A 43,554-nucleotide genomic window follows, 5' to 3' on the forward strand; every position below is an offset into this window, starting at 1 on the left:
CGTGCGCGGGATGGTCGCGCTCGGCGCCGTGCTGCTCATCGCCTTCGCCGCCAACATGCTCCTGATCAGCCACCTGCACCACCTGATCGGCCAGCAGATCGCCGGCGACACCTTCCGCGAGCAGCTCGCCGCGGCGACCGCGCCGGTCAGCGAGGGCACGACCGACGACGTGCTCGTCGCCGACGGCGCCCCCGTCGCGAAGGTCTCCATCCCCTCCATCGGAGTGTCGGAGTACGTGCTCGAGGGCTCGTCGTCCGGCGTGACCGCGGACGGCCCGGGCCACCGGCGCGATACCGTGCTACCCGGTCAGCCGGGCACGAGCGTGATCCTCGGCCGGGCCGCGGCCTACGGCGGCCCGTTCTCGCGCATCCAGGAGCTCGCCCCCGGCGCGACGATCAACGTCGTCACCGGTCAGGGCAAGAGCGTCTACCGGGTGATCGGCGTCCGCTACGCCGGCGACCCCGACCTGCCGGCGCTGCGCGGCACCCAGGGCCGGATGACCCTGGAGACGGCCCGCGGCCTCCCGTACGTGCCGGCCGGTGTCGTGCGCGTGGATGCGGAGCTCGTCACCCCGGTCAAGGACCGCGGTCTGCGCCAGACCACCGCCAACACCCTCCCGCTCGCCGACCGCGAGCTCGCCAGCGACCCGAGCACGGCGTGGCTGCTCGTGTTCGCGCTGCAGGCGCTCGTCGCCGCGCTGCTCATCGGCACGCGCGCCCTCGACCGGTTCGGCGCCCAGCGCACCTGGATCGTCTTCGCCCCCATCCTGGTCGCGGCGGGCGTCATCGCCGCCGATCAGGTCTCCCGTCTCCTGCCCAACCTGCTCTGAGAGAGAACCCATGTCCGAGCTCTTCGCCCCCCTCGACCGCACGGCCGTCCTCCCCGCGCCCGGCGGCTTCCCGGACCAGACCAGCCCGCTGCCGCTGCTCGCGCCGCTCCCCGGCGAGCTCGCCGCCCTCGAAGCGCGCGGCATCACCGCCTGGTTCGGCGACCACCAGGTGCTCGACCGCGTCTCCCTGACGATGGAGGCCGGCGAGATCACGGCGCTCATCGGGCCGTCCGGCTGCGGCAAGTCCACCTTCCTGCGCATCCTGAACCGCATGCACGAGCTCATCCCGAGCGCCTCGCTGGCGGGGGAGGTGCTGCTCGACGGCGACGACATCTACGACCCGCGCAAGCGCCTCGTCGACGCCCGCAAGTCGATCGGGATGGTGTTCCAGAAGCCCAACCCCTTCCCCGCCATGTCGATCTACGACAACGTCGTCGCCGGGCTCAAGCTGACCGGCACCCGCGCGAGCCGCGACGAGAAGGACGAGCTGGTCGAGTCCTGCCTCACGAAGGCGGGCCTCTGGAAGGAGGTCAAGGACCGGCTCCGCTCGCCCGGCGGCGGCCTCTCCGGCGGCCAGCAGCAGCGCCTGTGCATCGCGCGCTCGCTCGCGGTCAAGCCGCGCGTGCTGCTGATGGACGAGCCGTGCTCGGCGCTCGACCCGACCTCCACCCGCGTCATCGAGGAGACCATGCTGGAGCTCGTCTCCGAGGTCACCATCGTCATCGTCACGCACAACATGCAGCAGGCCCAGCGGGTCTCCAGCAGCTGCGCGTTCTTCCTCGCCGCGGGCGGCAAGCCCGGCGCGATCGTCGAGCACGGCGACACCGAGGCGATGTTCTCGAATCCGCTCGACCCCCGCACGTTCGACTACGTCAACGGCCGCTTCGGATGAGCGACCTCTCATCCCGCGGATACACTTCTGGATCGAAAACGGGTGCAAATCACGCGTTTCGTGCGATCCTGGGGATATGAAGGATTCTCAAGGTAGCGAGGCGGCCCAGCCGGCCTCCGCGCACGGCCCCGGTCGCGCGCCTGCAGGAATCCCGCTGACGTTCCGCCTCGGCGAGCGGGAGTACGCGGCTCTGGTTCGCATCGCTCGCCACCGGGACACGACGGCGGCCGGCCTCGTCGAGCAGCTGGTGCTGCACGCGCTCAGCAAGACCGACGTCCCGCCGCCCGCCGAGTCGCATCCCGCCCGCAAGCACACCACGTACGAGGAGGCGACGGCCGGCTTCCGCCAGGACGCCACCCTCCACGCCGCGCCCGAGCCCGAGCCTGAGCCGTCGGCCTGAGCCGTCGGCCTGAGCCGTCGGCTCGACCCGCGGCCGGAGCCCGTCCACGGCTCCGCCCTTGACCGGCGACCGCAACGCACCGATGCTCGTCTCATGGACGAACCCCGTGCGGCGGACGCCCCCGACGCGGATCCCGGCGACGGCCGGCCCGAGACCGCGAGCCAGCGCGCCGACCGCAACTGGAACGAGCTGCTGCAGGAGTTCCGCGTCTTCCAGACCGGCACGCAGATCGTCGCCGCCTTCCTGCTCACCCTGCCCTTCCAGCAGCGCTTCACGGAACTGCCGGCGTTCGACGTCGGCGTCTACCTCGTGCTCGTCCTGCTCGCTGTGGCCATCACGCTGCTGGCCCTCGCACCGGTCGCCCTGCACCGCCTCCTCTTCCACCACCGGCTGAAGGAGGAGCTCGTCGCCTACGGCAGCCGGCTGCTGATCGTCTGCCTCGCGGCGGCATCCCTGCTCTTCACCGGCATCGTGATGTTCATCGTCGACTTCCTCCTCACGCCCGGCGCCGGCCTCGTCGCCGCGGCGGCGGTGTTCCTGGTCGTCGTCGTGCTGTGGATCGTGGTGCCGCTCGTCATCCGTCGGCGCGCGCTCCATACGCTTCGCTCTGGCGCCGCATGATCTCGCGCATCGACGTGCCGCGCGGCACCCCGTACATCAGGCCAGGGAAGTCGAGGGTGCTCTGCACCTCCCACAGCTCGTCGTGGCGGTCGGGCGAGAAGAGCTGAGCCGGGCTCCCGGCGGCGATCCAGCCGATCGGGACGACCGAGTCCGGCGGCAGAGTGGATCCCGCGTGGAGCACCGCGTGGATGCGCAGCTCCGAGCGCGCCCCGACCACCGCGCCCGCGAAGACGCATGACCCCGTCGCGATGAAGACCTCCTCCTCGATGCGCGCACCCGTGATGTTGGTGTGCGGCCCGACCAGCACGGCGTCGCCGATGACGACCGGATGGCCCGCCCGCCCGCGCAGCACCGCGTGCTCCATCACGAGCGAGTCCTCGCCGATCGTGACGGGGCCGCGCGTCCCGTCGACGACCGCCCCCGCGAGCACGCGGGCGCCGGGACCGAGGGTGACGTCCCCGCTCAGCGTCGCGGACGCGGCGACCGAGGCGGACGGGTGGATGACCAGGCCGGATGACATGGGGTCAGTGTAGGGGCGCGCGACCCTCCGCCGCGGCTCCTTCGTGGTCGCCTCGGCCCGGGACCAGCTCGGCGATCAAGAGGTCGTCCGCCCCGTCCGTCCACCGCTCATGGCGCGCGACGCGCAGACCCACCCGCGCGAACGTCTCGTCCAGCGCCTCCGGACTGCGGAACGGCTCGTGGTGCAGCATCGCCGCCGGCGGCGCCGCCCGATGCCGGCTGGGATCGAACGCGACGAACGTCGCCGTCACCACCCGCCCTCCCGGCCGCAGCACGCGCGCCCACTCGCGGATCGCACCCGGCACGTCCGTGAACAGCTGCAGCCCCGTCACACACGTGACGAGGTCCACGCAATCGTCCGGCAGCGGGAGGGAGGCGGCATCCGCCTCGATCAACTCGGCCTCCGGCAGGTGGGTGCGCGCCACCTCCAACATCCGCGGCGCCAGGTCGACGCCGATCATGCGTCCGGTGGGGGTGTGGTTGCCGGGCCGGCGGGGGACGCTGCGCTGGTCGCGCTGGTCGCGCTGGTCGCGCTGGTCGCGCTGGTCGCGCTGGTCGCGCTGGCTGTGCTGGCCGGGCTGACTGTGCTGGCTGTGCTGGCCGGGCTGACTGTGCTGGCTCGGTTCGCTGCGGTGGCCTGGCCCGCCACCCTCGCTGGGCTCGACGCGCTCGCTGCGCTCGCGCAGGGCCCGCAGCACGAGCCCGGTGCCGGTGGCCACATCGAGCACGTCCCCGGGCGCACCCGCCTCCAGCACGAACCCGGCGACCGCATCCGCCAGTCCCCGATGCATCGCGCTCTCGTCATACGTCGGCGCCCGATCGTCGAACCGCCGCCGCACCTCGGCGCGCGCCTCCTCGGCGGTGGGGATCTGGTGGTCGTCGGTCGCGCTCACGCGCCCAGGCTACTCGCGCCGTCCCGGCCGGTCGCCCGTCCAGCCGGTCACCCGCCCGTCCAGCCGATCCCCCGCCCGCTCGCTCGCTCGCTGCCCGTCCGCCTTCACGCACTCGCCGCCTGTTCGCTGCCTGCTCGACCGCCGGCTGCCGGCACCGGCCACCTGCCCTGCCGCCCGCCAACCCGGCACCCGCCGTCTACCCGTCTCCATCGCCGACAACGGAGGATAACCACCCGCAAAGCGTCCCCGATCTCCTCCCTTCCCCGCACCCCACCGCCTCCCGCACCACGATCTCCTCCCCTCCCTACACCGCACCCACCCCCGCTCCCCGAATCCCCGGAACTCCGGTTCCCACCCCGCCACGCCGTCCGCCTCACCGTTCGAACGGCGGATCGCGCGGCGCGTCGCCCACGACTTCCGGAGTTACGCCGGTCCGGAAGCACCCCACTTGACCCGCCCCGCGCCGACGCCCACAACCGCGGTGAGCACGACCGCACTTCGCGTTTCGACCGGTGAACCTCGTAGCTAGACTGCGTCGTCTACGCAAAACGTGCCTTCCGCTCACGCAATTCGGCCCGATCCCGGTGTTCCGGTCGCGACGATGCGCTTTGCTTGTCAGCAATCCGGCGTGCGAACGTCCGGATTGAGGGGAACACGGGGGAGCCCTGTGGCATCGAAGTGCATTCGAAATGCGAGCGAGGGAGACCACCTGGGGCGGTGGCTCGGTCGCAGCCACAGGGCTCGTGCCCGTTTTCTCCGAGGGGGGCTCCTGCCCGAGAGCCGGCGCTCGTCGTCCCCTACCCCACCACCGGATCCCGCGGGTTCGCCCGCGCCACGATCAGCGGGTCGACCGGAGTGAACGGGAAGGCCGGCAGGTCCCGCTCGGGCACCTTGAAGGCCGCCGAGAGCACTTCGCGCGAGAAAGCGGAGGCTGTGGCGCGGTAGCCGACGTCGCCCGGGGTGGGCTGGTCGAAGAAGATGAGGAAGCGGATGCCCTCGTCGCCGAGCGCCTCGATGTGGTGGGGGTAGGCGCGGGGCACGAAGTACGCCTCGCCGGGGTGCAGCTCGTAGGTGTCGAGGGAGCCGTCGGGGTCGAGCACGGTCATGCGGGCGTGGCCGCTCTGCACGTAGCCGAGCTCGCCGGTGACGGGATGCCAGTGGGGCTCGCGCATCCCGTTGCCGCCGATCTCGAGCTCGTACATCGAGAGGTCGTCGAGCGCCGCCCAGAACTGTTTGCGGGCGAGACGCGCCTGGCCCCACTCGTAGGAGAGTGGCGCGTGCTGGCCCTCCATGTCGAACAGGCGGGCGTTGGGGAGGCCGGCGGTGTCGGGGATGCGCGCCGGGCCGTCGCGGTGGACGATCTGCGAGGAGTGCTGCCGGTCGAAGGCGGCGAATGCGGAGGAGGGGAGGTCGTAGGTGTTGCCGAGCACGGCGTCCGACATTGCGCTGACGCTGTCCTGCAGCGAGAAGTGCTGCGGGCGGTCGGAGCGGAGCGCGGCGATGATCTCCGCCTCCCCGTCCCCGACGTTCTCGATGTGATAGACCGCGCCGGACTCGACGTGGTACATCTGGCCGGTCCGCACGACGAAGGTGGAGAAGGAGTCTCCGTCGCCGAGGGTGGAGACGAGCACGGTGCCCTTCACCACGTAGGCGATCTGGTTGGCGTTGACGTTCCACTGCGGCTCCCGCAGCGCGCCGGGCGCCAGCGTGATCCGCTTGACCGAGAGTCCGGTCAGGATGGCAGCGAGCTCGACGTGACCTGCGTGATGCTGCCGAACTCGTTCTCGAAGACGCCCTCCCCGCCGATCAGCTGCGCGACGTGCCTGGACTCCGACATTGCGACCCTTTGTCTCCCGGGCGCCCCGGGTTTCCCGATGCGGTGCGTACGGTCAGGAGCGTAGGCCAGAGCGCGCACATTTGGACCGAATGTGGAGAAAGGCGGCGGCAAACTCCACATTTGGACCAAATGTGCGGCACGCCGACTCTGCCGCGGGCGGCGCGACGCGAGTAGCTTCGGCAGCGCAGGGCGCCTCGAAGCGCCGCCACCCGCTGGAGGAGGACCCCATGACCGACACCCACCGTGGCGGCATCGACCCCGCCGTGCCGCCCTCAGGCCCCGGATGCGCGGAGTGCACGCGCGACGGGTCGTGGTGGTTCCACCTCCGTCGTTGCGCGGAGTGCGGGCACATCGGCTGCTGCGACCAATCGCTCGGCAAGCACGCGACCGCGCACGCGGAGGAGTCGGGGCACCGCGTCATCCAGAGCTTCGAACCGGGCGAGGACTGGTTCTGGGATTACGACACGGAGCAGTTCACGGGAGGTCCCGAGCTCGCCGCGCCGCACAGCCACCCGCTCGACCAGCCGACTCCCGGCCCGGCCGACCGCGTCCCCGCCGACTGGCAGCGCCTGCTCGCCTGACCGGCTGAACGCCTGACCGGCGACTCGCCTGAGCGCCTGACCGGCGGCTCGCCTGAGCGCCTGACCGACGGCTCGCCTGAGCGCCTGACCGCCTGCTCGCCTGAGCGCCTGACCGTCGATTACGCACAACTTCCGCGTACTCGGCGCTCCCGGCCCCACTTTCCGCGCACTCGGGACTGGGTCAGCCGGGTCAGCTGGGCTTGGTGGCGACGCCGTCCAGCCACAGGGTCTCCGACTCGTCGGAGTGGGTGCCGTCGGTGCCGACGTGCTTCGAGCCGATCTGCGGTCCCTTGGTGATCACGTGGACCAGCGCCATCCCGTGACCGCGGCCGAGGTCGTAGTCGTCGTTGAGCCAGGTGAGGATGTCGCCCGCCTTGGTGCCCGGGGCGTCGAGCCCGCGCTCGTGCGCCAACTCGATGAATTGCCGCGGGGTGAGCCCCGTCTTCGCCTCGATGTTGTCGAGATACGCCTGGAACGACATCGTCATCCTCCCCCGTCGTGGTCGCGTGTCGAGCATGCCCGACACCGGCCGGTCGCGGCAACGAAAACGGAGAAAATCCCGATGGCGTCTTGCGCGAGGGGCTCCCGGGGGACGACAGTGGCACACATGCCTCCCGCACCGACATCCGACGGCATGCCCGCGAGCATGCCCCTCGTGGTGCCGTGCCCGCGCTGCGGCGGCCGCATCGTCGTGATCGGCCGCACCGTCGGCGGCACGCTCAAACTCACCGCGGGCGGCTCGTGCACGGAGTGCGGCGGCGCGGTCTACTCCGCACTCGACGTCGAGAACGCCCGCCGCTAGCCGCCCACGCCCGGCCACGATTTGTGCCAAATGTCGCGAATTGCGTGCGCTTTCCCGCGATTTGTGACAAATGTCGCGAGGAAGCGCGCGCTACCCCGATTCGCGATTTGTGCCAAATGTCGCGAATGGCGTGCGCTTTCCCGCGATTCGTGCCAAATGTCGGGAAAGTGGCGCGCTTTCCCGCGATTTGTGACGAATGTCGGGAAAGGGGCGCGAAGCGGCGCCGCGCCCTCAGGAGGCGGCTTCGGCCTCCGGCAGCGGCTCCTTGGGCAGCTTGCGCACCTTCGCGCGGCGCTTGCGGCGGTCGGGGATCATGGAGCGCATCTCCTCCAGCTTGCCGAAGCAGAGGAGGCGGTCGCCGGGTTCCAGCAGCACGCCGCTGCGCGGGTTCGGGATGACGGAGCTGCCGCGGTGCACGGTCAGCACCGTGATGTCGCGGTCCCACAGTCCGGACTCCTTGATCGTCTTCCCGACGAGGTCCGCGTTAGTGTGCACGAGCAGTTCGGCGACGCCGTAACCGGTCGAGACGGTGAGGCGCTGCCGCACGTCGATCTCGGGGAAGGCGACCTGGTTGTCGATGAAGTCGATGATCGCGCCGGCGACGTCGAGGCCGGTGGCGCGCTCGATGCCTTCGAGGCCGGGGGAGGAGTTGACCTCCATCACCAGGGGTCCGTCGTTGCCCTCGAGCATGTCGACTCCGGCGACGCGCAGCCCCATGATCTGCGCCGCCCGGACGGCCGCCTGCTCGTACTCGGGCGTCAGCTCCACCTTCTCCACGGTGCCGCCGCGGTGCACGTTGGAGCGGAACTCGTCCCCGTTCGCGACGCGCCGCATCGCCGCGACGACGCGGTCGCCGACCACGAGGGCGCGGATGTCGCGCCCGCGGCTCTCGCTGATGAAGCTCTGGATGAGCACGTTCTGCTTGGTGGAGTGCAGCGTCTCGATGATCGACTCGGCGATCTTCACCTCGGGCGCCAGGATCACGCCGATGCCCTGCGTGCCCTCGAGCAGCTTGATGACGACCGGTGCGCCGCCGACCTGCTCGATGGCGCGGCGCACGTCGTTGCGGTTGTTGACGAATGTCGTCGCCGGCATCGAGATGTTGTGCCGGGACAGGATCTGGCTGGCGCGCAGCTTGTCGCGGGAGTTGGTGATCCCGTTGGCGGTGTTCGGGGTGTAGACGTCCATCTGTTCGAACTGCCGCACCACGGCGGTGCCGAAGTAGGTGATCGAGTTGCCGATGCGGGGCAGGATGGCGTCGTAGTCCGACAGGAGCTTGCCGCGGTACTGCAGGTCGGGCTCGTCTCCCGACAGGTCGATCGCGAACCGCAGGGTGTTGAGCACCTTGACCCGGTGGCCGCGCTGCAGCGCCGCCGCGCGGAGCCGTTGCGTCGAGTAGGCGTGCGGGGCGCGCGAGAGGATGGCGAGTTTCACCGGTGCTCCTGCCAAGATGGGGGAATGGCTGACGACCTCCATTCAAACACCGTGGCGGTCGGCTGGCGCGAGTGGGTGGAGCTTCCGGGCATCGGCGTGCCGTGGATCAAGGTCAAGATCGACACGGGCGCCCGCAGCTCGGCCCTCCACACCTTCGACGTCGAGGAGCTCGACGGCAACCGGGTGCGCTTCACGGTGCACCCGTGGCAGGACTCCGACGCGGACGCCATCGAGGTCGAGTGCGACATCCACGACCGCCGCGTCGTGCGGAGCTCGTCGGGCCACACGGAGGAGCGCATCGTCGTCCTCCTCGAGCTCGCCCTCGCCGGGCGGACGGTCCAGGCCGAGACCACGCTGAGCAACCGCGACCAGATGGGTTTCCGGATGCTCGTGGGCCGGGAGGCGCTGCGCCAGGGCTTCCTCGTCGACCCGGGCAAGTCGTTCCTGGGCGGCCGCGCCCCGCGCGATGTGCGTCGCCGCAACCGCGGCCGCGTCTAGCGCACCGTCCGTCATAGGGTGGCGGGATGAGCGACGTGGATGTGCATGCGGCCGGACCGGACGAGTGGGCGGCCGTCGGCGGCCTGCGCTGGGACTCCCTCCTGGAGTTCGGCGGCGAGCCCGACGACGCCCGGGAGGTGTTCGCGGCGCGGTTCGCCGAGTGGGCTGACGCCAACCAGGGCTCGCACACCTGCTTCGTGGCGGTGTCCGATGGCGAGGTCGTCGGGATGACCTGGCTCGCCCGCACGCCGCGGGTGCCCAGCGCGCGGTCCTTCGACCGGGAGTCCGGCGACCTGCAGTGCGCGTACGTCGTGCCGGCGCTCCGCGGCGCAGGGATCGGGGGCCGGCTCATCGACGCGGTCCTGGGCCGTGCGGCGGAGCTCGGGGTCGAGCGCGTCACCGTGCACTCGAGCCCGCGCGCGGTGCCGGTCTACGAGCGTCACGGCTTCGCGTCCGACGCCCGCATGCTCCACACGCCCGTGTCGCATGAGGATCTGTTCACCCGGAACGAACGGTAGACCACCGTGTCCACCGTCAACTCCTGACGGTTTCTGTCCTCCACATTGAGGACACGGCATGCGGGGCAATAGCGTGGGGATCAGCCCGGGGATGCCGCCGCGATGTGGATTCGAAATCCGAACAGCGATGACGTCTCAACCCGACACGGAGCAGTCGGCATCCCCTGGGGGCTTCCTCCCGGTGGACGCGGCGCGCAGCGCCCCCACCCTCCCGGTCCCGCTCCGACAACCCGAATGCGGAGCGTCCGCCGTCGTCGACGGGCCGGCCCCGCGGTCCCTCCCGGAACCCGGCCCGTCGCGACTGCACCACGGTGCGCGGAGTCGATTCGCCCGGTTCGCGTCATAGATCGTGGCGACCGTCGTCTCACCTCGTGGAGGGGTGCATCCCTCCGCCGCAGAGAGGACCAGTCATGACGAAGACCGCGACGCCGGAGCCGATCGACACCGAGGAGCTGGGCAACCCGCTCGACTTCCACGCGGAGGTCTACGAGAGCACGCTCACGCACGAGGAGATCCTGGTCGGCTGCTGGTGCCCGATCGGCCGCACCCACACCTACGCCGAAGCGGTCGCCTGAGGCGCTCCCGCTAGACGGCGGGCGAGGCCGGGGTGGCGACCCCGCGGCCGAAGGTGATCGCCCGGATGATCTGGATGATCCCGAGCACGATCAGGCTGATGCCCGTGAGGATGAACAGCACCACGATCCCCCACAGCGGGGTGAAGAGCAGCACGATGCCGGCGATGATGCTCAGGATGCCGAAGAAGATCGCCCAGCCGCGCGACGGGGAGTCGCCGAGCTGAGCCAGGGTGACCGCGCCCTCCACGATCCACGCGATCCCGACGAGGATCCCGAGGAACACGGCCAGGAACGCGGTGGTGCCGCTGAGGTTGGCGAACGCGATGATCGCGCCGATCACGAGCAGCACGCCGAACACGATGTCGAGCGCCCGCGAGCCCCCGCTGAGGCCCTTGGCGAAGATCCCGATGCTCAGGTACGCCAGCCCGGAGACGAGCAGGGAGATGGCGAGCAGGACGGTCAGGCCGACCGCGGCGGTCTTCGGCCAGAACACGATGATGACGCCGATGACGAGCGCCACCGTGCCGCTGATCCCGAGCGCGACACGCACGCTGTTGATGACCGAATTGGTCATGTCCTTGCCGTTGAGCGAGAAGGCGGCGAACCCCGAAGGCTGTGAAGTCGACATCGTGAGCATCCTTTCCGTGGATGCTTCGGACGCTAGCGCTCAGCGCCCCCGCCTGTCTATGACCGTCGTCACGGACGGTCGAACGGCGGTCAGCGCAGTCGCTCCTCCTCCTCGCGCTCCAGGCGCTCCTTCTCGGCCACCTTGGCCTCTTCGGTCTTCTGGATCTCTTCTTCGCGCGGGGTCTTGTTCGTCATGCCCCGGAGCCTACTCCGGGGTGCCGCGCAGGAGCCCGCGGAGGTTCGTGATCGTGTCGGCCTCGGCGGCCGGCTTGTCGTCGCGGTAGCGCTTCACGCGCGCGAACCGCAGGGCGATGCCGCCCGGGTACCGGCTCGAGCGCTGCACGCCGTCGATCGCGATCTCGACGACGGTCGTGGGCGCGACCCACACCGTGCCGGGCGTGCGCCGCACCTCGATCTCCTGGAACAGCTCCGTCTGCATCCGCAGCATCTCGTCGGTCAGGCCTTTGAAGGTCTTGCCGACCATGACGAAGCCGCCCGGCTCGCCGTACTCGCCGTCGGGGTCACGGGCGCCAAGGTGGAGGTTGGAGAGCAGCCCCTGCCGGCGCCCCGACCCCCATTCGCAGGCGAGCACGACCAGGTCGTAGGTGTGCACCGGCTTGACCTTGATCCAGCTCGACCCGCGCCGCCCCGCCGCGTACGGCGAGCCGAGGGCCTTGACGACCACGCCCTCCTGCCCGGCCGCGAGGGCGTCGCGGGCGACCTGCTCGGCGACGTCGGGGTCGTCGGTGACGCGGCCCGGGATGCGGTGCTCGCCCGCCACCCGCTCCAGCTCCGCGCGGCGCACGGAGAGCGGCTCGTCGAGCAGGTCGCGGCCGTCGACGTGCAGGATGTCGAAGAACCAGGGGTGCAGCACGGTCTCGCCGACCGACTCCGACCCGAAGCGCGACATCGTCTCCTGGAACGGGCGCGGCCCGCCGTCCTCGTCGAGGGCGAGCGTCTCGCCGTCCAGGATGAGGTCGCGCGCGGGCATCGTGCGCACGACCTCCACGACCTCGGGCACGCGGTGCGTGATGTCGGCGAGGGTGCGGGTGAAGACGCGCACCTCGTCCCCGTTGCGGTGCACTTGGATGCGCGCCCCGTCCAGCTTGAACTCGACCGACGCCTCCCCGGTCGCCTCGAGTGCGGCGCTCGCGCTCGCCGCCGTCGCCGCCAGCATCGGCATGACCGGCCGGCCGACGACGAGTCCGACGGCGTCGAGCTCGTCCGCGGTGCCCGTCAGCGCCAGGACCGCGGTCTCGCCAAGATCGCCCGACAGCATCGCGGCCCGGCGCACGCTCGCGGCGGGACGGTCTGCGGCGCGGGCGACGGCGTCGAGGAGCACGCCCTCCAGCGCTCCCGTGCGCATCTCGCCGAGCAGCACCCGGCCGATGAAGTCCTGCTCGGCCGCCGTCGCCCGCGCCGTGAGCGCGCGCAACGCGGCGGTGCGCTCGGCGGCGGACCCGGTGCCCGAGAGGGTGAGCAGATGGTCGAGGAACGCGTCCAGGTCGCCGATGGTGAGTGTCGCCTCCGCCGCCGGCTCGCCCATCGCGGCACCGAGGCCGCGCCAGCCGACGCCGACGCGCCCCTGCCGCGGCCGGCCCACCAGCATCCCGACCGCCGGGGCGATCTCGTCCCGGGCCAGGCTGGTCAGCAGTCCGGCGAGGGCGTCGACCTTCGCCAGCCGCGACCGCGTGGCGGTGACAGCGTCTGAGGTGGTCACGAGCGCATCGAGGAGCACGCCGCCCAGTCTCCCACCGCCCCCCGACAGCGCCACCCCCGCGTCCCGCGCTGCCGAGGTTCACGTCGTGGCGCTCATTCCGCCCGTTTCAACCGCAACGACGTGAACGTCGGCGGCTGCGGACAGGAGCGGGCGCGGAGGTCAGAGGCGGTCGGCGTCCTCCAGCACGCGGTCGACCCACGGGAAGGGGTCGAGGGCGCGCACCTCCGCGCGGGTGAACCATCCCACCTCGGCGATCTCGTCCGGCTCGGCCGCGCGGGGTTCGCCCTGGAGGGTGCACAGGTAGGCGACGGTCACGTACGAGACCCGATCGCCGTTGCCGTAGACCACCTCGAGCGCGGGCCCGCCGTAGGCGTCCACCACCCGTCCCGCGACGGCCGCGACGCCGAGCTCCTCCCGGATCTCGCGTTCGAGCGCCGTGCGCGGCTCCTCGCCCGGCTCCACCCCGCCGCCGACCAGGCTCCAGCGCCCGCTCTGCGTGTGCCGCGCCAGCAGGTACCGGCCGCGCTCGTCGCGGACGACGGCGGTGACGCCGGGCAGGAGCAGCGTGCGGGTGCCGATGAGCGCCCGGATTTCTGCGATGTAGGGGGAGAGTGGCATCCAGCCACGCTACCCGTGGATAGGGTGAGCACCGGGGGTGGGGCATGAGGGGATGCCGGAGGATCGCGTTCGTGGCGACGGCGCTGGCCGTGGTGCTGGGTGCGTCGACGGGCTGCGTGTCGATGCCGTCGCCGTTCGACGGGGCGAGGTCGCGCACGGACGAGCTTCCGTCGATCGTGCCGGAGCTCGACGGTGTGCAGGCGTCGAGCTCGCGCTATCAGGGGCAGGCGGCGGGATACGACGTGTACCTGGTGAAGGGCGTTCCCCCGTACCGGATCTGCCTCGTCGTGACCGCCGGCACCGAGGACACGACGCTGGGCTCGTGCTCGGGCGGCTCCTCGTTGCAGACCCGGGTGGCCGACGGCACCACGTTCCGGGTGCAGCTGCAGGGCTTCGACGGCGATTCCGGGGCGAGCGGCGTCGAGATCTCGCCGTGGGTCCACGACGTGACGGGTGTCGACGGCCGCTGAGCTAAGCGTGTGCGCCTCAGCGGGTGCCCAGGATGCGCTCGATGCGCAGCCACGTGCGCCGATCCACGCGGTGGCGGTCGGCGTCCACCGCGGATCGCAGGGTGGTGTGCAGTGTGTCGCCCGCCACGTTCCGCGCCGTCTCGGTGACGCAGGTCACGAGGCCGTAGCCGGGCACGAGAAGGGTGCAGGTGACCGGCGATTCCGTGACCGATGACTGCGACATGGGCTGCTCCTCCGGGTGGGCGACGACCGTGAGGTCGAGTCTCGCCAGCACCCTGTCGCCCGAGAGGAACGCTGCGCGATCTGAGACAGGCGGTGCGCGTTCTGCTCCCCGGTGGTTCACTGGGACGAGGTTCGGGATCGGAGGAGATCGGTGACGTCGCGGCGATCGAAATGGGACGCCATGCCCCCGGTCCAGGGTCTGCGGCTCGCCGTCCGCGGCATCGCGGCGGTGGAGGCCAACCCGGCGCTCTCGGACTATCTGACCTCCGCCAATCTGAAGATCGTGCGGCTGGAGGAGTCGGACAGCCTGCGGATCAGGATGACGCGCTTCCCCGAGATCACCTTCGCGCACGCGAACCTGCCGCGCGCCGTCGTCGAGTGGCCGCGTGACGCGCTGTCGCTGACGCGGGCCGCCGTCATCGTGTGCGTGAGCGGGCGGATCGCGGTGACCTCCTCCTCGACGATCATCGAGCGGCGCCCCGGGCTGCACCTGATCCCGCCCGGCGACGCCCCGCTCACGTTCGAGACGCTGGACGGCCTCAACGAGATCCTCTACATCAGCGCCCCGGCGTCCCTGGTGAGCGAACTGGATGTGCGGCGGAGGAGCGGCTCGCCCCGGCCGGAGGTGCCGGCGAACGTGCTCGCACCGCTGCTCGCCTTCGCGACCTCCCTCAGCTCCGGCACGGTGGGCAACTCGCTGGTCATCGGCCCGCTGCGCGCGGTGGCGATGGAGGTCGGGCGCGCGCTCGCCCGGCTGATCGCCGAGGGCGACCCGAGCGAGCTCACCCTGTTCTCGCGGACGATGCGCCTCATCGTCGACAACCACGCCGATCCCCGGCTGAGCGTGCCGCGGCTGGCCGAACTGGCCGGGGTGTCGTCGCGGAGCCTCCAGGCGGCGTTCGCGGCGGAGGGCGCGACCGTGGCCGGCGAGCTGCGCGCGACCCGGGCGCGGGCGGCGAAGGAGCTGCGGGAGCGCCACCCGGGCATGCCCGCGGAGCAGCTCGCCCGGACGGCGGGGTTCGGCTCGGTCTCGTCGCTCTACCGGGCTCTGGAGCGCGACAGCGCCGCTGGGGACGCCCGACCGGACCCGTCCTGATGATTCCTTCGCACGGATCTTCTGAGAAGACGCGCAGGTTCGGAAGGACGAATCGCAGCGGTGGAGGCCGTGCATCCGCTTGAATGAGCACGGGATCCGGTGCGGATCCGAGTGGGAGGGCCGAGCGTTCGCGGGGCCGGTCTGACGGGGGTCGTCTCGTGTTCGATGGGGTGCTGTCGCTCGATGTGCTGAGCGGTCCGCTGCCGGTGGTGCTGTTCGCGGCCGCCGCGGGCATCCTGATCGCCCTGCTCGTGCGCCGCCCCTCGGCCCGCTGGCTGCTGCGGATCGCGCTCGCCGCTGTCGTCGGACTCGGCGCGGCCGTGGTCGTGTGGCTCGTCTGCATCCGCTGGCTCAACCTGTTCGGGGAGTCGCTCGGAGCCGGCAACTACGCCTGGCTCGCGGCGGCGTTCTGCGGCGTGGCGCTGTGCGCGGTGAGCATCGGCCGCCGTCCGCGCTGGCGGACGGTGGTCGCGATCGTGGGCATCCCCGTCTTCCTGGCCGCGGCGACGCTCGGGATCAACGCCAACTACGGCCTCAATCGCACCCTCGGCGGGCTGCTGGCCATCAGCGTCCCGAAGCCGGTGGCGCTCACCCCGCCGACAAGCGCCGACCTGGGCTACGACACGGAACTGTGGAAGCACTGGCGCGCGCCGAGCGACATGCCGGAGCACGGCGAGATCGGCACGGTGCGCATCCCGGCGACCGCGAGCGGGTTCCACGCGCGCGAGGCCGGGCTGTACCTGCCGCCCGCGGCGCGCGTCGCGCACCCGCCGGTGCTGCCGCTCCTCGTCATGATGATGGGGCAGCCGGGCAACCCCGACCCCGAGCCGATCGCCCAGGCGATGGACCGTTTCGCGGCGACCCACCACGGGCTGGCGCCGATCGTGGTCGTGCCCGACCAGCTCGGCGACCCGACCCACGACACTCTGTGCCGCGACACGAAGCGGTTCGGAGCGGTGGAGACGTACATCACCCAGGACGTTCCGGCGTGGGCCGAGAAGAACCTCGCCGTCACGCGCGACCACCGGTTCTGGACCGTCGCGGGTTACTCCAACGGCGGCCTCTGCGCGCTCTCCTTCGGCATCGGGCATCCCGACCTGTTCGCGAACATCCTGGACATCTCGGGCGAGGAGTTCCCCGGCGCCGAGCATCCCGATGCCACGCTGCACGACGAGTTCGGCGGGGACCGGGCCGCCTACGACCGCGCCAAGCCCTTCAACCGGCTCCGCGCTTCCTCGTTCCCCGGGACGACGGCGATCTTCACCGCGTGCGCCGACGACCCGGCGTACCACCACGTCGCCCTGCGCGGTTCGCAGCTGGCCAGGGCCGCCGGCATCAACAGCGCGTTCGTGGACATCCCGACGGGAGGGCACGGGATCGGCGCCCTCACCGGCGGACTGGACGGCGGCATCCCGTACCTCTACCCGTTGCTCGGGCTCGAGGCGCCCCGCTGAGTCAGCCCGCCGCCTTCTCGAGGTAGAGCAGGTACTCCACCGACCCGGTCTTCTCGACCGTCACGAACCCCAGGCTCGGCGCGGTCACGCCGTAGTCGGCGAAGGTGATCGGGATGCTGCCGCTCAGTTGCCCGCCGTCGCCGTTCAGCCCCACCTGCAGGTCGGCCGTCACCGTCTTCGAGACGCCGTGGAGGGTGAGTGTGCCCGTGGCCTTCACCGTCTGCGCGGCACCCGACTCGGGCGTGCCGACGGTGACCGGCTCGGTCAGCACGAACGTCGCCTCGGGGAACCGATCGGTCTGCAGGGCGGTCGACCGGAAGTAGTCGTCCCGGTTGGGCTCGTCGGTGGCGATCGTGGCGACCTTGACGGTGACGGTCGCCTTCGTGAGGGTCAGCTTGTCGACGGAGAACGACCCGGTGACGTCGGCCGTGCGCCCCGTGACCGTCACGTCCACCCCGTTGAGCACCTCCTTCACCCGGTAGCCCGCGAAGGACGACGCGCCCACCTGCCAGTCCCCGCTGAGGTCGGAGGTGTCGATGGTCGTCTTCGCCTCCGGGTCGGTGGTGAGGGCGACCGTCGGGACGGCCTCCGCCGGAGCCGCGATCAGGTCGCGGTAGACGTAGGGCGCGGCGATCGCGCCGGCCACGCCGAGCACGACCACGCCGGCGGCGACGGAGATCCAGACCTTCGAGGACTTCTTCATCGGGGACATGTCAACAAACCTACGGAGTGCCCGGGCCCGGATGGCTGGGAGTCGTCGATGATCCGCCTGGGAGAGCCCTGGCGCTGCCCTGGCCTACGGCGTCGGCATGCCCCCGTTGACCGAGAGCGTCTCGCCGATCACGTAGCTGGACTCGGGGGAGGCGAGGAACACGTATGCGGGGGCGAGCTCGGCGGGCTGACCGGCGCGGCCGATCGGCGTCTGGGCTCCGAAGTCCGGCAGCTTCTCCGGCGGCTGGCCTGCGCTCGGCTGCAGCGGCGTCCAGATCGGGCCCGGCGCGACCGCGTTCACGCGGATGCCCTTCGGCGCGAGCTGCTGGGCGAGCGCCTTGGTGAACGCGTTGATGGCGGCCTTCGTCGTCGCGTAGTCGACGAGCTGCTCGCCCGGCATGTACGCCTGCACCGACGTCGTGTTGATGATCGTCGCGCCCGGCTTCAGGTGCGGGAGGGCCTCCTTCGTGAGCCAGAACATCGCGTAGACGTTCGTCTTCATCGTGAGGTCGAACTGCTCGTCCGGCAGCTCGGCGAGGTCGGTGCAGAAGACCTGCTTGCCGGCGTTGTTCACCAGGATGTCGAGGCCGCCGAACGCGTCGACGACGCGGGAGACGACGTCGCCGCAGAAGGTGCGGTCGGCGAGGTCGCCCGGGATCAGCAGGGCCTCCCGGTCGGCCGCGCGGATCTGCTCGGCGATGGCCTGGGCGTCCACCTCCTCTTCGGGCAGGTAGACGATGGCGACGTCGGCGCCCTCGCGGGCGAACGCGATCGCCGCGGCGGCACCGATCCCGGAGTCGCCGCCGGTCACGAGCGCCTTGCGCCCGGTGAGCCGGCCGCTGCCGACGTAGCTGGTCTCGCCGTGGTCGGCGGGCGGGTCGAGCTCGCTGTCGCGCCCGGGCTCGGAGACCTGCTTCTCGGGCGGCTCGATGTGCGGGTAGCGGTCGACGGGGTTGTCGAAGGAGTACTGGTTCTGAGGCATGACCCCACCGAACCACCGTGCCCCGGCCCTCCCCAGGGGGTTTCCTCCCGCGACGAGAGGGGTACCTTGGCTCAGTCGCCGTCGAGCTCCTCCAGCAGCTTCTTCGCGGCGCGCGCGATCTCGTCGTGGTCGTTCTGGGCGGCCCGGCTCTCGAGGGAGATCACGGCGCAGCGGTGCAGGCGCGCGAAGTCGCCGTAGGGGAACGTGTAGCGCTGCTTCGTCTCCTCGGACGCGTCCGGGTCCTCGCCCAGATGCCAGAGTGCGAACTCCGCCCAGCCGTGCTTGTCGATGAACGCGTTCTCGTCGTTGGCGCTCGGCGCGTGCTCGCTCCAGTCGTCGCGCTCGTCGCGCACGATCCGGCTCTTCCCGATCAGCTCCTGCGCATGGTCCAGCGCGGCCCGGTTCAGTCTCGTCGTCATCGTCGTCCGTCCTCTCCTGCCGGTGGCGGGATCCCCTGGCCAGTCATTGATCCACGGATCCCGCCGATTGTGAACCCCTGTCGGAGACCGGTGCGACGGCGTACTTCTCATGACATGAGAGCACTCACCTGGCAGGGGAACAAGAAGCTCGCCGTGATCGACGCCCCCGACCCGCGCATCCAGGAGCCGACGGACGTGATCGTCCGCATCACGTCGTCGGCGATCTGCGGCTCCGACCTCCACCTGTACGACGTCCTCGGGCCGTTCCTGAGCGCCGGCGACATCCTCGGCCACGAGCCGATGGGGATCGTCGAGGAGGTCGGCGCGGACGTGCGCGAGCTCGCTGTGGGCGACCGGGTCGTGATCCCGTTCGTCATCGCCTGCGGGCACTGCCACATGTGCCGGCTGGGCCTCACCACCCAGTGCGAGACGACGCAGAACTACGACCAGGGCACCGGGGCGACGCTGTACGGGTACACCGAGCTCTACGGCTCCGTGCCCGGCGGTCAGGCGGAGCGGCTGCGCGTGCCGCTCGCGGACTTCAACGCGCTCAAGGTCGGCACGGAGCTGCCGGACGAGCGCTACCTCTTCCTCAGCGACATCCTGCCCACTGCCTGGCAGGGAGTGCAGTACGCGAACCTGCCGGAGCACGGCGTGCTCGGCGTCATCGGCCTCGGGCCGGTGGGGCAGTTCGTGAGCCGGATCGGCGTGCACCTCGGCCACCGGGTGGTCGCCGTCGATCCCGTCCCGGAGCGCCGCGCGATGGCGCAACGGCACGGCGTCGACACGTTCGACCTCTCCGACGACGCCGCCTCGTGGCTGCGCGAGGCCACCGACGGTCGCGGCCCGGACGCCGTCGTGGACGCCGTCGGCATGGAGGCCCACGGCAATCCCGCGACGGCTCTCACCCAGTCGGCGGTCGGCCTCCTGCCCGACCCGGTCGCCAAGAAGCTGATGACGACCGTCGGCGCCGACCGGCTCGCCGCGATGATGCTCGCGATCGACTCGGTGCGTCGCGGCGGCACGGTCTCGCTGAGCGGCGTCTACTCCGGCGTCGCCGACCCGATGCCGCTCATGAAGATGTTCGACAAGCAGCTCTCGCTGCGGATGGGGCAGTGCAACGTCCACTCCTGGCGCGACACGCTGCTGCCGCTCGTCGAGAACCCGTCGGATCCGCTCGGGACGGAGGACCTCGTCACCCATCACGCGTCGATCGACGAGGCGCCGGCGATGTACGACCTGTTCCGCGACAAGAAGGACGGCTGTGTCAAGGTCGTACTCCATCCCTGAGGCGACGGCGCAGCACGCGCCCACGAGCACGGCGGACGGCTCCTCGTTCGCGCGATTCCTGTCGGCGGCCTCGTCGTGGGGTGGCAGCGCGGCCCCGCTGCTCGCCGTGCTCCGTGCCGTCGAGCCGGGGTCGTTGCTCCCGCTGCCGGGCGCGGGTGAGACGGACGAGCGCCTCCGGCGGCTGGCCCGCGTCGGCGAGACCGACCTCACCGCCGCCCGGGTGCTCGAGCCGCACCTGGACGCGGTGGCCATCCTCGCCGAGGCCGGGGAGCCGCTGCCCGAGCGCGGGACCACCTGGGGCGTGTTCGCGGCCGAGGCTCCGGATGCGGTGCTGCAGGCGATCCCGTCGGGTGACGGCTGGCTGCTGCGCGGCCGCAAAGCGTGGTGCTCGCTGGCCGGTGAGCTGACCAGCGCGCTCGTCACCGCGACCACGCTCACCGGCGAACGGCGGATGTTCGCGGTCGACCTCACCGCGCACGAGGTGACGGCCGAGCACGCGCGCTGGGTCGCCCGCGGGCTGACCGAGGTCGTGAGCGGCCCCGTCCGGTTCGACGGGGTGGTCGCCACGCCCGTCGGCGGCGACGGGTGGTACCTGGACCGCCCCGGCTTCCGCTGGGGCGCGATCGGGGTGGCCGCGTGCTGGTGGGGCGGCTGCCTCCCGATCGCGGACGCCCTGGCGGCGCGGGTGCGCCGTCGTTCCGACGACGAGCTCGGTGCGGCTCGCGCCGGCGAGCTCCACCGCGCGCTCGACGCCGGCCGCCTCGCGCTCCACGACGCCGCCGCGCGCATCGACGGCGGAACGGTCGGCGACGCCGCCCTCCTCTCGCACAGCGTGCGCGGCACCGTGGCGGACGCCGTGGTGCTCGCCCTCGCCGCCGCCCGCGACGTGCTCGGACCGGCCGCGCTCGCCTTCGACGAGAGCCTCGCCCGGCGCTGCGCCGACCTCGAGCTCTACGTCGCCCAGTACCACCGGGGCCGGGATGACGCCTCGCTCGCCCGCCACCTGCCCGAGGGTGGACTCGCGTGGTGAGCTTCGATCCGCTGGTGGCGGTCACGTCCCCCGGCGCATGGGAGCAGGAGGGGCGCTGGCGGGAGGTGCCGCGCCTGGCCGCCGACTGGCTGCGCGGATTCGACGCGGTCACGGTTCTCGCCGCGCATCCCGACGACGAGACGCTGGGTGCAGGAGGGACGATCGCGTCCTGCGTGGCCGCCGGCGTCCCGGTCTCCGTCATCGTTGCGACCGTCGACGAACCGGAGCGGGCCGACGAGCTGGTCGCCGCGCTCTCCCGGCTCGGCGTCGCGGCCGAGCCGACGCTCCTCGGGCTGACCGACGGGCGGCTCAAGCACGAAGCCGACGCGCTCAGGGACGCCCTCCGCGCCGCCCTGCCGGACGACGGCACCCGCAGGCTCGTGCTCGCACCCTGGCCGGGCGACCGGCACGGCGACCACCGCACGCTCGGTCGTGAGGCGGCCGAGGTGTGCACGACGGCCGGGCACACCCTCCGCTACTACCCGATCTGGCTGTGGCAGTGGGGGACCCCGGACGACGTCCCCTGGTCGCGCGCGGCCGAGATGGAGCTGACGCCGGAGGCACGCGAGCGCAAGCGGTCGGCGCTCGCGTCGTTCCCGACGCAGCTGCACTCCGCCGCGAACCCGTCGGGCGTGCTGGCGGCCGGCTTCGTCGAGCGCGCGAGCGCCGGGCGTGAGGTGCTGATCGAACCGCAGGCGGACCCGCTCGCCGAGCACTTCGAGCGCCTGCACCGCGCGAGCGAGGACCCGTGGTCGGTGCGCACTCGCTGGTACGAGCGCCGCAAGCGCGCCCTCGCACTGGCCTCGCTCCCCGCGGAGCGGTACGGGCGCGCCCTCGAGCTCGGCTGCTCCAACGGCGAGCTCTCCGCCGGGCTCGCCGAGCGGTGCGACTCCGTGCTGGGGCTGGATGCGTCCGCCTCCGCCGTGGAGCTCGCCTCCCGTCGCACGTCCGACCTCCCGGCCGTGCGCATCGAGCGGATGCGCGTCCCGGGCGAGTGGCCCGGCGGCACGTTCGATCTCGTGGTCGTCTCCGAGCTGGCCTACTACCTCGCGGCAGACCAGTGGGCGGCGACCATCGAGCGGATCGGCGCCTCCCTCGCACCGGGTGGCGCCGTGCTGCTCTGCCACTGGTCGGGCAACGCCGACGACTTCGCGCAGACGGGCGCGGAGGCGCACGAGCTCTTCGCCGCCCGCTCCGGCCTCCGGCGGCTCGTCGCCCACGTCGAGGACGCGTTCCGGATGGAGGTCTACGGATGACCGTCGAGCACGTGATCGTCGCCGTCCCCGCGCGGGACGAGGAGGAGACCCTGGCGGACTGTCTCGCGTCCGTCCTCGCCGCCGCCACGCACGTGGACGTCCCCGTGACCGTGGTCGTCGTCCTCGACGGCTGTGTGGACGCGTCCGCCGAGATCGCCCGCGGTTTCGCGGGGGTCGTCGTCGTCGAGCGCGACCACGGCAACGTCGGCCGCGCGCGGCGGGACGCGGTGGAGGCCGGGCTCGCCCGCTCGGCGTGCGCGCCGGAGCGGACCTGGCTCGCCTTCACCGACGCCGACACCTTCGTCCCGCGGGAGTGGCTGCAGGGGCAGCTCGCGGCCGCCCGGACGGCGGACGTCTTCGTCGGCGCGGTGGTCCCGCGCCTGGACGACCTGGACACGGCCCGTCGGCACGCCTGGACGCGCAGCCACCCGCCCGGAGCGACCCTCGGCCACGTCCACGGCGCCAATCTCGGAGTGCGGGCGAGCGCCTATATCGGAGTCGGCGGTGTTCTGCCGCTCGTCGTCGGCGAGGACGTCGACCTCGTCGCGCGGCTGCGGGCGGAGGGCCGCCCCGTCGCCGAGAGCGAGCAGCATCCCGTCCTCACCTCCGCGCGCCTCGACGGCCGCGCGCCCGACGGGTACGCGGCCCACCTGCGCGCGCTCGTCTCGTGACGCCGGTCAGACGCATCGAGGTGCGGACGCCCGACCGCCAGGCCGCCCTCGACCTCCTGCGCGGCGTCTATCGCGGCAGCGATCTGGCGATGCCGGACGGCTCCTTCCCGGGAGAGCTGTCGGTCGTCGGCGACGAGCGCTTCTCCCTGGTGAGCCTGGACATCCGGGCGCCGGGCAGGGCCGCCATGGACGCGCAGACGGCCTTCGTCGTCGGCGAGGCCGCCCTCCCGGTGCGCGTGGCCTCGGGACGGCGCGAACTGGACACCGCCCAGCCGTACCTCCACCCGTTCGCTCCCGCCGAGGCATGGTGGGAGGAGCGCCTGCTCGTCACCGCGACCCAGCTCGAGGAGCGGCCCGTGCGCGAGCTGATCGAGCAGCACTACGGCCGCGGCGACCTCCCGGTGCGCTTCGAGGCCACCGCGCCTCGCTCGCCGGACCGGGCCCGCCTCTGGTCGGCCGCCGCGTCGCACGCCCGGGCCGTCGCGGCGGTCCATGAGGTCTTCGCGAACGAGCTGGTCAGGGACACCGTGTTCCGCAGCCTGACCGCGGCGCTGGTGTCCGCCTTCCCCAGCGACCTGCTCGGCCTGCCCGCCGCGCGCGACGGAGCGACGGCCACGCCCGCGGCCGTGCGGCGCGCCATCGCGTACATGGAGGAGAACGTCGCCGAACCGATCAGCGTCGCGGACATCGCCGCGGCGGCGCGCCTGTCGGCGCGGGGACTGCAGGAGGCGTTCCGCCGGGTGGTCGGCGACACCCCGACCCGCTATCTGCGCCGGATGCGGCTGGAGGCGGCACGCGCCGACCTCCAGCGCCGCGAGCGCACGGACGGCGCGACGGTGGCCCAGATCGCGCACCGCTGGGGCTTCACCCACGTCCCGCGGTTCGCGACCTACTATCGCGAGACCTTCGGGGAGAGCCCGCGGGACACCCTCGACACGTGATCGAGGCGCCCGCGGGCGACCGGCTCAGGCCTTCGCCGGGGTGCGGTTCTCCGCGCTGACCATCCACGCGAGCTGCTCGAGGCGCTCGATGATCGCGTGCAACTGGTCGGCCGAGGTCGGGTCGGCCTCGTCGACGTCGTCGTGCACCGAGCGCATCGTCCGCACGACGGCCTCCAGCCGGGCCGTGATGAGGTCGATGGCGACGCCCGTGTCGATCTCGCCGTTCGGGAAGTCGTCGAGCGTGGTGGACTCGGCGACCGTCCGTGAGCGTCCGTCCGGCGTCGCGTGCAGGGCGCGCATCCGCTCGGCGATGTCGTCGCTGAACTCGCGCGCGGCGTCGACGATCTCGTCGAGCTGCAGGTGCAGGTCGCGGAAGTTGTGCCCGACGATGTTCCAGTGCGCCTGCTTGCCCTGCAGGTGCAGCTCGATGAGGTCGACGAGCACGCGCTGCAGGTCGGCGGCCAGGGACGACGGGGCGACGAAGCCGTGCTCGGCGTTCTCGCGCCGGGTGGTGTGCTCGCCCGCCGATTCGCCGCGCGGGCGCGACGTGCGCGGCGCTGCGGCCGCGGTGGTCTTGGTGGTCTTCTTGGTCGTGGTGGCCATCGGTATCGCTCCCTTGGATTCGATTCGCTCCGGACGGTAGGCCGGTCGGGCCGTGTTGTGAACGGGGTTGACGGGTCGCATCGGCCGTCCCTCCCGTTCGATGAGTACATGTGTACGCTGACGGGATGGTGGACAGCTCTCCCGGGGAGGCGCGCAGACCGCGCCGCCACGACCCGGCCCGGCGCGACCGGATCATCGACGCCTGCCTCGACGTGATCGCCGACCGCGGGGTCGCCGGCACGACGCACCGCCGGGTGGCGGAGGCCGCCGACGTGTCCCTGGGCTCGATGACCTACCACTTCACCGGGATGGACGCCCTCCTCGCCGAGGCGTTCGACCGCTTCGCGCGCGCGTTCAGCACCGGGTTCGAGGCGAGCATGGCGGAGTGCGCCTCGGCCGCCGACGCCAGGGAGGCGCTCGCGCACCACATCCTGCACGAGGTCTTCGGCACTCCCCGCGAGCTCGTGCTGACGCAGGAGCTCTACACGCTGGCGGCCCGCGACCCCCGCTACCGGACCATCACGAACGGGTGGATGGGGCGCAGCCGTGCCGTGCTCGAGCGCTTCTTCGACCCCGTGACGGCGGGCATCCTGGACGCGCTCGTCGAGGGGATGACGCTGCACCGCGCTCTGGACGTGGACCCGTACGACGCCTCCGCGGTGCGGACCGCTATCGACCGGGTCGCGGGCGGAGCCTCCTGAGCGGTGCGTGGTGCACCCGCCTGGCGGGACCGATCATGCCGGTGTGAAAAGCACCCGCCACGCAATGTACGATCGTACACATGAGTCACGACTACTTCGCCGGCGACCCGCGCACCAACCGCGAGCGGATGCTCGCCGGTGACCTCTACATCTCCGACGACCCCGAGAGCGAGCGCCTCGCCCACCACGGCGCGCAGCTCGCCGACGCCTATCACCGCGCCTACATCGCCGGCGACGATGGCTACCGTGCGATCCTCGAGGACCTCCTCGGATCGCTGGGCGACGACGCGTTCGTCAAGCCGCCGCTGTTCGTCGACTACGGCGCGCACATCACGATCGGCGCCCGCACCTTCGTCAACTACAACCTCGTCGCGCTCGATGTCGCGAGCATCACCATCGGCGAGGACTGCCAGATCGGCCCCAACGTCCAGCTGCTGACCCCCACGCATCCCATCGACCCGCAGCCCCGCAAAGACAAGCTGGAGGCGGCGGAGCCGATCGTCATCGGCGACAACGTCTGGCTCGGCGGCGGCGCGATCGTCTGCCCGGGCGTCACGATCGGCGACAACAGCGTGATCGGCGCCGGCTCGGTGGTCACCCGTGACATCCCGGCGAACGTCGTCGCCGTCGGCAACCCCGCGAGAGTGCTCCGCGAGATCTGAGTCTCGCTCCCCGCTGTACTTAACTTGCGGCCGTTCCACGCAGGCGTGCGCATCGCCGTGCGAGCCTTGCGGCATGACTGCCGGTTCCGAATCCATCCCCGTCGGATCGCTCTGGGAGCGGACGACCGACCGGCGCTGTGTCGTCGTCACCGGCCGCGTCGACCTGGGCTACGGCATGTCGGACGTGTACTGGGCGGGCACGGGAGGCTACATCGGCACCGGCCGGTGCGGCTCGCACGTCTGGCTGTCCCGCTACCGTCCCGCCGAGGCGGAGGGCTCGAGCAGCTGAAGCGTGCGGATGTACCAGCCGGCCTGCGCCGGGCTCCACCAGGTGGTGATCGAACCGGTCTGCACGGTCGGGTAGTACCAGCCGGACGAGTACTGCGCCGCGATGTCGTCGAGCATCGCGCGCGCACCGGAGGTGTCGCCCATCAGGGCGGCGGCGTACGCCATCGGGGTGGCCGCCTCCGCCTGGCCGAGCTGGTTCGACCGCCAGCCCGGCCAGCGGGCGGTGATGGCGGCCCAGGAGTCCGCGGCTCTCGCGTCTCCGGCCGGCACCACTCCGAAGTCGACCGGGAAGTACTGGGCCATGCTCTGGGCGTAGAAGGCGCCCGAGAGGGTGGGGGTGACCGAATCGTGCCAGCTCCAGAGGCTCGTCTGCGCGTTCCACTGCTTGGCGATGATCGCGGCTCGGGTCGTCGCGGCCCATGATCCGTAGGTGGTGGCCTGCGCGGTGCGGCCGAGGGCGCTCTCCAGCGCTGCGAAGTCGCGCAGGCCGGCGTAGACCTCGGCGTTGTCCATGAGGTAGGCGACGTTGTAGGTGAAGGTCGCCTGGGTCAGTCCGGAGGCCTTCCGGATGCCGGCGGGGGAGGATCCCAGCAGGTTCGCGACGTGCTCGTACGCTCCGATGCGGGAGACGAGCGTGCTCTTCGCGGCTGCGTCGCCGTCCTTCCACAGCTGGGCGACGACCATGAGGGTGGTCGCCGCGTAGCTGTCGACCGAGTCGTACGAGCCGGTCGAGACCTCTGCGCCCTTCACGATGGCGTAGTCGTCGATCGTGTAGCGTCCGCCGTCCGCGGTCGGCGCCGTGTTGAGGTGCGCGTAGACCCAGTCGACCCACCGCTCGGCGGCGGTGACCGAGGCGGGCGATCCCTCGGCGAGCAGGCCGAGAGCCGCGTAGTTGCCGAAGTAGGGATTCACGCCGCCGCTGCCGTGCAGGATCGCACCGGTGGAGCGCTGCTGTCCGCGGATCATGGCGGCCTGCGTGGCCATCCGTGCCGCGATCGAACCCGCGTCCCAGCCGTCGGCCGTCGTGCCCGCTGCGCTCGCCGTCCCCGCTGCGCTCGCCGCTCCGGCCGTGACCGGACCGAGCACCAGCGCCAGCCCGACCGCCGCCGCCAGCACGGCCGTGGATCTCTTCGACATCATGTTCGCCTCCTCGGGACCCCGATTTATTGCTCAAACTACGGTGCGGAATCCGGGAGCCGAAGGGCGATTCCCGCCAGCGGTACTTAACTTTTGGGAGCGGCTACTTAACGCGCTCGACGGTCTGATTAGCGCGGCGCCTAGGCTGGAATAATGCCGCACCTCCGTATCGCCGACGTCGACGTCTACGAGGAGGTCGCCGGTGCCGGCGACCCCGTCCTCCTGCTGCACGGCGGGTTCTGCTCGCTGGAGTCGCTGCGGGCGCAGAGCGACGCGCTCGTCGCCGACCATCGCGTCTTCGCCTTCGAGCGGCCGGGCCACGGTCGCTCGGCGGACGTGGAGGGCGAGTACAGCTACGAGCGCGGGCTCGCCGAGACGGTCGCCTATCTCGACGCGAAGGGCCTCGACCGGGTCGACGTCATCGGCTACAGCGACGGAGCCATCCTCGGACTGCTGCTCGCGCTGCGGCATCCCGAGCGCGTGCGGTCGCTCGTCGCGATCAGCGCCAACCTCGACCCGTCCGCCTTCACGCACTCGCCCGAGGCGGCGGACGCCGTGGTGCTCGAACCTCTGGGGCTGCCCGCGCACGTCGCCGACGCCGGGGAGCCGGAGCCGGACGCGGAGCGCATGCACTACGACCGGCTCTCGCCCGACGGGCCGGAGCACGCCGACGTCGTCCTCGCGAAGCTGTTCCGGCTCTGGACCTCGGAACCGCGCATCGATCCGGCCGAGCTCGGCCGGATCGCCGCCCCCACCCTCGTGATGTCCGGGGACCGCGACACCATCCGCCCGGACCACAGCCTCCTGATCGCGTCGTCGATCCCGGGCGCGCAGCTCGCGATCGTGCCGGGCGCGACGCACGGGCTCGTGGCCGAGCGCCCCGAGCTGATCGCCGCGATCGTGCGCGGGTTCCTCGACGGGGTACGGCTCGGCGAGGCGCGGACGTCCGGGCGCCCGCAGGACTGAGCGCCCGGACGCACGCGGTCAGTCCGCCTGCGGAGCCTCGACGTCGACGATCCAGGTGACGCCGAACCGGTCGGTGAGCATCCCGAAGCCGGCGCTCCATGCCGAGGCCGCGAGGGGCTCGACGATGGTCGCGCCCTCCGCCAGGGCCGCCCAGTAGCCGGTCGCCTCGTCGAGACTGCCGGCGCGGACCGAGACGAAGAACGGCTGGTCCGTGATCGTGGCGCCGTTCTCGCGCCGCGTCCCGCCCGCGAAGGCGTCCGTGCGGCCCGGGATGTCGTACGCCATGACGCGGAAGCCGTTCTGCGCCTGCAGGGCGCCGAAGACGACCTTGCCGGCGTCGGGCAGCTCGGCCGGCATCCCGAGCTCGCCGTAGGTCGTGGCGAAGACCTGGCCGCCGAAGACGCCCTGGTAGAAGTCGAGCGCGGCCCGCGCCGTGCCGGGGAAGTTGAGGTGGGTGATGGTCGTGAGCATGAGTCCTCCTGATCGGTGATCGCGGCGCCGTCGGCCCGCAGAACCGATGCTCACCGCAGTGGAGGACAATTAGCGTCCTCGACTGCGAGCAGAATGGACCCGTGATCGAGACCTCGTCGCGGCTGCTCGCGCTGCTGTCGCTGCTGCAGACGCGCCGCGACTGGGCGGGCCGCGCCCTCGCCGAGCGGCTCGACGTCACCACCCGGACCGTCCGCCGGGACGTCGATCGGCTGCGGGAGCTGGGCTACCGCATCGACGCCGTGATGGGGCCCGACGGCGGCTACCGACTGGCCGCCGGCTCGGAGCTCCCGCCGCTGCTGCTCGACGACGAGCAGGCCGTCGCGATCGCCGTCGCCCTTCAGAACGCGCCCGCGAGTGGAGCGGACATCGCCGAGGCCGCCGAGCGGGCGTTGCTCACGGTGCGGCAGGTCATGCCGTCCCGGCTGCGGCACCGGATCGACGGCGTGCGCTTCACCGGCGCGAGCCCCGCGGTACGCGTCGACCCCGCCGTGCTCGAGACGGTCAGCGAGCACGTGCGCCTGCACCGCACCCTCCGCTTCGACTACGGCGACGGGCAGCGGGATGCTCCGCCGCGCCGGGCCGAACCGCACGGCCTCGTCGCCCGCGGCGGCTTCTGGTACCTCGTCGCCTGGGACGTCGACCGTGACGACTGGCGGACCTTCCGCCTCGACCGGCTGTCACCCCGTATCCCCTCCGGCCCGTCGTTCGCACCGCGCGCCGTGCCGACCGGCGACGTCGACACGTTCCTCTCGACACGGTTCAAGGGCGCGACGGAGGCGGACCGCTGGCCCTGCGTCGGCCGCGTCGAGATCGACCTTCCGTTGCGGGAGGTCGCGCCGTGGGTGGGCGACGGCGAGGCCGCCTCGCTGTCGGACCGGACGACGCTCGTCACGCTCGGGTCATGGTCGTGGACCGGCCTGCTGGCGTCGGTGCTGCGGTTCGACGCCCCCTTCCGCATCGTCGAGCCGCCCGAGCTCGCGGCGGCGGCGGAGGAGCTGGCGGCCCGATTGGCGGGATCGCACGGACCGCTCTCCGCCCGGAATCAGCCCTGATTGCGGGCTTGCCCCGCCGCTGCAGCACACGGAAACTATACGAATGCATGGGGATGGGAATGCGGGGGTGCGTGTCGATGCCGTTCAAGCGAGTCGCTGAGGAGATGCGCGACATCTACGCGAACGCGATCGCGCAAGCCGTCCACGACGGCGACACCCCGCCGCCCGACCTCGTCGCCTCCTGGGCGTTCTACGACGCCGCGCTGCGGGAGGGGCGGACGGCGGTGCTGCTGCGGGACCGGGCGACGGCGGATCCCGCCGAGGACGCCGGCCGGCCGGACGGCCGCTGAACCTCACGACCCGGGTCGTGCCGTCATTCGCGCACCTCCGCGCACCGGCACGACGTGGCGATCTTCGCGCCCCACTCGAGCGCGGCCTCTCGCGACGGCAGCTCCCGCACGCGGAATCCGCCTCCCAGCTGCTCCATCGCTGGGGATCGTGCAGTTCGGGATCGCCTACAAGAACCCGTGCGCGCGACACGGCCCCGTCCCGGCGGAGGCGTTCGACCGCCTGAATGGCGGGATCGTCACCGAGGAGCGGTCGCTCTGGCCGATCGGCAGCGTCTGCGTCTGGGCTCGGGCCGACCCGGACGGGCAGGTCACGGAGGCGACGGTCCGCTCGCACGTGGGCGATTACGGCACCTCTCTCGTGACCTACGGTCTGGCTGCGGGTGGCCTCGTATCGTTCATCTCCGGAGTGATTCCCGCGTCCGTCTACGCCCGCGACCGCCGCAGCAGCCAGACGAAGTAGGGCGCCCCGACGAGGGCGATCATCAGGCCGGCGGGCAGCTGCGAGGGTGCGATCAGGGTGCGGCCGAGGGTGTCGGCGACGCAGACGAGCAGCGCGCCGAGCAGCATGGCGACCGGGATGGTGCGGCCGTGGCGCGCTCCGACCAGGCCGCGGGCGAGGTGCGGGGCGATGAGGCCGACGAAGCCGACGACGCCCACCGCCACGACGCTCACGGCGGCGAGCACGGCGGCGATGGCGAGCACCGTGACGCGGGTGCGCTCCAGGCGGAGGCCGAGGATGCGCGGGGTGTCGTCGTCGACGGCGAGCAGGTCGAGGCGGCGGCGCATCCCGAACAGCACGGGGACGGCGATCAGGAGCGCGACGGCGACGGGCGCCACATCGGGCAGGGTGCGGCCGTAGGTCGTGCCCGAGAGCCAGGTGAGGATGCGCGGGGTCTGCCACGGGTCGGCGCGAAGCAGCAGAAAAGCGGTGATGGCGGTGAGGCCGTATCCGCAGCCGATGCCGACCAGGACGAAGCGGTCGGGCAGGAGGCCGCCGCGCCAGGCGAGCAGGGCGATCAGCCCGAAAGTGGCGAGGCCCATCACGACGGCCATGACGATGAGCAGCGGTCGCCCTCCGGCCATCCCGGACGTCACGACGATGACCGCGCCGAGGCCCGCCCCGGCGGTGATGCCGAGGATGCCGGGTTCGGCGAGCGGGTTGCGCACGGTGCTCTGCACGACGCAGCCGGCCAGGGCGAGCGCGGCTCCGGCGAGGGCGGCGGCCAGGATGCGCGGGAGGCGCTCGTCCAGGGCGCGGGCCACGAGGTCGGGGGCTCCGCCCTGCAGCCAGAGCGCGATGTCGCCGGTGCGCAGCCAGAGGCTTCCGGCCAGCATGCCGATCACGGCCGCGGCGGCGAGCAGCACGCCGGCGACCACGAGGACGATGACGAACCGGCGGCGGGAGCGCACGGCGATGCGTGCGCCGGGCGGCTGGCGCACCGATCCCGAGTCGCGCAGACGCATCGCCAGCGCCACGATGATCACCGCGCCGAGCGCGGCGGTCGGGATGCCGGTGGGGATGGAGGCGGCGGCTTCGGCGCCGAGGATCGCGCGGAGGGTGGCGTCGGCGAGCAGGATGAGCAGCGCGCCCATCAGGCCGGAGGCGGGGATCAGCAGCACGTGCCGGTTGAGCGACGGCACCCGCGCGGCGATCAGGCGGGTCAGGACCGGGGCGCCGAGCCCGACGAAAGCGATCGGACCGGCGACGGTCACGGCGACGGCGGTGAGCAGCACGGCGCTCACGACCGCGAGCAGGCGGGTGGAGCGGATGGGCACGCCGAGGGAAGCGGCGGTGTCGTCGCCGAGTCGCAGCACGTCGAGGCGGCGGGAGAGCAGCAGGACGAGGGCCACGACCGCGACGATCAGCGGGATGGCGCGCGTCGACGCGTCGAGGTTGAGCTGAGCGAGGGAGCCGCTGCCCCACGCGAACAGCCCGGTTGTGCGCTCCTTGAACAGGATGAGGAGCATCGCCGTGGCCGCATCCAGGGCCATCGCGATGGCCGAGCCGGCGAGGATGAGGCGGGTGGTGCCCGTGCCTGCGCCCCGCCCGGCGACGCCCAGGACGAGCGCGGCCGCGGCCAGGCCGCCGACGAAGGCGACGCCTCCCGAGGCCCAGAGCGGCACGGAGAGGCCGAACGCGGCGACGGCCGAGAGGGCGAAGTACGAGCCGGCGCTGACGGCGAGCGTGTCCGGCGAGGCCAGCACGTTGCGCGTCACCGACTGCAGCAGCGCCCCGGCCGCGCCGAGCGCGACGCCGACGGCGATGCCCGCGAGCAGGCGGGGGAGGCGGGAGCCGGTCAGCACGTCGGCGACCGGAACGCCGCCGACCGTCTCGCGCGCGCCCGCGGCGTAGCGCAGGAGGTCCCACATCCCGATCCCCGACGTGCCCTGCGTCACGTGCCACATCCCGACCAGGACGACGGCGACGAGCAGGGCGACCAGCACGGCCGCCCCGCCCGCTCCGCCACGGAGCCCCGTATCGGCGACCGGGCGCGGCCCGGTCGCGGCGATCCGGGAGGTGCTCACTGTGCGGTCACCGCGCGGTCAGCTCTGGGTCAGCGCGTCGACGTAGGCGTCGATCGCCTGCTCGTTCGAGAGCGGGCCGCCCGCGCCCCACACGCCGGCGGGGAACGCGTGCGCGCGTCCCTCCTTCACGGCGGGGAGGGAGGTCCAGATGGCGCTCTTGTCGAGCTCGGTCACATAGCTGTCGGGCGTCTTGTCGTCCGAGTAGAACAGGTTCGCGTCGCCGACCGCGGTGAGGCCCTCGATGTCGGTCTGGGCGAGGCCGTACGCCGGGTCGACGCCGCCGTTGCCGTACGCCTTGTCGATCTCGTCGGTCCAGGCGGAGGTCATCCCGAGCTGCTCGCCGAGCGCGGTGAACAGGGCGCCCTTGCCGTAGGGGCGGATCGCGACGTTGCCGCTCTCGATCCAGCCGTCGAAGAACAGGAAGCTCTTCGTCGGGAGGTCGACCTTCTCGACCTTCTTCTTGGCCGCGGCGAGGTGCTCGTCGAACTGCGCGAGGACCACGTCGGCGCGCTCGGTGCGGCCGGTCGCCTTCGCGATCATCGTGAAGACGCTCTTCATGTTGCCGATCGGGTCGGCGGCGTTCGCGCCCAGGGTGACGAGCACCGGAACGTCGCGCTTCTCGAGCTGGGTCACGATCTCGTCGTCGGCTTTGAAGCCCTCGACGATGATGAGGTCCGGCTTGGCGCCGTACAGGGCGTCGAGGTCGGGCTCGCCGCGCTGGCCGGCGTTGACGACGCCCTTCGGCAGCTTCTCCGCGCTCACGTAGGTGGTGTAGCCGTCGGGGTCGGCGACCGCGACCGGGCCGACGCACAGGGTGAGGGCGTCCTCGATCTGCTGCCACTCGAGCACCGCGACCCGCTTGGCCGGCGCATCCAGCTTCACCGTGCGGCCGACGCCGTCGGTGATGGTCACCGGGCCGGTGGAGGTGGCGGTCGTGTCGTCGGCGCACGCCTGCGAGGTCGCCTTCGGGGCGGCGGTGCTCGCGTCGCTGACGGCCGTGGTGCCGCAGGCCGTGAGGGTGAGCGCGACGGCGGCGACGGTGGCCGCCACGGTCGCGAGTCGGTGGGCTCGGATCATGGGTGGTCCTCTCTGATGGGGGATGCGGGGGACGGTGCGGGGCGGCCCGGTCGCGCAGCGTGGCGACCGACCGGGTCGATGCGCAGGCGGCCCGACCGCGGGTCGACCTCCACCTCGACGCGCAGGTCGTAGACCTCGCCGATGTTCTCCGCGGTGAGGACGTCGTGCGGGTGGCCGGCGGCGTGGATGCGGCCGTGGCGCATGAGGAGGAGCGAGTCGGCGATGCGGGCGGCATGGTCGAGGTCGTGCAGCACGATCCCGACGGCGGCGCCGTGCTCGTCGGCCAGGTCGCGCACGAGGTCCAGCGTCTCGATCTGGTAGCGCAGGTCCAGGTGGTTGGTGGGCTCGTCGAGCAGGACGACGCCCGTCTCCTGCGCGAGACAGGCCGCGAGCCAGACCCGCTGCACCTCGCCGCCGGAGAGCTCGCCCGCGGCGCGGCCGGCCATGTCGGTCACGCCCGTCGCGTGCATCGCGTGGTCGATGGCGCGGCGATCGTCGGCGGAGAGGCCGGAGAACCCGCGGCGGTACGGGTGCCGCCCGAAGGCCACGACCTCCTGCACCGTGAGGCCCTGTGGAGCCGGCCGGGACTGGGAGAACAGGGTGACCTCCCGGGCGAACTGGCGGGGATTCAGGAGGGCGGCGCGGCGATCGGTGCCGGCGGTGTCGCGCAGGTTGACGGCCCCCTCCGCGATGCGGTGCAGGCGCGCGAGCGAGCGCAGCAGGGTCGACTTGCCGCTGCCGTTGGGGCCGACGAGCGCGGTCACCCGGCCCGGCTCGAGGGTGATCGACACCCCGTCGACCACCGTGGTCGCGCCGAACCGCAGCACGAGCCGCTCCCCGCTGAGGCCGGTGGCGGCGCGCGGGAGAGGTGTGGTGGGCATAGGGGATCTCGTCCGGGAGGAGTGGGGGCGTCGGTGCGGAATCCTCAGGAGGTTAGGTAAGGATTGCCTAAGTCAGAATATGTTCGACCGACGCTGTCTGCAATCCAGACTTAAAGACACCGGATACGGGTTTCCGGACAGGGCGGCGGCTCGCCGATGATCCAGTGGTCGCAACACGCCGTGCGAGCGCGTGCTCTGGCGGCGTGTCTCGACGACTGGATGGCGGCTACGGCGTGCCGGCGTACGCGCCGGGGGTCGTGCCCATCACCCGCCGGAACGCGGCGATGAAGGTGCTGGGCTGGGCGTACCCGAGACGCTCGGAGGTCTGCTGCACATCCCATCCCTCCGCCAGCAGCGCAAGTGCGTGATGCACCCGCAGCGCCTGGCGCCACTGCACGAACGACAGGCCGGTCGTCTGCCGGAAGGCGCGCGCGATGGTCCGCTCGCTGAGGCCCAGCTGCCGCGCCCACTCCTCGAGCCCGCGGTCGTCGGCCGGATCGGCGAGCAGGGCTTCGGCGATCGCGTCGATGCGGGAGTCACCGGGAACCCGCAGGGCCAGCGGCTGCTCGGCCGGCGCGAGCACGTCGAAGACGACCGCCTCGGCCCGCGCGCGAGCGGCTGCATCGAGGTCGGTGCGCGCCAGGTGGGTGAGCAGCGACTCCAGCAGCGGCGACATCGCGATGACCGTCGGGCCGTCGAACGCGACCGGGGTGCGCTCGGGCGCGAAGAAGGCGTCGAAGAACTCGACCCCGGCCGTGAGCCGGCCGGCGTGCTCCGCGCCCGCGGGGAGCCAGAGCCCGGAGCCGTCCGAGACCGTGAAGACCCGGCCTCCGACGCGCGTGGTCATCGTGCCGCCGCGCACCCAGACGAGCTCGTGCAGCGCGTGCGCGTGCGACTCCCACTCGAGCGGGACGCGAGGCACCTCCGACTCCGCCCGGATCACCGAACCCTCGGCGGCCCCGGCCGGGATGCGCCCGGTGCGGCGCACGACCGTGTCCGGCTCCCGGCGCCACGAGCCGGAACCCGCGGCGTGTGGGGGCGCGGGCGTGGCGCCGGGTTGCGCGGGGGGCGCTGTCGTGCCGGGTTGCGCGGGTGTCGCCGTGGCGTCGGGTTGTGCGGGAATTGCCGTGGCGCCGGTTTGTGCGGGAGTTGCTGTCGTGCCGGGTTGCGCGGGTGTCGCCGTGGCGTCGGGTTGTGCGGGAATTGCCGTGGCGCCGGTTTGTGCGGGAGTCGCTGTCGTGCCGGGTTGTGCGGGAGTTGCGGTGGCGCCGGTTTGTGCGGGAGTTGCTGTCGTGCCGGGCCGCGCGGGAGTCGCCGTCGCGCCGGGCCGCGCGGAACCCGCGGCGTGCGCGGCGACAGCGGCCGAGGTGGCGGGGTCGGGGGCGGGAGGGTGTGCGGGCATCCCGACCAGCCTATGACTATGATTTACCGATGCGACAGCGCTGTCACCCCAGGGCTGGACGCGATTCGAGGAGGTAACCGGTGGTCGTGCAGGGCGGACAGCACATGGTGGTCGACGTCGGCGGAAGCCATGTCACCGCCGCCGCCGTCAGCACCGCGGCACCCGGTGGCGCGACCCTGCTGAGCCGGATCGAGCGGTCCGTCGACTCCCACGCCTCCAGCGCCGCCGTGCTCGACTCCTGGGCCTCCGCCTGCGTCGACGCCGCGGAGGCTGCGGCCATCGATCCGGGAGGCTGCGACTGGGGCCTTGCGATGCCCGGCCCCTTCGACTACGAGCAGGGCATCGGGCACTACGCCCGCGTCGGCAAGTTCGAGCGCCTCGCGGGGGTCGACATCCGTTCGGCCCTCGCCGACCGGCTGGGCGTGGGTCCCGCGCGGGTGCGGTTCGTGCACGACGCCGGCGCGTACGGCATCGGCGAGTGGAGGTTCGGGTCGCCCGCGCGCCACGCACGGTTCGTGTGCGTCACGCTCGGCACCGGGGTCGGCTCCGCCTTCGTCGACGACGGTGCGCTCGTGTTCGACCGTGCCGACGTCCCTCCCGGCGGCGAGGTGCACCGCCTGCCGTTCGACGGCCGCGACCTTGAGGACACGATCTCCACCCGCGCTCTCCTCGCCCGCTACGCCTCCCCGGACGCCGACCTCAGCGTCAAGGACCTCGCCGCCCGCGCCCGCGCCGGCGACGACCGCGCGCGACACGCGTTCGACACCGCCATGGAGGCGCTCGCCCTCGCGGTGGGCCCCTGGCTCGACGCCTTCGGCGCGACCGCCCTGGTCGTCGGCGGATCCATCTCGCGCTCGTGGGACGTGCTCGAGCGCGGCTTCCGCTCCGGGCTCCGGACGAGCGCGCCCGAGCTCGCCGCGACCCTTGACATCGCTCCCTCCCGCCTGCTCGCCGACGCGCCGCTCTACGGAGTCGCGCACCTCCTGGAGCAGTCGGCCGCCGGCCGCTGCATCACCGCACCCGCACTCCCGTAGCCGCGGCCGCAGCCGCTGCTGCCGCAGTCGCTGCGCGCCTCAAGCCACCGCAGCGAGCGCTCCCCCCAGATCGAGTCGGCGAAACACGCCGCCTGAGCAGCCGCCCCAACGGCGTGTCGCGACCACTGGATGCGTGTGGTGACCACTGGATGCGGGCAGTGACCACCGGATGCGCGCGGCGGCCACTGGAATGTGCTGCGATCTCCGGAGAGGCGCCCCGGTCGAGTCGGCGAGACACGCCGTCGGAGCACGTGCCCAAACGGCGTGTTGCGACCACTAGACGGGTGGGGTGACCACTGGATGCGTGGGGTGGTCACTGGATGCGGCAGTGACCACCGGATGCGCGCGGCGCCCACTGGAATGTGCTGCGACCTCTGGAGGACTGCCCTGATCGAGTTGGCGAGACACGCCGTCTGAGAACGTCTCCCAACGGCGTGTTGCGACCACTAGATGGGGCACGGTGACCGTTGGATGCGTTCGGTGACCACTGGATGCGTGCGGTGACCACTGGATGCGTGCGGTGACCGCTGGATGCGTGCGGTGACCGCTGGATGCGCGCGGCGGCTACTGGAATGTGTTGCGACCTCCGGAGAGGCGCCCTGATCGAGTTGGCGGGACACGCCGTGTGGGAACGTGCGCCGACGGCGTGTTGCGACCACTGGATGCGGGTGGTGACCACTGGATGAGCGGGTGGCGGCATGTCGTGACCACTGGGATGGCCAGCTCCCGCGCGTTCCCGCGGCCCACCCGCCCCCACGCATCAGCCGCGCGGGAGCCGCTCCCCCGAGCCGCGCTGCACGAGCCGGGTCGGCAGCACGATGCCGGATGGTCCCTCGTGGCGGCGGTCCATGGCGCCGAGCGCGAGGCGCGCGGCGGTGCGCCCCATCTCGACGGGGTCGTGGGCGATCACGGTCACGCCCAGCACGTCGGCGAGCTCGAAGTCGTCGAAGCCGACCAATGCCGGCCACGCATCGAGTTCGATCATGGCGCGCAGGGCGCCGATGGTGATGCGGTTGTTGCTGGTGAAGAGTGCGGTCGGCGCGTCGGGCTGCGTGAGCAGGGCGCGCGCCTCGTCGAGGGCGGCCTCGACATCGTGGGCGTCGTGGCGCACCCAGCGTCCGGGGTCGAGGGAGGCGGCGCGCATGGCGTCCTCGAAGCCGGCGAAGCGCTCGCGGTGGGTGTCGAGGCGCGAGAGATCGCCGATGAAGCCGATGGCGGTGTGGCCGGCCGCGAGGAGGTGCTCCACGGCATCCCGCGCGCCGCGCCGGTTGTCGAGCAGCACCGAGTCGGCGTCGATGCCGACGCCGGGGCGGTCGACGAAGACGACGGGGATGCCGCGGGACTGCACGCTCGAGAGGTCACTGTGGTCGGCGATGGTGGAGACGAGGATGAGCGCGCGCACCTGCCGGTCGACGAACTCGCCGATCAGCCCGCGCTCGCGAGCGGGCTCCTCGTCCGAACTGGCGACGGTGAGCTGCATGCCGTGCGAGCGCAGCTCCTGCTCGACGCCCTTCGCCACGGCCGAGTAGAACGGGTTGGCGAGGTCGCCGGTGATGAGGCCGACGAGGTTCGAGGTGAGGCCGCGGGCCAGAAGGCTGGCCGCGCGGTTGAGCTGGAAGCCGAGCTGGTGCGCGGCGTCGAGCACGCGCTCGCGGGTGGCCTCGGCGACGCGCGGCTCGCCGTTGACGGCACGGGAGGCGGTCTTGAGGCTGACGCCGGCGCGCTCGGCCACCTGGGCCAGCGTGGGCGCGGAATGCGGGCGGTCGAGATGGGGCGGCGTGGGCGCGGCTTGCGGCCGGTCGGGATGGGCCGGCGTGGCGGAACGCGGCCGCTCGGGATCGCCCGGTGTGGCGGAACGCGGCCGCTCGGGATCGCCCGGCGCGGGCTCGGATTGCGGCTGCCCGGAATCGCCCGACGTCGGCGCCGATCGCGGCCGGTCCGCATCGCCCGGCATAGCCGACCGCGGCCGCTCGGGATGCAACTCAGGAGAGGCTCCACCGGAGGGGTCCGTGGCCATGGGCGTCGCCTTCCTCGTCCTGCTGGACGCGCCGCGCGGGCCGGTTGTCGGAAATTCGTGCTTGACCGCGGTGACAGCGTAGGACAAAATCTACCAGTGACAGCGCTGTCACATGCGGGGTCACCAGAGTTCGATCTTTCCTTCACCAGCCAGGAGTCCAGCCAGAATGCTCCGCATTTCGCACAACCGGTCTGCGCATCGCGCCCGCCGCTCCCTCCTCCGCACCGCCGCCGTCGCGGCCGCCGTCGCCCTCGTGGGCTCCGGCGCCGGCCTCGCGGCACTGCCCGCCGCGGCCGCTTCGACGCCGTTCCTGTCGTCGTTCGAGACGGCGGACCCGCAGCCGCTCGCGAGCACGCCGTACGGCACGCAGACCAACGTGTCGGGCAAGGTGCCGCCGGGCAGCCTGTCGGCCTACATCGGCAACGTCACGGCTTCGGCCGAGAACGCGCCGGGGGAGACCGCGGTCAAGCTGACCGACAACAACTCCAACACCAAGTGGCTCGCGAAGGCCGCGACCGGCTGGGTGGTCTACACGTTCGCGAAGCCGACGCTGGTCACCGACTACGCGCTGACCTCCGGCAACGACTCGGCCGGCCGCGACCCCAAGGACTTCACCATCGAGGGGTCGAACGACGGCACCGTCTGGAGCCCGGTCGACGCCCAGACCGGCCAGACCTTCAGCAACCGCCAGGCGACGAACGAGTACCACCTGGCGACACCGGTCACCTTCTCGCAGTACCGGTTCACGGTGACCCAGAACAGCGGGGATGCGTACCTCCAGCTGGCCGACTGGGACCTCCGCGACGCCACCCCGGGCGCGACCCCGATGCTCTCGGTCGTCGGCGCCGGGCCGACCAACGGTTACAACGCCAAGGCGGGCGCCGGCTTCAGCGGCACCCACGCGCTCCGCTACGGCGGCAAGCACATCGCCGACGGCGCCGCCGCGGCGACGAACCTGCTCTACGACGGCGTCGGCGCGACCATCGGCACCAAGACCGAGCTCTCCTACAAGGTCTTCCCCGACCGCGGCACCGACCTCGCCGTGCCGTCGTCCTGGGTCGCCGTCGACCTCGTGCTCGACGATGGCACCACCCTGTCGAGCAAGCAGAATCTCACCGACGCCAACGGCTTCGGCGTGACCGCCCGCGCGCACGGCGAGCAGAAGTCGCTCTTCGAGAACGAGTGGAACAACATCCAGATCGACCTCTCGAGCCTGGCCGGCCGCACGGTGCAGAAGGTGCTCCTCAGCTACGACTACCCGACCGGCAGCGCGAGCACGGTCTTCTCGGGCTGGATCGACGACGTGCGCATCGGCGACGCCGCACCGGCCGCCGACGCGTCCAGCAAGGTGAAGCTCGTCGACACCCGCCGCGGCACGCTCTCGAGCTCGTCCTTCTCGCGCGGCACGAACATCCCGGCGACCGCGTGGCCCAACGGCTTCAACTTCTTCACGCCGTTCACCAACGGCGGCAGCCAGGGGACGCTGTACGAGTACCAGCGCGCCAACAACGCCGACAACCTGCCCACGCTGCAGGCCATCGGCATCTCGCACGAGCCGAGCATCTGGATGGGCGACCGCGACCAGCTGGGCATCATGCCGTCGACCTCGGGCACCCCGAACGGCGACCTGACGACGCGCGCCCTGGCCTTCAGCCACTCCGACGAGATCGCGCGCCCGGACCTCTACAGCGTCAAGTTCCAGAACAACCTCGTCACCGAGGTCACGCCGACCGACCACGGCGGCATCTTCCGCTTCCAGTTCCCGGGCACGACCGGCAGCGTGATCGTCGACCGCGTCGGCGGCACCTCCTCGCTCAGCGTCGCGGCCGACGGCACCGTCTCGGGCTGGACCGACGGGGGCAGCGGCAGCGGCGTGAGCCGGATGTTCATCTCCGGTGCGTTCGACAAGACCCCGAGCGCGGTCGGCACCGCCGCGGGCAGCCGCACCGGCGCCCGCTACGCGGCCTTCTCGACCACCGCGGGCGAGACGGTGCAGCTGCGGCTCGCGACCTCCTTCATCTCCGCCGCGCAGGCCAAGAAGAACCTCGACCTGGAGGTCACCGGCAAGAGCTTCGACGACGTCAACACGGCGGCGGCGAACGCCTGGAACGACCGTCTCGGCGTGATCGACGTGGAGGGTGCCACGGCCAACCAGCTGACCACCCTGTACTCGAACCTCTACCGCATGAACCTCTACCCGAACTCGCAGTTCGAGAACACGGGAACCGCCGGCGCGCCGGTCTACAAGCACGCCAGCCCGGTCGCCCCGCAGACGGGCGCCGCGACGGACACGGCCACGAACGCCAAGGTCGTCGACGGCAAGATCTACGTCAACAACGGGTTCTGGGACACGTACCGCACCGTCTGGCCGCTGTACTCCCTGCTGTACCCGAAGCTCACGGACGAGCTCGTCGACGGCTTCGTGCAGCAGTACCGCGAGGGCGGCTGGGTCTCCCGCTGGTCGTCGCCGGGCTACTCCGACATCATGACCGGCACGAGCTCCGACGTCGCGTTCGCCGACGCCTACATCAACGGCTCGGTGTCCACGGCGGTCGCGCTCGACGCGTACGACGCGGCGCTCAAGAACGCGACCGTGCTGGCGCCGTCGAACAACGTCGGCCGCAAGTCGCTCGACACGTCGATCTTCCTCGGCTACACGCCCGACTCGCAGGGCGAGAGCGTCTCGTGGGGGCTCGAGGGCTACATCAACGACCACGGCATCGGCCAGATGGCGGCGAAGCTCGCGGAGGACCCGGCCACGCCGGACGCCCGTCGCGCGCAGCTGAAGGAGGAGTCGACGTACTTCCTCGACCGCGCCACCAACTACGTGCAGATGTTCGACCCGGCGACCGGCTTCTTCCGGCCGAAGACCGCCTCCGGGGCCGTCTCGGGCGACGCGAGCTTCGACCCGAAGACCTGGTGGGGCCCGTACACCGAGACGAACGCCTGGAACTTCGCGTTCCACGCGCCCTTCGACGTCGACGGCCTGGCCTCCCTCTACGGCGGATCGCAGGGCCTCGTCGACAAGCTCGACCAGTTCTTCGCGACGCCCGAGGATGGCGGCGGCGGGACGATCCACGAGATGATCGAGGCGCGCGCGGTGCGGATGGGGCAGCTCGGGATGAGCAACCAGCCCTCGCACCACATTCCGTACCTCTACGCAGCGGCCGGTGCGCCGAGCAAGACGCAGGCCGTCGTGCGCGAGGTGCAGAAGCGCCTGTTCGTGGGCAGTGAGATCGGTCAGGGCTACCTGGGCGACGAGGACAACGGCGAGATGTCGTCGTGGTACATCTTCTCGGCGCTCGGCTTCTACCCGCTCCAGCTCGGCAGCGGCGACTACACGATCGGCTCGCCGCTCTTCACGAAGGCGACCGTGCACCTCGCGGGCGGCAAGTCCCTCGTGGTCAACGCGCCCGACAACAGCGACAAGAACATCTACATCGCCTCGGCGAAGCTGAACGGGCAGGCGCTCGACACGGCGTCCCTGCCGCACGACATCCTGAGCACGGGAGGCACGGTCGACTTCACGATGAGCGCCACCCCGACCTCGTGGGGCGCGCACACCAGCACGAAGCCCGTCCCGACCCCGGCGACGGACGTCACGAAGGCCGGCTACGGCACGACGACGGTGTCCGACGGCAGCCAGATCGGCGCGCTGACCGACGACAACTCGCGCAACGTGGCCACCTTCGCGACCGCGACCCCGGCCATCAGCTGGACGTCGTCGAGCGGTTCCGTGTCGGTCAACAGCTACACGCTCACCTCGCCGGCGACGGGCGCCGTCCCGACGGCCTGGCACCTGGAGGGCTCCGCCGACGGCACCAGCTGGATGCCGCTGGACACCCGCACGGATCAGACGTTCACCTGGGCCACCCAGACCCGGCCGTTCGAGCTGGCGCATCCCGGATCGTTCACGCACTACCGGCTGACGATCGACGCGACCACGACCGGCACCCCGGCGTCGCTGGCCGAGCTCGAGCTGCTCGCCACCCCCGGCACCGTCGGCGACCTCGCCATCACCCCGGCCGAGGGCGTGAAGGCCTCCGTGGGCGCCTCGGTCGGCGCGACGCTCGCCACCGTCTCCGGCGGCACGGCGAAGGCCGCGACCGACCTGACGGTGACGGCCGACTTCCACGACGGTGCCGGCCCGAAGCCGGCCGCCGTCTCGAAGACGCCGCTCGGCACCTGGGCGATCACCGCACCGCACGCGTTCGACGCGGTCGGCGAGTACGCCGTGACCATCACGGCGGGCGACGGCACCTCGCAGGTCAGCGCGGACGTGCCCGTCTCGGTCAGCCGCGACAACACGCTCGCCGGATCGTTCGACAGCACCTGCATCGGCGATGCGGGAGTCGGCGCCAACTGCGACGCGAAGGCCTGGGCGTTCAACCGCGCTCTGCTGAAGAACACCGGGTTCGTGCAGGGCACGACGGTCGCGGTGCCCGGCACCGCGCTCACCTTCGACCTGCCCGCAGCGGTGGCCGGCCAGCCGGACAACGCGACCGGCAATGGCCAGACCA

General features: G+C 72.0%; 46 protein-coding genes. 26 read left to right on the plus strand and 20 right to left on the minus strand.

Going from position 1 to position 43,554, the window contains the following annotated elements; translation table 11 throughout:
* The 4 genes from BGO91_RS03435 to BGO91_RS03450 form a co-directional block, all read left to right on the plus strand.
* A partial coding sequence (locus BGO91_RS03435; RefSeq protein ID WP_290471470.1) for a sortase occupies positions 1-829 on the plus strand: 829 nt, incomplete at its 5' end.
* Positions 830-839: 10 nt separating this feature from the next.
* Positions 840-1,721 (plus strand): phosphate ABC transporter ATP-binding protein, encoded by an 882-nt coding sequence (locus BGO91_RS03440; protein ID WP_290471471.1) that lies wholly within the window; start codon positions 840-842, stop codon positions 1,719-1,721.
* A 76-nt stretch (positions 1,722-1,797) separates the two neighbouring features.
* Positions 1,798-2,121 carry a hypothetical protein gene (locus tag BGO91_RS03445; protein WP_290471472.1) on the plus strand — a complete coding sequence of 108 codons (324 nt, stop codon included), beginning with the start codon at positions 1,798-1,800 and terminating at the stop codon, positions 2,119-2,121.
* 93 nt (positions 2,122-2,214) lie between these two features.
* The gene (locus BGO91_RS03450; protein ID WP_290471473.1) at positions 2,215-2,742 is read left to right on the plus strand and encodes a DUF6328 family protein; all 528 of its coding nucleotides are present in this window, start codon (positions 2,215-2,217) and stop codon (positions 2,740-2,742) included.
* Here the strand turns inward: BGO91_RS03450 and BGO91_RS03455 are convergent.
* From BGO91_RS03455 to BGO91_RS03465, 3 genes are all read right to left on the minus strand, one after another.
* Positions 2,696-3,262 (minus strand): gamma carbonic anhydrase family protein, encoded by a 567-nt coding sequence (locus BGO91_RS03455; RefSeq protein ID WP_290471474.1) that lies wholly within the window; start codon positions 3,260-3,262, stop codon positions 2,696-2,698. The genes BGO91_RS03450 and BGO91_RS03455 overlap by 47 nt on opposite strands.
* A gap of 4 nt (positions 3,263-3,266) precedes the next feature.
* A complete protein-coding gene (locus tag BGO91_RS03460; RefSeq protein ID WP_290471475.1) occupies positions 3,267-4,154 on the minus strand; it encodes a methyltransferase domain-containing protein in 888 nt (295 codons plus the stop codon).
* Positions 4,155-4,951: 797 nt separating this feature from the next.
* The gene (locus BGO91_RS03465) at positions 4,952-5,893 is read right to left on the minus strand and encodes a cupin domain-containing protein (protein WP_366925287.1); all 942 of its coding nucleotides are present in this window, start codon (positions 5,891-5,893) and stop codon (positions 4,952-4,954) included.
* Positions 5,894-6,218: 325 nt separating this feature from the next.
* Here BGO91_RS03465 and BGO91_RS03470 point away from each other — a divergent pair, with 325 nt between their 5' ends.
* Positions 6,219-6,572, plus strand: coding sequence for a UBP-type zinc finger domain-containing protein (locus BGO91_RS03470; RefSeq protein WP_290471476.1), 354 nt, complete (start codon positions 6,219-6,221; stop codon positions 6,570-6,572).
* Between the two features lie 190 nt (positions 6,573-6,762).
* Here BGO91_RS03470 and BGO91_RS03475 read toward each other — a convergent pair whose 3' ends face one another.
* A complete protein-coding gene (locus BGO91_RS03475; protein ID WP_290471477.1) occupies positions 6,763-7,053 on the minus strand; it encodes a DUF4287 domain-containing protein in 291 nt (96 codons plus the stop codon).
* Positions 7,054-7,179: 126 nt separating this feature from the next.
* On the opposite strand from BGO91_RS03475, the gene BGO91_RS03480 reads away from it, so the two are divergent.
* Positions 7,180-7,374 (plus strand): hypothetical protein, encoded by a 195-nt coding sequence (locus BGO91_RS03480; protein WP_290471478.1) that lies wholly within the window; start codon positions 7,180-7,182, stop codon positions 7,372-7,374.
* A 231-nt stretch (positions 7,375-7,605) separates the two neighbouring features.
* On the opposite strand, the gene rimK is transcribed toward BGO91_RS03480, so the two are convergent.
* The gene (gene rimK / locus BGO91_RS03485; RefSeq protein ID WP_290471479.1) at positions 7,606-8,808 is read right to left on the minus strand and encodes a 30S ribosomal protein S6--L-glutamate ligase; all 1,203 of its coding nucleotides are present in this window, start codon (positions 8,806-8,808) and stop codon (positions 7,606-7,608) included.
* A 24-nt stretch (positions 8,809-8,832) separates the two neighbouring features.
* On the opposite strand from rimK, the gene BGO91_RS03490 reads away from it, so the two are divergent.
* From BGO91_RS03490 to BGO91_RS03500, 3 genes are all read left to right on the plus strand, one after another.
* Entirely contained in the window at positions 8,833-9,306 is a 474-nt protein-coding gene (locus BGO91_RS03490) for a RimK/LysX family protein (protein ID WP_290471480.1), read from the plus strand.
* A 26-nt stretch (positions 9,307-9,332) separates the two neighbouring features.
* On the plus strand, positions 9,333-9,824 hold the full coding sequence (locus BGO91_RS03495) for a GNAT family N-acetyltransferase (protein ID WP_290471481.1): 492 nt from the start codon (positions 9,333-9,335) through the stop codon (positions 9,822-9,824).
* Between the two features lie 410 nt (positions 9,825-10,234).
* Positions 10,235-10,399, plus strand: coding sequence for a hypothetical protein (locus BGO91_RS03500; RefSeq protein ID WP_290471482.1), 165 nt, complete (start codon positions 10,235-10,237; stop codon positions 10,397-10,399).
* Between the two features lie 10 nt (positions 10,400-10,409).
* Here BGO91_RS03500 and BGO91_RS03505 read toward each other — a convergent pair whose 3' ends face one another.
* The 3 genes from BGO91_RS03505 to BGO91_RS03515 form a co-directional block, all read right to left on the minus strand.
* On the minus strand, positions 10,410-11,027 hold the full coding sequence (locus BGO91_RS03505) for an HdeD family acid-resistance protein (RefSeq protein WP_290471483.1): 618 nt from the start codon (positions 11,025-11,027) through the stop codon (positions 10,410-10,412).
* 204 nt (positions 11,028-11,231) lie between these two features.
* Positions 11,232-12,764: an ATP-dependent DNA ligase gene (locus BGO91_RS03510; RefSeq protein WP_290471484.1), complete on the minus strand. Its 1,533-nt coding sequence runs from the start codon at positions 12,762-12,764 to the stop codon at positions 11,232-11,234.
* Between the two features lie 141 nt (positions 12,765-12,905).
* Positions 12,906-13,364, minus strand: coding sequence for an NUDIX domain-containing protein (locus tag BGO91_RS03515; RefSeq protein ID WP_290471485.1), 459 nt, complete (start codon positions 13,362-13,364; stop codon positions 12,906-12,908).
* Between the two features lie 71 nt (positions 13,365-13,435).
* Between BGO91_RS03515 and BGO91_RS03520 the strand changes: the two genes are divergently transcribed.
* Positions 13,436-13,834 carry a hypothetical protein gene (locus BGO91_RS03520; RefSeq protein ID WP_290471486.1) on the plus strand — a complete coding sequence of 133 codons (399 nt, stop codon included), beginning with the start codon at positions 13,436-13,438 and terminating at the stop codon, positions 13,832-13,834.
* Positions 13,835-13,850: 16 nt separating this feature from the next.
* On the opposite strand, the gene BGO91_RS03525 is transcribed toward BGO91_RS03520, so the two are convergent.
* Complete coding sequence (locus tag BGO91_RS03525) at positions 13,851-14,057, minus strand: hypothetical protein (protein ID WP_290471487.1); 207 nt, start codon at positions 14,055-14,057, stop codon at positions 13,851-13,853.
* A 180-nt stretch (positions 14,058-14,237) separates the two neighbouring features.
* Here BGO91_RS03525 and BGO91_RS03530 point away from each other — a divergent pair, with 180 nt between their 5' ends.
* Together BGO91_RS03530 and BGO91_RS03535 are read left to right on the plus strand one after the other, a co-directional pair.
* Positions 14,238-15,152 carry a helix-turn-helix domain-containing protein gene (locus BGO91_RS03530; RefSeq protein ID WP_290471488.1) on the plus strand — a complete coding sequence of 305 codons (915 nt, stop codon included), beginning with the start codon at positions 14,238-14,240 and terminating at the stop codon, positions 15,150-15,152.
* Positions 15,153-15,310: 158 nt separating this feature from the next.
* Complete coding sequence (locus BGO91_RS03535; RefSeq protein WP_290471489.1) at positions 15,311-16,606, plus strand: alpha/beta hydrolase-fold protein; 1,296 nt, start codon at positions 15,311-15,313, stop codon at positions 16,604-16,606.
* A gap of 1 nt (position 16,607) precedes the next feature.
* On the opposite strand, the gene BGO91_RS03540 is transcribed toward BGO91_RS03535, so the two are convergent.
* From BGO91_RS03540 to BGO91_RS03550, 3 genes are all read right to left on the minus strand, one after another.
* The gene (locus BGO91_RS03540) at positions 16,608-17,318 is read right to left on the minus strand and encodes a YceI family protein (RefSeq protein ID WP_366925286.1); all 711 of its coding nucleotides are present in this window, start codon (positions 17,316-17,318) and stop codon (positions 16,608-16,610) included.
* 84 nt (positions 17,319-17,402) lie between these two features.
* Positions 17,403-18,299 carry an SDR family oxidoreductase gene (locus BGO91_RS03545; protein ID WP_290471490.1) on the minus strand — a complete coding sequence of 299 codons (897 nt, stop codon included), beginning with the start codon at positions 18,297-18,299 and terminating at the stop codon, positions 17,403-17,405.
* Between the two features lie 71 nt (positions 18,300-18,370).
* Positions 18,371-18,718, minus strand: a complete 348-nt coding sequence (locus BGO91_RS03550; protein WP_290471491.1) for a hypothetical protein — start codon at positions 18,716-18,718, stop codon at positions 18,371-18,373.
* A 114-nt stretch (positions 18,719-18,832) separates the two neighbouring features.
* On the opposite strand from BGO91_RS03550, the gene BGO91_RS03555 reads away from it, so the two are divergent.
* Genes BGO91_RS03555 through BGO91_RS03575 form a run of 5 tightly spaced genes read left to right on the plus strand, consistent with a single transcriptional unit; the run spans position 18,833 to position 23,906 of the window.
* On the plus strand, positions 18,833-20,008 hold the full coding sequence (locus BGO91_RS03555) for an alcohol dehydrogenase catalytic domain-containing protein (protein ID WP_290471492.1): 1,176 nt from the start codon (positions 18,833-18,835) through the stop codon (positions 20,006-20,008).
* Positions 19,983-21,038, plus strand: a complete 1,056-nt coding sequence (locus tag BGO91_RS03560) for a hypothetical protein (RefSeq protein WP_290471493.1) — start codon at positions 19,983-19,985, stop codon at positions 21,036-21,038. Before BGO91_RS03555 ends, BGO91_RS03560 begins: the two co-directional genes overlap by 26 nt.
* Complete coding sequence (locus BGO91_RS03565) at positions 21,032-22,294, plus strand: PIG-L family deacetylase (RefSeq protein ID WP_290471494.1); 1,263 nt, start codon at positions 21,032-21,034, stop codon at positions 22,292-22,294. The genes BGO91_RS03560 and BGO91_RS03565 overlap by 7 nt, the downstream gene beginning before the upstream one ends.
* Positions 22,291-22,965, plus strand: coding sequence for a glycosyltransferase (locus tag BGO91_RS03570; RefSeq protein WP_290471495.1), 675 nt, complete (start codon positions 22,291-22,293; stop codon positions 22,963-22,965). Before BGO91_RS03565 ends, BGO91_RS03570 begins: the two co-directional genes overlap by 4 nt.
* On the plus strand, positions 22,962-23,906 hold the full coding sequence (locus BGO91_RS03575) for a helix-turn-helix transcriptional regulator (RefSeq protein WP_290471496.1): 945 nt from the start codon (positions 22,962-22,964) through the stop codon (positions 23,904-23,906). Before BGO91_RS03570 ends, BGO91_RS03575 begins: the two co-directional genes overlap by 4 nt.
* Before the next feature lie 24 nt (positions 23,907-23,930).
* Here the strand turns inward: BGO91_RS03575 and BGO91_RS03580 are convergent, their stop codons facing one another.
* Positions 23,931-24,509, minus strand: coding sequence for a DNA starvation/stationary phase protection protein (locus BGO91_RS03580; protein WP_290471497.1), 579 nt, complete (start codon positions 24,507-24,509; stop codon positions 23,931-23,933).
* A 125-nt stretch (positions 24,510-24,634) separates the two neighbouring features.
* Between BGO91_RS03580 and BGO91_RS03585 the strand changes: the two genes are divergently transcribed.
* The 3 genes from BGO91_RS03585 to BGO91_RS03595 all read left to right on the plus strand — a co-directional run bounded on the left by BGO91_RS03585 (position 24,635) and on the right by BGO91_RS03595 (position 26,161).
* On the plus strand, positions 24,635-25,210 hold the full coding sequence (locus tag BGO91_RS03585; protein ID WP_290471498.1) for a TetR family transcriptional regulator: 576 nt from the start codon (positions 24,635-24,637) through the stop codon (positions 25,208-25,210).
* 80 nt (positions 25,211-25,290) lie between these two features.
* Positions 25,291-25,872: a sugar O-acetyltransferase gene (locus BGO91_RS03590; RefSeq protein WP_290471499.1), complete on the plus strand. Its 582-nt coding sequence runs from the start codon at positions 25,291-25,293 to the stop codon at positions 25,870-25,872.
* A 73-nt stretch (positions 25,873-25,945) separates the two neighbouring features.
* Positions 25,946-26,161 carry a hypothetical protein gene (locus BGO91_RS03595; RefSeq protein ID WP_290471500.1) on the plus strand — a complete coding sequence of 72 codons (216 nt, stop codon included), beginning with the start codon at positions 25,946-25,948 and terminating at the stop codon, positions 26,159-26,161.
* On the opposite strand, the gene BGO91_RS03600 is transcribed toward BGO91_RS03595, so the two are convergent.
* Positions 26,125-27,300 (minus strand): hypothetical protein, encoded by a 1,176-nt coding sequence (locus BGO91_RS03600; protein ID WP_290471501.1) that lies wholly within the window; start codon positions 27,298-27,300, stop codon positions 26,125-26,127. The two genes, BGO91_RS03595 and BGO91_RS03600, sit on opposite strands and share 37 nt — an antisense overlap.
* 150 nt (positions 27,301-27,450) lie before the next feature.
* Between BGO91_RS03600 and BGO91_RS03605 the strand changes: the two genes are divergently transcribed.
* The gene (locus BGO91_RS03605; protein WP_290471502.1) at positions 27,451-28,263 is read left to right on the plus strand and encodes an alpha/beta hydrolase; all 813 of its coding nucleotides are present in this window, start codon (positions 27,451-27,453) and stop codon (positions 28,261-28,263) included.
* An 18-nt stretch (positions 28,264-28,281) separates the two neighbouring features.
* On the opposite strand, the gene BGO91_RS03610 is transcribed toward BGO91_RS03605, so the two are convergent.
* Complete coding sequence (locus BGO91_RS03610; RefSeq protein ID WP_290471503.1) at positions 28,282-28,734, minus strand: VOC family protein; 453 nt, start codon at positions 28,732-28,734, stop codon at positions 28,282-28,284.
* A 101-nt stretch (positions 28,735-28,835) separates the two neighbouring features.
* Between BGO91_RS03610 and BGO91_RS03615 the strand changes: the two genes are divergently transcribed.
* The 3 genes from BGO91_RS03615 to BGO91_RS03625 all read left to right on the plus strand — a co-directional run bounded on the left by BGO91_RS03615 (position 28,836) and on the right by BGO91_RS03625 (position 30,557).
* A complete protein-coding gene (locus tag BGO91_RS03615; RefSeq protein WP_290471504.1) occupies positions 28,836-29,807 on the plus strand; it encodes a YafY family protein in 972 nt (323 codons plus the stop codon).
* Between the two features lie 77 nt (positions 29,808-29,884).
* A complete protein-coding gene (locus BGO91_RS03620; protein WP_290471505.1) occupies positions 29,885-30,097 on the plus strand; it encodes a hypothetical protein in 213 nt (70 codons plus the stop codon).
* 148 nt (positions 30,098-30,245) lie between these two features.
* Positions 30,246-30,557, plus strand: coding sequence for a hypothetical protein (locus BGO91_RS03625; protein WP_290471506.1), 312 nt, complete (start codon positions 30,246-30,248; stop codon positions 30,555-30,557).
* Here the strand turns inward: BGO91_RS03625 and BGO91_RS03630 are convergent.
* The 4 genes from BGO91_RS03630 to BGO91_RS03645 all read right to left on the minus strand — a co-directional run bounded on the left by BGO91_RS03630 (position 30,521) and on the right by BGO91_RS03645 (position 35,569).
* Positions 30,521-32,623, minus strand: a complete 2,103-nt coding sequence (locus BGO91_RS03630) for an iron ABC transporter permease (RefSeq protein ID WP_290471507.1) — start codon at positions 32,621-32,623, stop codon at positions 30,521-30,523. The genes BGO91_RS03625 and BGO91_RS03630 overlap by 37 nt on opposite strands.
* Before the next feature lie 18 nt (positions 32,624-32,641).
* Positions 32,642-33,700 carry an iron-siderophore ABC transporter substrate-binding protein gene (locus BGO91_RS03635; RefSeq protein WP_290471508.1) on the minus strand — a complete coding sequence of 353 codons (1,059 nt, stop codon included), beginning with the start codon at positions 33,698-33,700 and terminating at the stop codon, positions 32,642-32,644.
* On the minus strand, positions 33,697-34,581 hold the full coding sequence (locus BGO91_RS03640; protein WP_290471509.1) for an ABC transporter ATP-binding protein: 885 nt from the start codon (positions 34,579-34,581) through the stop codon (positions 33,697-33,699). Before BGO91_RS03640 ends, BGO91_RS03635 begins: the two co-directional genes overlap by 4 nt.
* A gap of 226 nt (positions 34,582-34,807) precedes the next feature.
* Entirely contained in the window at positions 34,808-35,569 is a 762-nt protein-coding gene (locus BGO91_RS03645; RefSeq protein WP_290471510.1) for an AraC family transcriptional regulator, read from the minus strand.
* Positions 35,570-36,063: 494 nt separating this feature from the next.
* Here BGO91_RS03645 and BGO91_RS03650 point away from each other — a divergent pair, with 494 nt between their 5' ends.
* Positions 36,064-37,017, plus strand: coding sequence for an ROK family protein (locus BGO91_RS03650; protein WP_290471511.1), 954 nt, complete (start codon positions 36,064-36,066; stop codon positions 37,015-37,017).
* A 760-nt stretch (positions 37,018-37,777) separates the two neighbouring features.
* On the opposite strand, the gene BGO91_RS03655 is transcribed toward BGO91_RS03650, so the two are convergent.
* Complete coding sequence (locus BGO91_RS03655) at positions 37,778-38,749, minus strand: LacI family DNA-binding transcriptional regulator (protein WP_290471512.1); 972 nt, start codon at positions 38,747-38,749, stop codon at positions 37,778-37,780.
* 451 nt (positions 38,750-39,200) lie between these two features.
* On the opposite strand from BGO91_RS03655, the gene BGO91_RS03660 reads away from it, so the two are divergent.
* The coding region (locus BGO91_RS03660; protein ID WP_290471513.1) for a GH92 family glycosyl hydrolase at positions 39,201-43,554 on the plus strand (4,354 nt) is incomplete at its 3' end.

It is taken from the genome of Leifsonia sp. 71-9 (assembly GCF_001898805.1).
In the GTDB taxonomy this organism is placed as follows: Bacteria; Actinomycetota; Actinomycetes; order Actinomycetales; family Microbacteriaceae; genus Leifsonia.

What these genes read in the sequence shown, in the direction of transcription:
- BGO91_RS03440 (WP_290471471.1), top strand. Translation starts at nt 840, where the DNA reads ATGTCCGAGCTCTTCGCCCCCCTCGACCGCACGGCCGTCCTCCCCGCG.
- BGO91_RS03455 (WP_290471474.1), bottom strand. Translation starts at nt 3,262, where the DNA reads ATGTCATCCGGCCTGGTCATCCACCCGTCCGCCTCGGTCGCCGCGTCC.
- BGO91_RS03555 (WP_290471492.1), top strand. Translation starts at nt 18,833, where the DNA reads ATGAGAGCACTCACCTGGCAGGGGAACAAGAAGCTCGCCGTGATCGAC.
- BGO91_RS03495 (WP_290471481.1), top strand. Translation starts at nt 9,333, where the DNA reads ATGAGCGACGTGGATGTGCATGCGGCCGGACCGGACGAGTGGGCGGCC.
- BGO91_RS03640 (WP_290471509.1), bottom strand. Translation starts at nt 34,581, where the DNA reads ATGCCCACCACACCTCTCCCGCGCGCCGCCACCGGCCTCAGCGGGGAG.
- BGO91_RS03570 (WP_290471495.1), top strand. Translation starts at nt 22,291, where the DNA reads ATGACCGTCGAGCACGTGATCGTCGCCGTCCCCGCGCGGGACGAGGAG.
- BGO91_RS03445 (WP_290471472.1), top strand. Translation starts at nt 1,798, where the DNA reads ATGAAGGATTCTCAAGGTAGCGAGGCGGCCCAGCCGGCCTCCGCGCAC.
- BGO91_RS03585 (WP_290471498.1), top strand. Translation starts at nt 24,635, where the DNA reads ATGGTGGACAGCTCTCCCGGGGAGGCGCGCAGACCGCGCCGCCACGAC.
- BGO91_RS03620 (WP_290471505.1), top strand. Translation starts at nt 29,885, where the DNA reads ATGCCGTTCAAGCGAGTCGCTGAGGAGATGCGCGACATCTACGCGAAC.
- BGO91_RS03600 (WP_290471501.1), bottom strand. Translation starts at nt 27,300, where the DNA reads ATGATGTCGAAGAGATCCACGGCCGTGCTGGCGGCGGCGGTCGGGCTG.
- BGO91_RS03610 (WP_290471503.1), bottom strand. Translation starts at nt 28,734, where the DNA reads ATGCTCACGACCATCACCCACCTCAACTTCCCCGGCACGGCGCGGGCC.
- BGO91_RS03540 (WP_366925286.1), bottom strand. Translation starts at nt 17,318, where the DNA reads ATGTCCCCGATGAAGAAGTCCTCGAAGGTCTGGATCTCCGTCGCCGCC.
- BGO91_RS03475 (WP_290471477.1), bottom strand. Translation starts at nt 7,053, where the DNA reads ATGTCGTTCCAGGCGTATCTCGACAACATCGAGGCGAAGACGGGGCTC.
- BGO91_RS03490 (WP_290471480.1), top strand. Translation starts at nt 8,833, where the DNA reads ATGGCTGACGACCTCCATTCAAACACCGTGGCGGTCGGCTGGCGCGAG.
- BGO91_RS03480 (WP_290471478.1), top strand. Translation starts at nt 7,180, where the DNA reads ATGCCTCCCGCACCGACATCCGACGGCATGCCCGCGAGCATGCCCCTC.
- BGO91_RS03525 (WP_290471487.1), bottom strand. Translation starts at nt 14,057, where the DNA reads ATGTCGCAGTCATCGGTCACGGAATCGCCGGTCACCTGCACCCTTCTC.
- BGO91_RS03500 (WP_290471482.1), top strand. Translation starts at nt 10,235, where the DNA reads ATGACGAAGACCGCGACGCCGGAGCCGATCGACACCGAGGAGCTGGGC.
- BGO91_RS03590 (WP_290471499.1), top strand. Translation starts at nt 25,291, where the DNA reads ATGAGTCACGACTACTTCGCCGGCGACCCGCGCACCAACCGCGAGCGG.
- BGO91_RS03450 (WP_290471473.1), top strand. Translation starts at nt 2,215, where the DNA reads ATGGACGAACCCCGTGCGGCGGACGCCCCCGACGCGGATCCCGGCGAC.
- BGO91_RS03545 (WP_290471490.1), bottom strand. Translation starts at nt 18,299, where the DNA reads ATGCCTCAGAACCAGTACTCCTTCGACAACCCCGTCGACCGCTACCCG.
- BGO91_RS03515 (WP_290471485.1), bottom strand. Translation starts at nt 13,364, where the DNA reads ATGCCACTCTCCCCCTACATCGCAGAAATCCGGGCGCTCATCGGCACC.
- BGO91_RS03595 (WP_290471500.1), top strand. Translation starts at nt 25,946, where the DNA reads ATGACTGCCGGTTCCGAATCCATCCCCGTCGGATCGCTCTGGGAGCGG.
- BGO91_RS03580 (WP_290471497.1), bottom strand. Translation starts at nt 24,509, where the DNA reads ATGGCCACCACGACCAAGAAGACCACCAAGACCACCGCGGCCGCAGCG.
- BGO91_RS03470 (WP_290471476.1), top strand. Translation starts at nt 6,219, where the DNA reads ATGACCGACACCCACCGTGGCGGCATCGACCCCGCCGTGCCGCCCTCA.
- BGO91_RS03530 (WP_290471488.1), top strand. Translation starts at nt 14,238, where the DNA reads ATGCCCCCGGTCCAGGGTCTGCGGCTCGCCGTCCGCGGCATCGCGGCG.
- BGO91_RS03605 (WP_290471502.1), top strand. Translation starts at nt 27,451, where the DNA reads ATGCCGCACCTCCGTATCGCCGACGTCGACGTCTACGAGGAGGTCGCC.
- BGO91_RS03550 (WP_290471491.1), bottom strand. Translation starts at nt 18,718, where the DNA reads ATGACGACGAGACTGAACCGGGCCGCGCTGGACCATGCGCAGGAGCTG.
- BGO91_RS03505 (WP_290471483.1), bottom strand. Translation starts at nt 11,027, where the DNA reads ATGTCGACTTCACAGCCTTCGGGGTTCGCCGCCTTCTCGCTCAACGGC.
- BGO91_RS03635 (WP_290471508.1), bottom strand. Translation starts at nt 33,700, where the DNA reads ATGATCCGAGCCCACCGACTCGCGACCGTGGCGGCCACCGTCGCCGCC.